Source organism: Afipia sp. 1NLS2, from assembly GCF_000178995.1.
Lineage (GTDB): Bacteria > Pseudomonadota > Alphaproteobacteria > Rhizobiales > Xanthobacteraceae > Afipia.
The window spans coordinates 282,824-336,658 of sequence record NZ_ADVZ01000003.1 but is presented as its reverse complement, the minus strand read 5'-3'; the positions used below and the strand labels follow the sequence as shown (position 1 = coordinate 336,658).

The following is a 53,835-nucleotide window of genomic DNA, read 5'->3' as shown; positions in this document are numbered from 1 at the left end:
TGCTGCCCTGCCCGAACGGCACGACGATCAGCGCCGCCGCCATCGGGCCAAGCGCCTGCCCGAAATTGCCGCCGACCTGAAACACCGATTGCGCGAGGCCGTAACGCCCGCCCGACGCTGCGCGGGCGATACGCGCCGATTCTGGATGGAAGACGGCCGAGCCGGTACCGACCAGCGCGGCCGCGATCAGGATCACATAGTAGTGATGAGCGACACTGAGCAGGATCATGCCGACAAAGGTGAAGCCCATCCCGAGCGCCAGCGATTGCGGCTTCGGGTGACGATCGGTGTAGATGCCGATCAACGGCTGCAGCAGCGACGACGTCACCATGAACGCCAGCGTGATAAGGCCGATCTGGCTGAAGTCGAGGGAGTAATTCTCCTTCAGGATCGGATAGATCGAAGGCAGCAACGATTGCAGCAGGTCATTCAGGAGATGCGACAGGCTCACCGCGCCCAGCACGGCGAACGCCGCCGTCGACGTCTGCGCGGGCGGCGGATCATCGGTCACGATGGGAGCCGCCGTGACATCTTCCGAAAGAATGACTGGCTTGTTCAAATGCGCACCGGAGCCGGGTTGAAAATAGCGTTCCAACCTATGGGCAGATTCTTCGGCCCGCTAGGCGGCTTTCGTCATATCCGAAATGCAACAGGCCCGGCCGAGGGTCCCGCCGGCGGCGGTATTCAGGCCGCCGCGCCGAAGCTCAAGGCCGATACGATCATATCGACCGCTTCCTCGACCCGATCGCGGTCATCGCCCTCGCCCATCACGCGGATGACCGGTTCGGTCCCCGATGAGCGCACCAGGAGGCGGCCATTGCCGTTCAGCTTCTTCTCGGCATCGGCGATCGCCGACTTCACCTGCGGATTCTCCAGCGGCTTGCCGGTGCGGTAACGCACGTTCTTCAGGATCTGCGGCAGCGCCTCGAAACGGTGGCACACTTCCGAAACCGGACGGCCGAGCTTCTGCACCACGGCGAGCACCTGCAACGCCGCGACGAAGCCATCGCCCGTGGTGGTGAAGTCCGACATGATGATATGGCCGGAGGGCTCGCCGCCGAGATTGTAACCCTGCGCCAGCATCTGCTCGAGCACGTAGCGGTCGCCGACCGGCGTACGCACCATCGACAAACCCTCGCCCGCCAGGAAGCGTTCAAGGCCGAGATTCGACATCACGGTGGCGACGATGCCCGGCTTCGCCAGCCGGCCGTCTTCCTTCCAGCTCTGCGCGATCACGGCGAGCAACTGGTCGCCATCGACCAGATGGCCGCGCTCGTCGATCACCAGCACGCGATCCGCGTCGCCGTCGAGCGCGATGCCGACATCGGCGCGCATCTCGCGAACCTTGCGGCTCAGCGCCTCGGGAGAGGTCGACCCGCATTCCTTGTTGATGTTGAAGCCATCGGGCTCGGCGCCGATGGTGATGACATCCGCGCCCAATTCCCACAGCGCTTCCGGCACCACCTTGTAGGCGGCGCCGTTGGCGCAATCGACCACCACGCGCAGGCCTTCAAGGCTGAGATCGCGCGGCAGCGTGCGCTTGGCGAATTCGATGTAACGGTCATGGACACCATCGATGCGCCGGGCACGGCCGAGATGCGCGCTCTGCGCCAGCCGCTTGTCGATGTTCTCGTCCATCAGTTCTTCGATCTGCAACTCAACCTCGTCGGACAATTTGAATCCGGAGGGGCCGAACAGCTTGATGCCGTTGTCGTCGAACAGATTGTGCGAAGCCGAGATCATGACGCCGAGATCGGCGCGCATCGATTTGGTCAGCATCGCCACCGCCGGCGTCGGAATGGGGCCAAGCAGCAGCACGTCCATGCCGACGGAGGTGAAGCCCGCGACCATCGCGGTCTCGATCATGTAGCCGGACAGCCGCGTATCCTTGCCGATCACGACGCGATGCCGGTATTCGCCGCGCTGGAACACGAGTCCCGCGGCCTGCCCCACCTTCAACGCCAACTCTGGCGTAATCAGGCCATTGGCGCGGCCACGAATACCGTCGGTGCCAAAATACTTGCGAACCATGCTGTCCCCTGATCCTGAACCCCGCCGCGAACGCTGCCAAAACGGCGCGCTTCGCCAGGAAAGCTCTCTTATAAAGAGCAGGCGGTTGAAGCCGCTTCAAAAAATATGATGAATCATTACGGCCGCCAAGCTGCCCAAATGCGGTAATCCCGATCCTGCTTAACGTCGGACTTCCACCTTAAGGCATTGAATTCATTGAATCCGTCAAGTGCCGCTGGGCCGCTTCCTGCCCCTGCGCGCGGGGTGCGGCTGGGTCACGCTGACCGGATCGGACGCGGGGAAGGAATCCTCCAGCCCCTCCTCGAGCTGTTCTTCCATATCCTTTTGATAGTCCGGCTCTTTCGGATTGTCCTTAGCCCTTTTGTCGGCTGCCGCAGTATGGTTCCGATCGGCCATGATCGCCTCCATAAGCAAATACCTCAGACTGAAACGGCCGTCGCCACGCGACATCATCAGCCGCCTCAATCTCGGATAACCCGACGATAGCCCCAAACGGGGGTGAGGCATATCACTGTCTTGCAGGCGCGACCCGCATCGACGCGGCAACATCACATCGGCGGCGTCAGGCCGTCGAGGCCGACGCTGACGCGTGACGTCTCCAGCACACCATCGGCGGTGCGCGCCGTTGCGGCGACGATCCTTGCGCCCTCCTGAAGGTCGGAGCGTTTACCGGGCACGAGTTTCACCACCGCTGTCTCGGGCGTGACGACGACCTGCTTTTCGCCGCCGCGGTATTTCACCGTCAGCATGCGGCCGTCATTGCCCTCCACCATCTTGTCGAGTCCGCCATTGGTCATGCTGCTGTTGGGCGCCGTGTCCCATGGCCGTGTTCCTTCGCCCGCGCCGCGCAGCGAGTCCGGAAACAAGTGAACCTCGGTGGCCGTCTGGTTGCCCTGCGCATCGGCGACCGACGTGACGCCGATATAGGCGCCGGGCGCGATGTCCGACATCGCTATTTTCTCGACGCCGGTGATGGCGGCGTTCGGCGTCATCTTCATCGTGACATTGTGGCCATCGGTTTTCTTCACGATCAGCAGATCGCCGTTGATGGATTCGATCATGCCGCGCACCCGCGATACTGGCGGTTGCCGCACATCGGCAAAACCGGATGTCAAAGTCAGCAACGAAGCGGCGAGGCAGATTGCGAGAAGGCGTAACGATGGCATTGCGATTCCCCTGTGATTCGGCCTTCACGTTACGCGGCAAATCTGTCGAACGTTTCGACGCTCACGCAGAGGTGAGGTCGGCCTCCACCAGCGCGCGCAATTCCGGCGTGACTTGCGGCCGCTTCCCAAACCACAACTCAAACCCACGCACCGCCTGATGCAGCAGCATGCCGAGACCATCGGCGGTCCGCAGACCGCGCGCCTTCGCCGCCTTCAGCAATGCGGTTTCGAGCGGCACGTAGACGAGATCGGCGACCGCCACATCCGCGCGCAAGGCAGATACGTCGAACGACAAAGGCGGCTGCCCCTTCATGCCGAGCGAGGTGGTGTTCACCACAAGTCCCGCCTTCGGCAGAATCGAAGCCACGTCGTCCCAGGCGACAACGCGAACCCGGTCGCCGTAAGGCTGCGCCAGCGCCTGCGCACGATCGCGGCTGCGATTGACGAGATGGATAAGCGGAACACCGCGCTCAAGAAGCCCGAATACGACCGCACGCGCCGAGCCGCCCGCGCCGAGCACCACGGCCTCGCCATCCGCATTCCAGTCCGGCGCGGACGCATCGAGATTGCCGATGAACCCCTCGACATCGGTATTGGTCGAATGCAGGCTGCCGTTTGCGAAATACAGCGTATTGGCCGCACCCACCGCGCGAGCGCGCGAGTCCGGTATCGAGAGCGCGAGCGCCTGCTCCTTGTGCGGAATCGTGACGTTCGCTCCGCGATAGCCGCGCGCGGCAAGCGAGCCGATGAAATCCGCGAAGGCCGCAGGCTCCACGGCCTCAATGCGATAGTCGCCCGCGATGCCGAACTGCTTCAGCCAGTATTTGTGAATGATCGGCGAACGCGAATGCGCAGCCGGCCACCCGATCAGGCACGCGGCAGGATCTGCGCTTAAATGATCTGCGCTAACAGGGCTCGAGCTCATCGACGATGCTCCGTTGGATTCGACCATCCCCGCCACGTCGCACGGATCAGCGGTCAAATCACGCGGCGGCGGAGGCTGTCAATGCAGCCTGGCGCTTGATCTCATCCACCGCACCCGCAATATCGCGACGGTAGCGCACCACGGGCGGCCGCGCGCCATGGATCAGCAATTCGCGCCGCACCTGATGCGATGTGCCGGTCAGAATCACGCGAATGCCCCGTTGGCGGGCCTTCGCGGCGACACGCGCAATGACATTGGCGGCGGACGAATCGAGCAGCGGCACGGCCGCGAAATCGATCACCAGCCCTTTGTGGCCGCTTGGAATCTCGTCGAGCACCGCGCCGATGGTGGAGGTCGTGCCGAAGAAGAAAGCGCCCGAAATCCGGTAAACGATGACATCCGGATCGGTCGCCAGCGCCGGATCGTACGGAATACGCTCGCTGCTGGCGCCGTCCGCCTTGTCGTCTTCCGCCAACGGCGCAAGGCTTTCGATCGCGGTTGTCGAGGCCATGCGATGAATGAACAGCATCGCACCAAGTGCAAAGCCGACCACGATGCCTTCGGTGAGATCGCGAAACACGGTGAGCAGGAAGGTCGAAAGCAATACTGCGGCGTCGCCCCACGATGAACGGACCAGCGTCGCGAATTCCTGCTTTTCCGCCATGGTCCAGGCGACCACGACCAGCACGGCCGCCAGCGTACACAGCGGAACGTAGCTCGCGAGCGGCGCGGCAATCAGGATGAACAGCAGCACGGAGACCGAGTGCATGATTCCGGACACCGGGCTGCGCGCACCGGCGCGGATGTTGGTGGCGGTGCGTGCGATCAGGCCGGTCACGCAGATGCCGCCGAACAACGCCGACGCCATATTAGCGACGCCCTGCCCCACCAGTTCGCAGTTCGAACGATGCCGTCGTCCCGTCATGCCGTCGGCGACCACGGCCGACAGCAGCGATTCAATCGAACCCAGCAGCGCGAAGGCAATGGCGTCGGGCAGCACCGCCTGCATCTTTTGCAGCGAGAATACCGGCAGGCTCGGCGCCGGAATCGATTCAGGAATACCGCCGAAGCGCGAGCCGATGGTGTCCACCGACAATCCCAGGAGCGATGCAGCCAGTGTAGCGATCACCACGCCGATCAGAATTCCCGGCCAGCTCGGGCGCAGGGTCCGCAACACGACCATCACGACGATGGTCCCACCCGCCAGCACCACCGCCGATGGATTGATAGTCCCGATCACGCCACTGAGCGCGGCGAGCTTGGGCAGAAACGCAGCCGGCTCATGACCTGACAATGTCAGGCCGAGCAGATCCTTGATCTGGCTGGCGAAGATGATGACCGCGATACCCGCCGTGAAACCCACCGTCACCGGATAGGGAATGAATTTGACGTAGGTCCCGAGCCGCAGGAATCCGGCCGCGATCAGGAACACACCGGCCATCATCGTCGCGAGGATCACGCCGTCGATACCGTGATTCTGCACCGTCTGGGCAACAAGGACGATAAAGGCGCCGGCCGGGCCGCCGACCTGGAAGCGGCTGCCGCCGAGCAGCGACACGAAAAGACCGCCGACGATGGCGGTGTAGAGGCCGCGATCCGGCGTCACGCCCGAGGCGATGGCGATCGCCATCGACAAAGGCAGAGCGACGATCGCAACCGTCAGGCCTGCCACGACGTCGGCACGGAAGCTCGCGAGGCCATAACCCTCGCGCAGCACCGTGACGATTTTTGGCGTGTAGAGTTCGACGAAGGTGGGCGCAGCCGCCTTGCCCGGCAATATGGGCAAGGCCTCGGTTGGCCGGTGTGCCGCCTGCTTGTTCATCGTCCCGGACGAAGCTGGAGACTTTGCACGCCCGCCGCGACGCTAAGCCCCGTTTGTCCCTGCACGCTTAATGGTTGCAGGGCGAAGGAATTGGCCGAGCCACCGACGAGCGCATTGGCGCCGAGACCGACACCAACCGCGGCGCTGGCATCGACACCGGCGTAGTTGCCGGACAGATCGCCGGGCCCAAGCTGGACAGTCGGCGCGAACACCACCCACGATACGGCGGTCTGGTCCGTGATGCCGAGGTCGAGGCCAACCTTGGTGACGGTCGCGATGTAAAGATCGTCTGGCCGGCCGTTGGCGCGAAAGACGCAGCCGAGATTATTCATCGATCCGACCACCAGACCGACATGGGGCCCGCCACGGCATTCGATCACTCCTGCCTGTACCCGGCCCTGCTGGGCATCGGCGGGAGCTGAGAGCGCAAAAAGAGCGGCGGCGGTAAAAGACGCAAAGGACAGGATTGCGAAGGCGCGGCGCATGGAATCCCCCAATCAAGGCCGGTGCGCGGAGGCGGCGGCCTCGCCCTTGTTGTAATCCCTGCCGCCGGGGGAGTTCAACCGGATCGCATCCGGGAGCAACCAAAAGCCCATAAAAAAACAGGCCCGCTTGCGCGGGCCTGTCCGATATATTCCATTCGCCAGAATTAGTGGCGGTGGTGACGGTGCCGCTTGGCATGACCGCGGTGCATGTAGCCAACCGGGCGCAGCTCGAGGCTGACGATGCCGCCCGAGACGTTGAGGCCGGTCTGGCCCTGCAGGCTGAGGGGCTGCAGCGCGAACGAATTGGCCGAACCGCCGACCAGGAAGTTGCTGCCGCCGCCGACGCCGATCGCGGCATTGCCGCCGACGCCCGCGTAGCTGCCGGAAAGATCGCCCGGGCCAACCTGGACGGTCGGAGCATGAACGCGCCAGCCGAAATCGGTCTGGCTGGTCGCGCCGAGGTCAACGCCGAAACGGCGGACGGTGGCGACATAACCTTCGGGACGACGGCCACGGCCCTCGAACACACAGTCGAGATTGGTCGTGGAGGTCAGGATCTGGCCGACATTCGGACCACCGTGGCAGCGAAGAACGCCAACCTGGACGCCCTGCTGCGCATTCGCAGTCGCGAACGACGCAAGAAGAAGGGCAGATGCTGCGCCGACAAGGTAAGAAAGTCGCATGGGAAGTCTCCGGCTACACGAATCGATATCGATGCGTTGGGAAAGGAAGGAAGATAGAGAGAGGAAAGCGCATAACACGCTGCCCCCCCGCTGCAAGTCACAATGCCGAGAATAGTTACAAATATCTACCGCAAATTAGCACAGAACCGCTGGATGCGATTGCATGCTTCTTCGAGGTCGCTGTTCTTGGTGGCGTAGGAAATACGGAATGCCGGGCCGAGGCCAAAAGCCGATCCTTGCACGACCGCAACGCCCTCGCTCTCCAGAAGCTCGGTGACGAAATCCTCGTCGTTTTCCAGCTTCTTGCCGGAAGGGGTCGTCTTGCCCATCGTCCCGGCACAGGACGGATAGACATAAAACGCACCTTCCGGGCGCGGACATTGAATGCCCTTGGCCTGGTTGAGCATCGACACCACCAGGTCGCGCCGTCCCTTGAACAGCTCCGCATTGGTCGCGATGAAATCCTGCGGGCCGTTCAGGGCTTCCAGCGCTGCCCACTGCGAGATCGACGATGGATTCGAGGTCGATTGCGACTGGATCGTCGCCATCGCCTTGATGAGCTGGGTCGGGCCACCCGCGTAACCGATGCGCCAGCCGGTCATGGAGTAGGCCTTCGAGACGCCGTTCACCGTCAGCGTGCGGTCGAACAGCTTCGGCTCGACCTGCGCGGGCGTGACGAACTTGAAGTTGTCATAAACGAGGTGCTCGTACATGTCGTCCGTCATCACCCAGACATGCGGATGCTTCACCAGTACGTCGGTGAGCGCCTTCATCTCGGCATGGGTGTAGGCCGCACCGGTCGGGTTCGACGGCGAGTTCAGGATGATCCACTTGGTCTTCGGCGTGATCGCCTTTTCCAGATCGGCGGCCTGCAGCTTGAAGCCGTGTTCGGCGGTGCAGATCACCGGCACGGACTCGCCGCCAGCCAGCGCCACCATTTCCGGGTAGCTGACCCAATACGGCGCCGGGATGATGACCTCGTCGCCCGGATTGATGGTCGCCATCAGCGCGTTGTAGAGCACCTGCTTGCCGCCGGTGCCAACCGTGATCTGATTGGGCACGTAGGTCAGGCCGTTCTCACGCTTGAACTTGGCGACGATCGCGTCCTTCAACTCGGGAATCCCGTCCACCGCGGTATACTTGGTCTTGCCGGCCTCGATGGCCTTGATCGCCGCCAGTTTGATGTTGGCCGGGGTATCGAAATCCGGCTCGCCCGCACCGAGGCCGATGACGTTGCGGCCAGCCGCTTTCAACTGCCGCGCTTTATCCGTGACCGCGATGGTCGCGGACGGCTTCACGCGGTCGAGGGCAGCGGACAGGAACGGCATCATTGTCTCCATTTGGGCAAGCGAAGGCCGGGACGCACCGGGATTCGCGGATTTTGGCTAAAAGTGCGCCGCACACTAGGACCGGCGGCGGTGCATCGCAAGACGCTTCGCTGCAAAGCTGCGAAATTTCGAGATTTTGAACGAAAAAGCTCCCTGAATCGGGCTTGAACACAGCATCCGCCGCCCTGCCTCGGAGACAGGCATTCCCTCGATTTTAACGGGACGCGAACCCGGCCCTGATAAGCCCGGACATCGGTTACCCCTCGCGTTTCAGGCCCCGGAATGGATGTTTCCCAACCCTCTTTGCAGCGGCTCAATCGCACGATCTGGATCGTGGTCGCAGCAATGGGCGCGAGCGTCATCATCGCATCGCTGATCGGGCCGTTTCACATCGAATGGGCATCGTTCTCGAAAGCGACGGGCGCCTGTATTCTCTTATGCGCCGCAAGCTGGTTTTACACTTCGGTCCGCCGGGACCCGAGCATCGGCAGTGCGCTGATGAGCACCGCGCAGATCGTTGCGTTCACCGCTGTCGGCGCGCCGATATCCTATGTCGCCGCAAGCGCCGGGTTTCCCTTGCAGGACGCCCTTCTCGCCAGTTGGGATCGCCACCTCGGCATCGACTGGCTTGGATACGTTTCGTTGATCACCAGCCATTCATGGCTCTACCAGATTTTTGCGTTCGCCTATGCGAGCTTCACGCTGCAAGTCATCGCGACAGTGCTGATACTTGGATTCGCGGGACACACCCTGCGCCTGAGCGCCTTCGTTCAGGCGTTCATGCTGACGACTCTCGTCACGATCGGCATATCGGCCGTCATCCCTGCCACGGGGCCATGGCTTTTCTACCATGCCCAACCCGCTCTCGCGCACGGGGCCATCCCCGTGTCGTCGACAAGCTGGCCGGTCTTCCTTGGTCTTCGGAACGGCACATTCCATGCGATGTCGGGATTGAATTCTGAGGGCATCATCACTTTCCCGAGTCTGCACGCCGCTCTCAGCGTGCTTTTCGTGCTTGCCCTTTGGCGTGTGCGCGGATTGGGATGGATAGCGCTCGCCATCAACATCATGATGATCCTGGCAACACCTTTTGCGGGTAGCCATTATGTCGTCGATGTCATCGCCGGAATTGCAATCGCATGTCCCTGCTGGCTGATAGCGCACCGGACCGTTCGCAGCGATCGGGCAAATGACATGATGCCACTTCCCTCCGTGGCGGATTCTCCCTCGATCGTGCCTCCTATCGAGAGCACTGGAACGGACACAATCGTGACGGCCGGCCTCGCCCCGGCGCAAGTCTCGCCCGAGACCGCAAGCGTCAGGCGTCCGGATATCGCGAAGACGTGATCCTGTCGCGGCGCGGCAAAATCCTGCTGCAATGGCCGCTCGAAAGAGAGCTTTCAACTATTCCAGCCTACCGGCCTTGCGGGGACGCTGCCCGCACCTCATTGTCTGGGCCAACGATGTTGCGGTCCGCCGCCCAGTGAGACGAACGACGGATGTACAAGCTCTATTCGATGCAGCGCTCCGGCAACAGCTACAAGGTCCGGCTGGCGCTCGCCCTCCTCGACGTTCCCTTTGAAGTGGTCGAGATCGACATTCTTCGTGGCGAAAGCCGCACGCCGGATTTCCTCGCGATGAATCCGCGCGGACAGGTGCCGCTGCTCGAAGTCGCCGAAAAGCATTACCTCGCCGAATCGAACGCAATCCTGTGGTATCTCGCCATCAACACGCCGCTCGCACCGGAAAGCGCCATCGAGCGCGCCGAGGCTTTGCAGTGGATGTTCTTTGAACAGCACGCGCTGGAGCCGAGCGTCGGCGCGGCCTATTTCTGGCTGGCGCTGGTGCGCGGCGGCCGCGATCTGCAAATGCACGCGCTGGAGGACTGGATGGAGCGCGGCTACGGCGCGTTGGGCATGATCGAAGCCCATCTCAGGGTGCACGAATATTTTGTATCGGGTCACCTGACTGTCGCGGACATCGCGATGTACGGCTACACCCATGTCGCCGAGCAATGCGATTTCAGCCTGCGCGAATTTCCCGCAATTCGCGCCTGGCTCAAGCGCGTCGAAAGTCATCCGCGCTTCGTGCGCATGGACTGGATTCGCGAGCCTTCCCTCAACACGGAAAAGGCCTGACGATACGATAGAAACGAGCGGGTCCAATTAGGGAACCCGCCGCGTTTCCGCCATATTTCGGGCCATTAGCGCCAAATTTCAAACGGTAAAATTTGCCACATCTGGATGCGTGGTGATTCGCACCACGCTCAGGATGCCGTGCCATGATGCGTTCGAAGATCGTTGACCGGGGTTTCGGATATTCCTTCACCCAGCAGGGTGCCCGCGACCTGACCGCTGCAGCCGTCGCTGCGGCGTGCCTGTCCGTGTGCCTCGTCGTCTCGCTTGCGATACTTTCGATCCGGTTCGTGGGCACCATCGCTTGAATTCCCGCCCGCCCTTTCTTTCGGGGTTATCGATGAAGATACCTGTCATCTTCGTCGCGGTGTCGCTGGCGGCCGCCATTCTCGTTTTGGCTTCGCTTCTGATCCTGACGCGGGCGGACAGCAGCGACACGAAAGTTCTCGGCAGCACGGCACTCGTCGCGCCCAAACTTCGTCCCTCTCAACCCTTGTGGAAGATGAAGAACGCGCCGACCGCGATAAAGGCAAAGCCGACCGCCTGATTCCAGCCGAGCGGCTCCTTGAGATAGAACGCCGAAAATCCCGCGAACACGATCAGCGTGATCACTTCCTGAATGGTCTTGAGCTGCGCCGGCGTATAGACCGCGCTGCCCCAGCGATTGGCCGGTACCGCCAGCCAGTACTCGAACAACGCGATGCCCCAACTGACCATGATGACCAGGACCAGCGGGCTCTCCTTGAACCGCAGATGTCCATACCAGGCGAAGGTCATGAAACAGTTCGAGGCAAACAGCATCAGGATCGGCAAGATCGCGGGCGAAATGGTCGGCATCGGTTTTCCTGGGTAAAAAATGAAGGAAGGATCGTTTCAACGTCTCCGGCCCCGAATAGATCGCTGTGCCGGAGAAAAATCTGTCGCGCGGATGTAACAAATTCCGGCTAGCTTTTGAAAGCGGGCACCTTTGCCCATCGTTCGCCTTTGCGGCCTTCGGTCAGCCCCCTGCAGCTCCCCCTGCATCATGACTGGCGGTCGCATTTTTTTGCGATCTGCCCCGCGGTAGCAGGATATAAGCGGCTCGCCCAATGTCTTATTTCGGCCTCTGATGATCCGTGCCGCCTTTGCCATTCTCGCGCTGAGCCTGACCTTTCTGGTGCTGGCGCCCTTTCATCTTCTCGGCCTCGCCTTGCAGAATGATTTGCAGCGCAAGGTGCCGGTGCTGTTTCACCGCATCGTCTGCCACATCCTCGGCGTGCGCATCCACGAGATCGGCCAGCGCGCCTCCGCCGAACATATCCTGATCCTGTCGAACCACGCCTCCTGGCTCGACATCTCTATCCTCAGTTCGCTGGCCCCCGTCGTGTTCGTGGCGAAATCCGAAGTCGCGGGCTGGCCCATCTTCGGCATGCTGGCGAAGCTGCAACGCACCGTCTTCATCGAGCGTGAGCGGCGCCACAAGACCGGCGAGGCGACCGCCGAAATGGCAAACCGTCTGCACAATGGCGACAGCGTCGTGCTGTTTCCGGAAGGCACCTCGAGCGACGGCATTCGTATCCTGCCGTTCCGTTCGGCGCTGGTCGGCGCGGTGCATCACGCCATGGGTGACGGCAGGAAGAACATCGTGGTGCAGCCGGTGTCGCTCGCTTACATGAAGTTCGGCGGCGTGCCGGTCGGACGCGCGCTGCGCGACAAGGTCGCGTGGTATGGCGAAACCGACCTCGTGCCGCATCTGTTGGGCGTGCTCGCGGCAGGCGCGGTCGATGTCACGGTGACATGGGGCGAGGCCATCGTCTGCGATCTCGACGCCAGCCGCAAGCAGATCACGCGCGACGCGGAAACCGCCGTGCGCCGCATGACAGCGACTGCCCTGCGCGGCATTTCATAACGTCTAGACAACAAGGCCCTGCATTGGCCTGACCCCGACACTATCCGGGAAGACGCTTTCGGCCAGCACACGCTCGCCGAGACCGAGATGGTCATGCAGAAGGCCTTTCAACACACCGCGCAAATCCGTCGTCGGTTTAAGATCGCGTGCCTGGTAAAGGTCGGCAGTCTTCAAGCCCGGCCAGTCCGAGATCACGCGGCCGCCCTTGATGGCGCCGCCTGCAAGCAACGCAATGGTGCCGGTGCCGTGATCCGTTCCCGACGTTCCATTGATGCGCGCGGTACGGCCAAACTCCGTCACGACCACGATCGCGGTATCCCGCCATTTGTCGCCAAGCCCGGTTTCAAAATCGGCGAGCGCGCCGTCGAGACCCGCCAGCAATTGCGCGAGCCGCCCAACAGGACCGCCCTCATTGGCGTGGGTATCCCAGCCATCGAACGCAAGCGCGGCAATCCGGGGACCGTCATCTTTCGCCATGATCCTGGCTGCCCCCTGCGCAGCAAGCCGCATCGCATTTGGGCCGCCGAACATCGGCTTCATGCCGCCATCGTTCGCCGCGAGCTTGTCGATCTGCAACCCCTGTGACAGAGCGGTGGCAAGTATCGGATCGCGATGGTTATAGAGTTCGATCAAGCGCATGGCGGTGTCGTCGGCCGCCTGAGGAAGCCGCGCCGGCACCCAGCCGACCGTGGGCGCCGCGCCGCGCAGCACCAGCGGCGTCGTTGCACCGACGCCCAGACCGCGCGAGACATGTTCGCCACGCGGCAGATTTTCCAGAGCGCGATTGAGCCATCCGCTTTGCACCCGGCCGGGACCGGCAAAACCGCTTTCCAGCACGTCCTGCCCGTCAAAATGCGAACGGTCACGATAGGCCGTCGCGGTCGCATGAATCACGGCGGCGTTGCCGTTTTTATACATCCGCGCGAATTCCGGCATTGATGGATGCAGCGCGAAAAAAGAATCGAGCGCGATCGCCGGATGCGGCCCCTCAAGCGCGAGCGCAATGGAGCCGTGCAGCCCGGCGTAATCGGGGTCGGCGACGGGCGCGACGGTCGCGATGCCATCCAGCGCGCCGCGCAGGATGATCGTTATCAAATGTGGATCGCGCCCATCGGCGGCATGGGCAAATTTCGGAAGATAGGCCCATGCTGCGAAGGCCGCGCCACCGGCCAGCAGCGTGCGCCGGGACAAACCGCGCAGCGTCCCGTCTTCGCAGCATTCAAGAAAACGATCATGCATGGTTCATCTCCTCTGGAATTCCGGCGACATCAAAAGCAGGGCCAGCGCCTGTTCACGCGTCTCCGCGCGCGCGACGACCTTGCGCGTGTCGTCCGAGGCGGCCTCTCCCGCACACGCCTCCAGCACATCGTTCGGATTCAACATGCCGGCGATGCGTGAGGAAATCTGCGAGGCGACGTCGAGCCGGAGTTTCATGTTCTCCGGCGACGCCCACATTGCGTTGGTGTCGGCGAAACCATTCGGCCCCGGCGGAGTCCAGAGCGGCTCACCAAGCAGGTTGAGCGCACCGAGGTAGCGGCCCGACTCCTCGGGAATCCGGCCCATGATCCGCCCCGTCGCGACGAGAAATTCGTTCGGCGTGCGGATCTTCGTCATCGGCGCCGTCCAGGCTTCATCTGAATCCACGAGCGTCGTGGCGAGCACTTTCAGGTCGCCATCCGTCCGTGCAAAAGCTGTTTCCAGCTTTGCGACCAGCGCAGGCGGCGGATCGTCCGCGATGAAATGCGCCGCAAATTTGTGGGCGATGAACTTCGCCGTTGCGGAACGGCGCGCAATATCCGCCAGCACCATTTCGCCCTGCGTCACACCCGTATCGTCGTAGACCTTGCCCAGCAATTTTTGCGGGCCGGGTTCATGCGCGTTGGCATTGAAGATGAATGTGCCGGGCTCGCCGAGCCGTCCCGCCCGTCCGCCGAAGGTCCATCCGGTCAGGATGGCCGCGAGCGTGGTGACATCCTGCTGGGTATAACCATTGCCGACACCCAGCGTGTGCAACTCCATCATTTCGCGCGCGAGGTTTTCGTTCAGCCCACGCTTGCGGTTGCGCCCTGCCCGCGAATTCGGTCCGACCGACTGCTGATTGTCGAGATAGAACAGCATCGCCGGGTGTTGTTCGACAGCCAACAGCATGTCGCTGAACCGGCCGAGCACATGCGGCCGGATTGCTTCCCGCTCAAAAGAGCCCGCCCATATCCGCGCAAGTTGTCCCTTGTTCGCGGAAATGCAGAAATGGTTCGACCAGAACGCGACGAGCCGCTCCACGATACCGCTTTCGGCCATCGTCGCACGCTGCACGCGCGCGAGGGCTTCGGCACGAAACGTCTGCTGGATCACATTGGGCGACTGCCGTGGCGACGGCTTGCCATCGGATGCCATGGCAAGCGCCTGGGCGGCCGCCTTGCGCTGCTGTTTAACCTCGGCCTGATAATCGAAAGCCACCTGCGCCAGCGCCGGTGTTGCCTGCAAACCGGGAACATCGAGCAGAGCGATATTCCGGCGGCCGAGTTCCGCCTTCACGAAATCCCGCGGGTCGGACGCCGCGCTGGCAAAGTCGCCCGCGCCGCCGCCCCGCGCACCCAGTCCAAAGCGATTCAGAGCTACCAGCGCCGCCTGTGGATCGCGTGCCATCTTGCAGATCGCCCGTTTGTCGGTTCGTGTAGAACAGGCGCGGATGACGCGCCGGGTCGCATGAACAGCACCTGAAAGATTTGGCTGAATTTCGTTGGCGGAATGAAAGATACGTCACAAAAGCTCGATCAAGCGCGCCGGATCATCTGCGCGCGCTGCGGCGCGGCCTTCACGTGCGATCTGTCGGGACATTGCTGGTGCGCGGAGGAAACCGTGAAGCTGCCGATGCCGCGCGCGGGCGAGGACTGCCTGTGCCCCGCCTGCCTGCGCGCCAGCGCCCACGGCCTCGATCAACCGAAGCCGTGAGCCACGCAGAAGTCTAGGCGGCTTCCACCACGGGCGCTTTCCTCGCCATGCCATCGAACAGATCGAGCATACGCTCGCGCCAGGCATGGATCAGATCGTCGGGCTTCAACAGCTCGAACGGGCTCGTCACCCGCGCCCACTGGAACGGACCGAACACGATGTAGTCGGCATAGTTCGGCTTCGCTCCACCGATGAAGCGTTGCGTGCGCAATGTCATCCGCAGCGGATGCAGCCATTTGTGCAGGCTCTCCAGCCGTTGCTCCCGTCCGGCGACAACTTCCTCCAGCGGCCTGCCCATGTTCTTCTCGCGGGTCCGGCGAAAATAATCTTTGTCGCCCGCATCGAGCTGGTCGTGGATGTCGGCGATGATAAACGGCGCAATCTGGCCGACCGACACGTCGCTCCAGTTATTGAGGAGACGCGCCATCCCCCGTCCACCCTCGCCGCCGAACAGCGAGGGTTTGTCGGGATACGTGTCTTCCAGATATTCCGCGATCGTCCATGAATCGTTGACGCGGGCCTCGCCATCGACCAACACCGGTACCTTCTCCGAGCCGTGCGCCTTGATCGCGTCCTTCTGCGCAAATCGCCACGGCACCGTTTCGAAAGCCAGTCCCTTGTGCGCCAGCGCCATGCGCGTGCGCCAGCAATACGGGCTGAAAAGGCGCGCGGGATCGCTGCCGGCGAGTTCGTAAAGCTGCCTTGCCATCAATTCTTGCCCGCAACCTGACCGAACAGAATCTTTTTCGATTCCTCATTCACCGTCGGCGTCTTGTCCGGGTTCACCTGCTTGGCAAGCTTGTAAGCGCGCGCGGTGGCGGGGCGCGCATAGATCGCCTCGAACCAGCGCTTCAGATGCGGAAAGTCATCAAGATTCTGCTGCTGATTCTTGTAGGGCACGATCCACGGATAGCAGGCCATGTCCGCGATCGAATATTCACCGGCGATAAACTCACGGTCGGCGAGGCGCTTGTTGAGCACGCCGTAAAGCCGGTTGGTTTCCTTGACGTAACGCTCCATCGCGTAGGGAATTCGCTCCGGCGCATACTGCACGAAATGATGGTTCTGCCCGGCCATCGGGCCGAGGCCGCCCATCTGCCACATCAGCCATTGCAGCACGTCGAAGCGCTTGCGCATGTCGGTCGGCAGGAATTTTCCGGCTTTCTCCGCGAGGTAGATCAGGATCGCACCCGATTCGAAAATCTTGACCGGTTCGCCACCGTCCTTCGGCGCCTGATCGATGATCGCGGGCATGCGGTTGTTCGGCGAAAACGCGAGGAATTCCGGCTTGAACTGATCGCCCTTGGAGATGTTCACCGGCACGATCTTGTAGGGAAGGCCGCTCTCTTCCAGAAACATCGTGATCTTGTGGCCGTTCGGCGTGGTCCAGTAATAAAGGTCGATCATTTCGTGCGTCCTGACGGATAAAGACAGATTCATGCGAATGCATGAACCTTGCGCGATTGCTCCGCCAAGTCAACCAGAACGCCCTACCCTCACCGATTGTTCATCGCCGGACCGCGAACATAGTCCCGCATTGAACCGATGCATTCCCGATGAGACAAATAATGAGTCGCCCCGATAAAGAATCTGCCGAGGACGCCATGACGTATTCCAAAACCGACCTGCAAGCCGCCACCGACGCCGGCATCATCTCGGCCGGACAACTGGAGACATTGCTGGCGTTCCTGCAATCGCGCGGAACGGCTTCGCCCTCATCGCCGAAGTTCGATGTCGTGCATGTGTTGTGGTACGCGGGCGCACTGATCGTGATGGCCGCCATGGGCCTGTTCAGCACGCTGGCGTTTTCGCAGATGGGCGGACAGGCGCTCACCGCAACGGCACTCGTCTATGCCGCGCTGTTTACATGGGCTGGTTATTATCTGTGGACCGTGAAGAACCTGCAGACGCCGGGCGGACTCCTCATCGCGATTGCGGTGTCGATGGCCCCGCTGGCGGTTTACGGCATTCAGGATTCGCTCGGCCTATGGAGCAAGTTCGGCAAGCCCGGCACCACGCGCGACTTCTATATCTGGGTTCGCGGAAGCTGGATCTTCATGGAGCTTGCAGCCATCGCCGCCGCCGCGCTGGCGCTGCGGTTCTACCGCTTTCCCTTCATCGTCTTCTTGGCTGCGTTCGCTTTGTGGTTCCTGTCGATGGACATCGTGCCGTGGATCACCGGCTCCAAACTGCGTGATTTTGAAACCGCGCGGATCGTCTCGATCTGGTTCGGCCTCGCCATTCTCTGCATCGCAGTTGCGGTGAATTCGTATCAGCGCAGCGGCGATTTCGCCTTCTGGCTTTATCTGTTCGGCGTGCTGACATTCTGGGGCGGCATTTCCGCGACTTCCGGCGGCACCGCGCTGCAGAAGGCTCTGTATTGCGCGATGAATGTCGGCTTCCTGTTTCTCGCCGTGTTCCTAGGCCGCCGCGTGTTCGCGGTGTTCGGCACCATCGGCATCGCCATGTATCTCGGCGATCTGGCCGAGAAGGTTTTCAAGGACTCGCTGCTGTTCCCGTTCGCGCTATCCCTGATCGGTGTCGTGATCATCGCTTTCGGCCTCTATTACCACCGCCACCAGACGGCCATCGCGGGCTGGATCGACGCGCGGATGCCGGAAACATTGAAACGGCTGCGGCCCGCCAACGGCGTCACCTGAACCCTTTTCCTGCGCACCTTGCGGCCCCATATTTCGCGCATGGCGAAAAATCCCGATTCCCCGAAAAAGCCGGCGAAAACTCCAAAATCCAAAGCCCACCGCGCCGATGTGAGACCCATCGGGCCCGCGCTGGCGGAGCTTTTGAACCCCGCGATCAATCGCGGGGAAAGCGGCCTCGGCTCGGGCACCGGCCTGCAACCGCCGCCGGACAATTCATGGGATCGCCGCAACGGCGGCGAAGCCGCCGCGCATCGCGCGCGCAAATCGACGCCGAAGACGTTCGATCAGGATAGCAAACCGCGGCCGCAAGGCTTCGACGAGGCACCGCAGGCGAATTACGGCACCAGCGCGACCATTCCGACGCTCGATCCTGAACTTGCCAAGCAGCTCGGCTACGATGTCGAGGACGATGACTCATTTCGTCCCGCGCGCAACAAAATGGAGTCGCTCGGCGTCAAGGCGACCGCCGATGCGCTGGAATCGCTTATCAAAGAGGGACGGCCTGAATTTCGCGGCGACAAAATCTGGACGCCGCACCGCCCGCCCCGCCCCGAGAAATCCGAAGGCGGCGTGCGCTTCGAGTTGAAGTCTGAATACCAGCCGAAGGGCGACCAGCCGCAGGCGATCGCCGAACTTGTCGAAGGCATCAACCGCAAGGACCGCACGCAGGTGCTGCTCGGCGTCACCGGTTCGGGCAAGACCTACACCATGGCACAGGTGATCGCGGCGACGCAGCGCCCCGCGCTGATCCTCGCGCCGAACAAGACGCTGGCCGCGCAGCTTTACGGCGAATTCAAGAGTTTCTTTCCGGACAACGCGGTCGAATACTTTGTCTCGTATTACGACTACTACCAGCCGGAAGCCTACGTCCCACGTACCGACACCTATATCGAGAAGGATTCCTCGATCAACGAGCAGATCGACCGGATGCGCCATTCCGCGACGCGCGCGCTCTTGGAGCGCGACGACGTCATCATCGTCGCGTCCGTATCCTGCATCTACGGTATCGGCTCGGTCGAGACGTACACCGCGATGACGTTTTCGCTGAAAAAGGGCGAGCGCATCGACCAGCGGCAGATCATCGCCGATCTCGTGGCGCTGCAGTACAAGCGCACGCAGGCCGACTTCGCGCGCGGCACATTTCGCGTGCGCGGCGACACCATCGACATCTTCCCGGCGCACTATGAAGACCGCGCATGGCGCGTGAACCTGTTCGGCGACGAGGTCGAAAGCATCGAGGAATTCGATCCGCTCACCGGCCACAAGAGCGACGAGCTTGAATTCGTCAAGATTTACGCGAACTCGCACTACGTCACGCCGCGCCCGACGCTCATTCAGGCCATCAAGGGCATTAAGAGCGAGTTGAAATGGCGGCTCGATCAGTTGCACGCGCAGGGCCGCCTGCTGGAAGCGCAGCGGCTCGAGCAGCGCACCACCTTCGATCTCGAAATGATGGAGGCGACCGGAAGCTGCGCTGGCATCGAAAACTATTCGCGCTACCTCACCGGCCGCAAACCCGGCGAGCCGCCGCCGACGCTGTTCGAATACGTGCCGGACAACGCGCTGGTGTTCGCGGATGAAAGTCACGTCACCATTCCGCAGATCGGCGGCATGTTCAAAGGCGACTTCCGCCGCAAGGCGACGCTCGCCGAATACGGCTTCCGCCTGCCCTCCTGCATGGACAACCGGCCGCTGCGCTTCGAAGAATGGGACATGATGCGCCCGCAATCGGTCGCGGTATCGGCAACGCCCGCGGCTTGGGAAATGAACGAGAGCGGCGGCGTGTTTGTCGAACAGGTGATTCGCCCGACCGGGCTGATCGATCCGCCGGTCAACATTCGACCGGCGCGCACGCAGGTGGACGATCTGCTCGGCGAAGTGCGGGCCACAGCCGCAAAAGGCTATCGCTCGCTCATCACCGTGCTGACCAAGCGCATGGCGGAAGACCTCACCGAATATCTGCATGAGCAGGGTATTCGCGTGCGCTACATGCATTCGGACATCGACACCATCGAGCGCATCGAGATCATCCGCGACCTGCGGCTCGGCGCGTTCGATGCACTTGTCGGCATCAACCTGTTGCGCGAAGGCCTCGACATTCCCGAATGCGCGCTGGTCGCGATCCTCGACGCCGACAAGGAAGGTTTCCTGCGCTCTGAGACGTCACTCATTCAGACCATCGGCCGCGCCGCGCGCAACGTCGACGGCAAGGTGATCCTCTATGCCGACCAGATGACCGGCTCGATGGAGCGCGCGATCGCCGAGACCGACCGCCGCCGCGAGAAGCAGGTTGCCTACAACGAGGCTAACGGCATCACGCCGGAGAGCGTGAAGAAATCCATCGGCGATATTCTCAATTCGGTTTACGAGCGCGACCATGTGCTGGTCGAAGTCGGCGATGGCGGCATGGCGGACGACGTCATCAGCATCGGCCACAATTTCGAGGCGGTGCTGGCCGATCTCGAAACCCGCATGCGCGAGGCGGCAGCCGATCTCAATTTCGAGGAAGCGGCGCGGTTGCGCGACGAGGTCAAGCGCCTGCGCGCGACCGAGATGGCCGTGGTGGACGATCCCACCGCCAAACAGAAAGCCGTCACCGGCAAGGCCGGCGCTTACGCGGGCGCGAAGAAATACGGCGACAGCGCCAACCTGCCGCCGAAACAAAAGTCGCGCATCCACAAGCCTTCACTGGATGAAATGGGCATCGCCACCTGGCACGAGGTGTTGCCGGACCGCAAAGGCGCGAAGCGCCCGCGCAAGCCGACGCTCGATGAAATGGGACCGGGCACCGAGAGCCGAATCTACAAGCCGAAATCGATGCGCGAGGGCGGACAGGAATTCGGCGGAGTCATCAAAGGCCCGTCGCCGCGCTCAACCGGCGGCGCACCGGGACATCGCGGCGGGTGGAAGAAGAGGTAGGTTACTCCGCTGCTACCAACCCTGCACGCGAATGATGCGCGTAAGTCTTCCACGTTGGCTTGTAATCGTCATCAGCCTGATTGCCCCACGTCGCCCAGTTCTTGCGGGTACCCCGCGCAAACAGTTCAAGAAATGGCCCCGGCGAGCAGGACTCGATAATCTCGTATTGCTCATCTGGCTTGCGTGAATGCTCACGCTTGCGCGTGGCCAATAAATTCACTTGGCGCCGCCCCGGCGCAAGCGTGCGCGCGTTTTTCCCGCGCACACCAAACAAGATTACTTCAGTTACATTACGAAAATAGAATCCTACGCCGCGACCATCAGAGCCGCCGTCCTTGCGGACTTTGTGCCACACAATATTGGATTTATAGTTGAAGCCCCACGCTTTCATCACCGCCAAACCTTCAGGCAGCAGCGCATTGGGGCACCAAAGGTAAAGGTGTGACGTGGGTGCAGCTATATCCGCCACAGGTAGCATCATGATTTCATCGAGCTTCATGGTGCCATAGCGCGAAAGTCGCTTATGCTCCGGCGCAACCTTGCCGGTCTTGTTCGTGAACTGCCAAGGAGGGTCGGCAAGAATTGTCGAAAATCGGCGCTGACCAGCGAAGCTCAGCAGATCTTTCGCGGGCAAAGTCATCGACGAATCAACCTTATTAGCCATAAAGATCGATACCCGTACTGTATGTTTTGCACCATATCATGTTCATGATATGTTCTCAAGATACTTGGTGATAAGATTCTGTACCGCCCTCTCATCATTGTTCGGTTTTATGTCGACAATCCATCTCATCCCGCCCGATTTATTGGATCGTTACCACGTTAAAGAGTGGCGAAATGCTACTGGTGTTTTGGCAACAGCGTGCCCAAACGAATGGAGCGAACTCCAAGAGGTTCTGCGTGATTTCACGTTACTGAAATCAGAAGTTCGAATTGGCGGCGGCAATCGTTCGCTCATTAGTCGTCGCATTGATGAACCACTGTATGCAAAAGGATGGGTCGAAAAAAACTTCGATACATCGATCATTGTCGATGACATAGAGATTAAAAGCCCAACTCACGCGGTTGATTGTTTTAAGGCAGGTGTGGCCGTTGAGATGGAGTGGAACAACAAAGACCCATTTTTCGACCGTGATTTAAATAACTTTCGACTTCTCTTCGATTTGCGAGCAATTCAAGTAGGCGTTGTCATTACTAGGTCATGGGAATTACAGGAAATTTTTAAAAGTATCGGAAAAGGCTCATCTTACGGGAAGGCGACGACACATCACGAAAAACTCTGGCCAAAGGTCGAGGGTGGAGGTGGCGGGGGATGCCCCGTACTAACATTCGCGATCAAACCGGAAAATTTTGTGGATGATGGAGAGGCCGCCTATTTAGCTTTAAAGGCCAAAGTTGAAGCAGACAAAGCAGCCAAAAAGGCGGCGAAGAAGGCTGGGTTGATCGACGACGAAGACGAAGAAGAAGAAGACGAATAGGTTCGTTCTCTCTATCCCACCCCCGGCGCTTCGTGGCCGGTGCGCGCGACATATTCCGTGTAGCCGCCGCCATATTGATGGATGCCGTCGGGCGTCAATTCCAGCACGCGGTTGGAGAGCGCGCCGAGGAAGTGGCGGTCATGCGAGACGAACAGCATCGCGCCCTCATATTGAGCAAGCGCCGCGATCAGCATTTCCTTGGTGGCGATGTCGAGGTGGTTGGTCGGCTCGTCTAGCACCAGAAAATTCGGCGGATCGTAGAGCATCTTCGCCATCACGAGGCGCGCCTTCTCGCCGCCTGACAGCACGCGGCATTTCTTCTCGACATCATCGCCGGAAAAGCCGAAACAACCAGCCAGCGCGCGCAGCGAGCCCTGCCCGGCCTGCGGGAATGAATCCTCCAGCGACTGAAACACCGTGCGCTCGCCGTCGAGCAGGTCCATCGCGTGCTGGGCGAAATAACCCATCTTCACGCTGGCGCCGACCGCGACATCGCCCTCGTCCGGCTCCGACGCGCCCGCGACGAGTTTCAACAGCGTGGACTTGCCCGCGCCGTTGATGCCCATCACGCACCAGCGCTCACGGCGGCGGACCTGAAAATCAAGGCCATCATAGATTCGCCGTTCGCCGTAACCCTTCTGAACGCTTTTCAGCGTAACGACATCCTCGCCCGAGCGCGGCGCAGGCGGAAAATCGAACGACACAGTCTCGCGCCGTTTCGGCGGATCGACGCGCTCGATCTTGTCGAGCTTCTTCACCCGGCTCTGCACCTGCGCGGCATGCGAGGCACGCGCCTTGAAGCGCTCGATAAACTTGATCTCCTTCGCCAGCATCGCCTGCTGACGCTCGAACTGCGCCTGCTGCTGCTTGTCGGCCAGCGCGCGCTGCTGTTCGTAGAATTCGTAATTGCCGGAATAGGAGGTCAGCGTGCCACCGTCGATCTCGATGATCTTGTTGACGATACGGTTCATGAACTCGCGGTCGTGCGAGGTCATCAAGAGCGCGCCATCGTAATTCTTGAGAAAACCCTCCAGCCAGATCAGGCTTTCGATGTCGAGATGGTTCGACGGTTCGTCGAGCAGCATCACGTCCGGACGCATCAGGAGAATCCGCGCCAGCGCCACGCGCATCTTCCAGCCGCCGGAGAGATTGCCGACATCGCCATCCATCATCTCCTGCGTGAAGCTGAGCCCCGCGAGCACTTCGCGGGCGCGGCTTTCCAGCGCGTAGCCGTCAAGCTCCTCGAAACGCGCCTGCACCTCGCCGTAGCGCGTGATGATCTCATCCATCTCGTCCATGCGGTCCGGGTCGGCCATCGCGGCTTCAAGCTCTTTCAGATCGGCCGCGACTTCGCTCACCGGGCCGACGCCGTTCATCACCTCGGCCACAGCGCTGTGCCCTGCCATCTCACCGACGTCCTGGCTGAAATAGCCGATGGACACACCGCGTTCGACCGCGACCTGGCCTTCGTCGGGAAGTTCCTGCGCGGTGGCGAGGCGGAACAGCGTGGTCTTGCCGGAACCGTTGGGGCCGACCAGGCCGATCTTCTCGCCCTTGAGCAGGGTCGCCTGCGCCTCGATGAAAATGATCTGATGGCCGTTCTGCTTGCCGATATTGTCGAAACGAATCATGACGCCGTTGAATGATGAGAGATGAAGGATTTGCGCAGGCTCTTACGGCATGCGCGGCCGTTGCGAAAGGGCATAGTTCCCTTATGAGCCACGACCGGCGAATTTCAGAAATGCGACATCATTGCGGCAACACGCATGAGAAATATTTGTGCATGACGTGATGTGCCGAGGGCTGAACCGCACCCTCGAAACATGTTATTAACCGGCATCGTTTGAGGTCGGCGGCCTGTTGCCCCGTCTTGCGAGAAACCGATGATCTCTTTGCTTGCCAGAGTTCCGCGCCAGATCCGGGCGGGGTGCGCTTTGCCTGCCGCGCTGCTGATGCTGTCAGCGGCGGCGGCGCACGCACGCGCGCAGGACGATGAGTCCAACCAGCCGACGCAGACCAAGGACGAGGCAGCAGCGGATGTACCGGAGCCGACCGCGTTTGAATGGAGTCTGCTGGACCCCTCCATTCCGGTGACGATCGACAAGACGTATAAATATCGTGCGCCCGCGACGCTGTCCGGACCGAGTGCGAACTGGGACCGCACCGAGAAAGACGACGGCGGCTCCGCCGTCACCGTAAAACGGTCGGTGCTGCCGTTCTGGGACACCAAGGTCGGCGCCGACATGAACGTCGCGCCCGATGGCCCCGTTACTTCAGGCGAACTGCTCGCGCGTCAGGCGCAGGGCGATACGACATCGCTGCAATCCGGCGGCAGCGTCTGGGCGACCATGAGCGCGCCCGGCGTCGCCGGCATCTGGGACAAGACATCGCTCAATGCGCGGATCGATCCGTCCGCCGACCAGAACAAGATCGGCACCGCGATCAGCAAGACGATTCCGATTGACAACAACCAGTATGCCCTCACCGTACAGAATGGTTATGCCGTGGCGCAGCCGCTGGATACGCCGATTGCAGGCCTTGGGCCGCGCACGGGCCGCAGCATCGAAGTCGATCGCTCGGCGAAGCTCGAATTCCGCGAAACCGGCACGAGCCTGATCGCAGGCGAGACCCAATCTTCTCTGGATAACAAATGGCTCGGCCGCGTCGGCGCGGAGCAGAAGCTGTTCGGCGGCGTCAGCATATCCGGCACTTATGCCCAGACCGCCGATGGCTTCGACAACAAGAGCCTCACCGCCGGATACAAATATCACTGGTAGCTGCATTCCCGAACGCCGGCGGGAACCCGTTCATTTCGCAATACGATGTAAATGCCATCTTAATGCCAGCGCAGCTGCACCGCCATATCGTCTTGTCCACAAAAGGCGCGGACGATTACCCTACTCCTGCCTCGTTATGGTCACGATCCGTTGAAGTAATGCCGCCTCACCTTCGTCGTGCGGGGGACAACCGCTCGCAGGCCTTGCGAAAAGGAGAAAGCCGATGAACGCCATGCCGTCAGAAAAAATCGAAACCAACGAAATCGACGACAATCTCGCCGCCGTGACCGATGTCGAGGCCGGCATCCGCGATTTCGTCCGCAACGATATCGCCTACTTGCGCAAGACGCCTTCGATCCTGCACTCCGGCGATAGCCCGGATGCGGCCGCCGAGGCCACCGTCAACAACGTCAACACGCTGATCCAGCGTGTCGCCGGCGCATCCGCGAGCGAAATCGATACCCTGATCACCGAGCTCGAGAACCTTCGCGGCTTCATGCATGAAGAGGGTCAGCGCGTGCAGCGTGAGCTGGCGAGCTTCGCCCAGTTGAGCCAGACCGCGATGAAGTCGACCCGCATGATTGCCGACAGCATCGCACAGTGGAAGCGGCCGTCCGAGCAGTAGGACCCCGGTCTCACCCCATGATCGGCAGGGCCGCCCATCCATCCGGTGCGGCCCCGTCGCCGGTTTGAACCTGCCGCGTGTCTCGCGCGACTTAATGAATGCGCCATCCCGGCGCGTCATGCAGGGGTCAAACCGTGAAGATTATTAAACCCGACACCGCGGAGCCGATTCCGCTTCCCTCCTCAAAACAGAACATCGCGATCATCCTGATCCGCTTTGTGCTGTTTCTCGCCATCGCCGTCGTGGTGCTGTCGCTTGCCTACATCAAGTAACCAACGAAAAAGAACGCTGTTGCGGCTTTCTCCGGCGCATGCGCCGTGCGAGAATTAAATCAAACGCAACAGGGGATTTGCGCATGTTTCAGATCAACGATCTTTTCCAGTGGGACCGTTTCATCACGCCAACGATCATCAAGACCTTTTACTGGCTGGTGATTGCGCTCGTCATTCTCGGCGGCATCTCGGGAATCTTCGGCGGGTTGCTGCAGATGGCGATCAGCCCGTTCGCCGGATTCATCATGGTGCTGATGGCGATCGCTGGCGTCGTCGCAGGCGTGGTGTTTTCGCGCATCGCTGCCGAATTCGTGCTGATCGTATTCCGGATCAACGAACACCTCGGCGCGATCCGCGAGCAGGGACGCACCGACACGCAGCCGCGGTTCTGAACCGCAGCACGCCATTTCAATTACGTGTTGAACCGGAAGTGCATCACGTCGCCATCGGCGACCACGTATTCCTTGCCTTCCAGCCTGAGCCTGCCCGCATCGCGCGCCCCCGCTTCACCGCCCAGGGTGACGTAATCGTCGTAAGCGATGGTCTCGGCGCGAATGAAACCCTTCTCGAAGTCGGTATGGATCACGCCCGCGGCACCCGGGGCCTTGGTGCCCTTGGTGATAGTCCAGGCGCGGGCTTCCTTCGGACCGACGGTGAAGTAAGTGATGAGGTGCAGAAGGTCGTAGCCGGCGCGGATCAGGCGATCGAGGCCCGCCTCCTCCAGTTCGAGAGTCGCGAGAAAGTCCGCGCGCTCCTCGCGTGACAGCGTCGCGATCTCGGATTCGATCTTGGCGGAAATCACCACCGCGACCGCGCCTTCCTTCTTCGCATGCTCGAACACGGACTGCGAGAATGCGTTGCCGGTGGCGGCCGCGCCTTCCTCGACATTGCAGACGTAAAGAACCGGCTTCGAGGTCAGGAGACCGAGCATGCGGAACGTCCGCTCCTCCTCCGGCTTGCGCTCGAGAAAGCGCGCGGGCTTGCCGTCACGCAACAGCTTCAGTGCACGCTCGACGAGATCGAGCTGCTCCTTGGAGTCCTTGTCGCCGCCCTTCGCCTTCTTGCTCAAATTATCGACGCGCTTCTCGAGGCTTTCGAGATCCGCGAGCATCAGCTCGGTCTCGATGGTCTCGATGTCCGCGAGCGGCGCGATCTTACCCTCGACATGGGTGATGTCGGAATCTTCAAAGCAGCGGACCACATGAGCCACCGCATCCACCTCGCGGATGGTCGCGAGAAACTGGTTGCCGAGTCCTTCGCCCTTGGACGCGCCCTTCACAAGGCCTGCGATATCCACGAACGTCAGTTGCGTCGGGATGATCTGCGCCGACTTGGCGATCTCGGACAGTTTGTCGAGCCGCGGGTCCGGCACCGCGACCGCGCCGACATTCGGCTCGATGGTGCAGAACGGATAGTTCGCCGCTTGCGCCGCCGCCGTTTCCGTCAGCGCATTGAACAGCGTGGACTTGCCGACGTTCGGCAATCCGACAATGCCGCATTTGAATCCCATGATATCCCCTTGATCGTCAGCGCCAGTTTACTTGTCGCTGGTGTCGTCCTTCGGACCGAAGCCCTTGGCGTCCATCGCAAGATGGACCTTGTTCTGAAACGCAGAGTCTTTGCCCTGCGCAAGCAGCGCGGCGTTATCGGACACGATATCGCACAATGCCTCGACCCAGGGCCGCTCCGCTTTCGCGAAATCGTTCAGCACATGGATGTGCACCAGTTCCTTGACGCCAGGGTGGCCCACCCCCATCCGCACGCGCTTGTATTCGTTGCCGACATGCGACGAGATCGAGCGCAAGCCGTTGTGCCCGGCGATGCCGCCACCGACCTTGACGCGAACCTTCGCGGGCGGCAATTCGATCTCGTCGTGGAACACCACGACATCGCTCTCGCCGAGCTTGAAGAAATTCGCGGCCTCCTGCACCGCGCGACCGGATTCGTTCATGTAGGTCGCGGGCTTCAGGAGAATGACACGCTCGCCGTCCAGCACACCCTCGGAGGTCTCGCCCTGAAAGCGACGGCGCCACGGTGAGAAACCGTGACGCCGCGCCATTTCGTCGAGAACCATGAACCCGATATTGTGCCGGTTGCCTTCGTACTTCGATCCGGGATTTCCCAGTCCGACGAACAGGCGCATGGCGCGGGCAGTCTTCTCTTACTTCTTTTTGTCGCCGCCGGCCGCAGGGGCCTTGGCAGCACCGGCTGCGGGAGCCTTCGCTGCACCAGCCGCGGGAGCCGCAGCACCGGCGGCGGGAGCCGCGGCACCAGCCGCAGGCGCCGCAGCAGCGGCTTCCGCAGCAGGCTTGGCTTCTTCGCCCATGCCCGACGGCGGCACGACGGTGACGAGCGTCACGTCGTCGCGCGAGACCGGTTTCACGCCCTTCGGCAACTGAACGTCGCTGAGGTGCAGCGAGTTGTTGATTTCGAGCTTGGACACGTCGACTTCGATGAACTGCGGAATCTGCTCGACATCCGCCTCGAGTTCGACCGTGTGGTTCACCATGTTGACCGTGCCGCCACGCTTCACGCCCGGAGAAACTTCGGCGCCCTTCACGTGCAGCGGAACGCTAACGCGGATGGTCGCGCCTTTGCCGAGGCGGAGGAAATCGACATGCAGCGGGAAGTCCTTAACCGGATCGAGCGAATAGTCGCGCGGAATCACGCGATGCTTCTGGCCATCGAGATCGATGTTGAACAGCGTGGTGAGGAAGTGGCCTGCGAAGATGTTCTGACGCAGAGCCTTGTCGTCCAGCGAAATCGTGACCGGCGGCTTGTTGTCGCCGTAGATCACCGCCGGCACGCGGCCAGCACGACGTTCAGCCCGAGCGGCCCCCTTGCCGGCCTTCGGACGAGCGGTCGCCTTCAATTCCTTGACGGTCGCCATAGTTGTAAGTCCTTGTTTTTACAAAATTTAAGGGCCGCAAACGCGGCCCGTTCGATCGTCGCGGCAAGCCTCCAGGGGTGCGGGGGCCGCGAACGAGCCGGTTCTTAGCCCCAACGGCCTGAAAAGACAAGGAATGGCGCGCGAAAACCGGGCCGAAACCATTCCAAGGCTCGGGAAACTCCCATCGGCAAAAATCGGCTGAAAGGTAAAATTCTAAGGGTTCCGAAACGGTTTTATCGGAACTTTGCCCTAGGGTTCCGGTGCCGGAAGAACGCCTGGCCCGGCAAAGTGGGGTTCCAGAAGAGGCCAAGATGACGCTTGCATATAGGTCCGCCGCCAGAAGGCGCGTGCTCCTTGCATCCGACCGTAACGACCGCAGCGACGACCTGATCGCCATCCTGACCAAGGCAGGCGAGGTCGAACGCATGACCACCGCCGAGATGCCCGACGATCCGGATAACTATGCGGGCATCGTCATCGACATCGATCTGTCCTCGGTTCCAAGCGTCCAGACGGTTCGCCGCAAACTGACCGGCAAGGCCTATCAGGGCATGCCGCGACTGTTCGTGCTGTCGGATTCATTGCACCGGGAGGCCACCCAGGCATGGTCGCTGGGCGCAACCGACACCATCCGCTGGCCATTCGATCCCAAGACCATCCTGCAGCGCGTTGCCCTCTCTTTCCCGCAAACGGAGGAAGAGACCAGCGCGAGCATCGTGCTCAGCGAAGGAATCTCCGCCGCTCAGGATGTGATGGTCCGCATTTTCGAAAAGCTGCCGGCCGGCATGCCGCTGTCCTACAGCGACATCGTCCATGCCGAGGACAAGATCCTGCGGGCATTGCGCCGCTCAAGCCTGCGCGAATGGCTTGTCGCCATCAACAAGCATCATGTTCGCAGCTACCGTCACACGCTGTTCGTCACCGGCTATGCCGTCGCCTTCGCCCAGCATCTCGGGATGCGCAATGAAGACCAGCGCCGCCTCGCCCGCGCAGCCCTGATCCACGATGTCGGCAAGGCCTACATTCCGGCCGCGATCCTCGACAAACCCGAGGCGCTGACACCGGACGAAGAAGCAGAACTCGCCAAGCATTCGCAGATCGGTCACGACGTGCTCAAGGCGCATGGCGATTTTCCGCCGGAGATGCTCGACGTGGTGCTGCACCACCACGAACTGCTCGACGGCACCGGCTATCCGCAGCAACTGAGCGGTGATCAGATTTCGGATATCGTGCGTATGATCACCATCATCGACATCTTCGCGATGCTGGTCGAGGATCGCGCCGACAGCCCCCCGATGTCGCATCAGGATGCTATCGCGGTGATGGAACGGATGCAGACGCAGATCGACCAGCCCCTGCTCCAGGCGTTCCGCCCGGTGGTGCTGGCGGCGTAACGGCTTTCCTGCTTTCCGCTAGCCGCCGCCGAGCTTGGCTTCGAGCGCGGCGATCCGCGCCTTCAGCGCCTCGTTCTCCTCGCGCGCGAGCCGCGCCATGTCCTTGACCACGTCGAATTCCTCGCGCTTGACGAGATCGAGATCGTTAAGGATCCGCTCGGCCTGATGCCGCACCACTGTGTCGATCTCGCGCTTGACGCCCTGGGCGGCGCCGGCGGCGTCGTTCATCAGGCGCGCGACTTCATCGAAAAAGCGGTTGTTGGTCTGGGTCATCTTCATCTCCGATGGCGGCCACGGCCGGTTCTGAAGCACACAATGGGGATCGAAAGGCGCGGGCGCAAGCCGTCTCGCGGGGCTTTGATGCGATCGCGCCATTAACTTTCCATGCTTGATGGGCATGCTTGACTTCCCCCCATCACAGCGGCCATGACCGCATGACGTGATGATCGTCCACGGGGATCGAACCGCCGATGCTGTCCACCATCCTCCTTACCGCGACGTTCATCCCGCTCCTGCTCCAGTTTCCGGCCTTCGATCCGATCGCGATCAGGCTCGGGCCGCTCGCGATCCGCTGGTATGCGCTGGCCTATATCGGCGGCATCGTCATCGGCTGGCTCTATGCCCGCAGCATCATCCGCACCGAGAAGCTGTGGGGCGGCCGCGCGCCGATGACCACGCTCGATTTCGACGATTTCATTCTGTGGGTGACGCTCGGCATCATTCTCGGCGGACGCACCGGCTACGTGCTGTTCTACAATCTCGATTTCTTCATCGCTCACCCGGCGCAGATTTTTGAATTGTGGAACGGCGGCATGTCGTTCCATGGCGGTTTCCTCGGCTGCGTCATCGCCGTGCTGGCGTTCGGGTATCACCGCAAGATTCCGGTGCTGTCGCTTGGTGATGTCACCTGCGCGGTCGGCCCCATCGGGCTGCTGCTCGGACGGCTGGCAAATTTCGTCAATGGCGAATTGTGGGGCCGGCCGGCCGATCCGACCCTGCCATGGGCGATGGTGTTTCCGACCGGCGGCCCCGTGCCGCGCCATCCGAGCCAACTCTACGAGGCCGGACTCGAAGGCGTGCTGCTGTTCATCATCCTTGCAGTGGCCATTCGCTGCGGCGCGCTGAAGCGTCCCGGACTCATCATCGGTATTTTCGCAACCTGTTATGGGCTTGCGCGCATCGCCGGCGAATTTTTCCGTGAACCGGACCCGCAACTCGGATTTCTGTGGGGCGGTTTGACGATGGGAATGATATTGTCGGCCCCCATGATTGTGGCGGGGCTGACATTCATCGGCGTGGCGTTACGGCGCGGCGCGCGCAACAACGAGGCATCGTGACCGAGATCGAATACACGCCGTTCGAGCTTTATCTGCGCCAGTTGATCGCGACTGCGGGACCGATGCCGGTTTCGCGCTACATGCAGCTCTGCATGACGCATCCGGAATACGGCTATTACGTCAACCGCGATCCGCTCGGCCGTGGCGGCGACTTCACCACCGCGCCCGAGATTTCCCAGATGTTCGGCGAACTGATCGGCCTGTGGGCGGCCTCGGTCTGGAATGCAATGGGCATGCCCGAGCACGTCCAGTTGATCGAACTCGGCCCCGGCCGCGGCACTATGATGGCGGACGCGTTGCGCGCGATCCGGATTCTCCCTGCCTTCTTCGACGCGATCGACGTGCATCTGGTCGAGGTCAGCCCGTCGCTGCGCGCGATCCAACGCGACACGCTCGCGGACGTGAAGCCGTTTCAGTGGCACCATCTGCTCAGCGACGTGCCGGACGGCCCGGCGATCATTCTCGCCAATGAGTATTTCGACGTGCTGCCGATCCATCAGATGGTCAAGAAAGACACCGGCTGGCACGAGCGCATGGTGGACGTCGACGACGATATTTTCGTTTTCACCACCGCGCCCGAGCCGACGCCGCGCTTCGAGGTCTCGGTGCCGCCTCACGTCCGCAACGCACCGAACGGCACGATCTTCGAATGGCGCGAGACCAACGAGATCATGGCGCTCGCGCGCCGCATCCGCGAGTTCGGCGGCGCCGCGCTCCTGATCGACTACGGCCATATCCGCTCTGACGCGGGCGATACCTTCCAGGCCGTCGCCAAACACAAATACACCGATCCGCTGCGTGCGCCCGGCACCGCCGACCTCACCGCCCATGTCGATTTCCAGGCCCTCGCCGATGCCGCGCAATCGATGGGCGTGCTTGCGCATGGCCCCGTCGAACAGGGCACGTTCCTCGGTCATCTCGGCATCGAGACGCGTGCGCAAACGCTCATCAAGCATTCCGCATCGCAAAGCGCGGGCGATGTCGCCAGCGCGCTGAAACGGCTGGTCGAGAGCGGCCCTAAGGCGATGGGCTCGCTGTTCAAGGTGCTCGGCCTGTCGCATCCCTCGATTCCAGCGCTCGCAGCGCTGTCCAATACGCCTTCATGATCGTCACATCGTCATTGCTGTCGGACCTGCCGGGGCTGCGCCACGCCTTCTTCACCCGCGAGGGCGGCGTCTCGCAAGGAATTTACGAGAGCCTGAACGGCGGACTCGGCTCGAAGGATGATCCGGCGCGCGTCAACGAAAACCGCCGCCGCATGGCGAGTGCGCTCCATGTGCAGCCATCGCATTTCCTCACCGTCTATCAGGTGCATTCGCCGGATGTCGCAATCGTCACCGAGCCATGGCCGACGGATGAGCGGCCGCATGCCGACGCGCTGGTAACGCGTACGCCGGGATTGGCCATCGGCATCACCACCGCGGATTGTGGGCCGGTGCTGTTCGCCGATCCGAAGGCGCGGGTGATCGGCGCGGCGCATGCTGGATGGAAGGGCGCGTTCGGCGGCGTGATCGAGGCGACGCTCAACGCCATGGAAACACTCGGCGCGCACAGAACCGACATTCACGCGGCGATCGGCCCGCTCATCCGCCAGCCAAGCTACGAAGTCGGCGCGGAGTTCGTCGAACGCTTCACCGCGACCGATGCCGATAACGCGCGTTACTTCATCCCCTCGTCCCGGCCCGATCACGCGATGTTCGATCTTGCCGGTTTTATCCGCACACGGCTCGAACGCGCCGGGATCGAAGCCATCGGCGACGTCGGCCTCGACACCTATGCCGACCCGCGCTTTTTCAGCTACCGCCGGACGACACACCGCGCCGAGCCCGACTACGGGCGCAACATCCACGCGCTGGTGCTGGATTAACCACGCTCCCACGACCGCCGGTCTGCCCTAGACGTTAATGCATTTTAACGATATCGGTTTGGCCCACGGCGCGACAGACGCCGGTTAGGGAAGCGATTTTTGACGCCTTCAATCCTGACGATGGCAGCGGACAAGCTTGGTTGGGCGAAAAGGCCTTGCCAGAGAAAAACTTTTGCCTGGCTGGCGCTTGGCGCCTTGGCGATGCTGACCGCAGGTTGCACGGCCGAAGGACCCAGCCCGACGGCCTCGCAGGGATTCGGCCCGACCGTCGCCTTTGAATCCGTCGATGGACCGCCACCGCAGGTGTTCCAGCGCCTCGTGAAGGTGCTCGAGACCGAAGGGGCTACCCGCCATATTTCCGTGGTGTCGCGGGAGGCCAACCCGACCTACCGGGTGCGCAGCTATTATGCGGCCCAGGTCAAGCGCGGCACCCATAACGCCTCCATCGCATGGGTCTGGGATGTCTATGCTGGCGACCAGAGCCGCGCCGCCCGCCTCAGCGGCACCGAACCCGCGGGCGCCGCCGGAGCCGATGCCTGGGATGCCGCCAGCGATCAGGTTCTGCGCAGGATTTCTCAGGCCGGCCTCAGCGGGCTGACCAATCTGGTTAATGGCGGCACTGCGCCGGCCCAATCGGCTCCGCCGGTTCCCGAAACGGCGGGTCCCGCGGTGGCGGGCCTGCCGGCCGCCGAGACGCCGGAAACGGGCGCGCCCTCCCAGGCACTGGCCTTCAGCGGCCAATAGATTCCGGGATTCAGCGGGAAAAATAACGCACGTCTTATTGCCAGCGGCGGTATGCGCTTGTTATCACCCCGGCAACTGAAAGAGCCGGGTAAACAGGGGCCTGCCGACATGCTGACGAGCGTAGGAACGAAGACGCGGGACAAAGCCTCTGCGTCGGCGAAGAACGGTTCGATCAAGCTCGTCACCGGCAATTCCAACCCGGCGCTGGCCCAGGCCATCTCCAGCTATCTCGACCTGCCGATGACAAAGGCCGTCGTCCGGCGCTTCGCCGACATGGAAATCTTCGTCGAGATTCAGGAAAACGTACGCGGCTCCGACGTGTTCGTGGTGCAGTCTACGTCCTACCCGGCCAACGACCACCTGATGGAACTGCTCATCATCATCGACGCGCTGCGCCGCGCCTCCGCGCGACGCATCACCGCGGTGATCCCGTATTTCGGCTACGCCCGGCAGGACCGGAAAGTCGGCTCGCGTTCGCCGATCTCCGCAAAGCTTGTCGCCAACCTGATTACGCATGCCGGGGCCGACCGCGTGATGACGCTCGACCTGCATGCCGGACAGATCCAGGGCTTCTTCGATATCCCGACCGACAACCTCTATGCCTCTCCGGTGATGGTGAAGGACATCCGTGACCGGTTCCAGCTTGAGAACGTCATGGTGGTGTCGCCCGACGTCGGCGGCGTGGTCCGCGCACGCGGCCTCGCCAAACGCATCAACGCGCCGCTCTCCATTATCGACAAGCGCCGCGAGCGCGCCGGTGAATCCGAGGTCATGAACGTGATCGGCGACGTCTCCGGCTACACCTGCGTGCTGGTGGACGACATCGTGGACTCCGGCGGCACGCTGGTGAACGCGGCCGACGCGCTGCTCGCCAACGGCGCCAAGGATGTTTACGCCTACATCACCCATGGTGTGCTGTCCGGCGGCGCGGTTGCCCGCATCACCGCATCGAAGCTGAAGGAGCTGGTCATCACCGACTCCATCGAGCCCACCGAAGCGGTGCGCAACGCCCCGAATATCCGTTCGCTCCCGATCGCGACCCTGATCGGCGAGGCGATCGATCGCACCGCTTCTGAAGAGTCGGTGTCGAGCCTGTTCGACTGAACGGCGCCCCTCGCAGCCCTTCCCTTTCTGCCAATCCGGTTTGCATGGCCTCCGCCGCGCGCCGCATCGAGTCATCCGGACGGCACCGGCGGGACTCGCATGACGCGAAATTTTCGCGCCGGAGTCGCAATCGCCGATTTGATTCCGGTTTGTTCTCTTTTCGCCTGTTGATGACTTCATTTTTTTCCCGAATGCCTGTGGAACGAGTCGCCGTTCGATTGCGCCCGAGTCGCAAATCACAGATCAATTCTCGTGCACCTTCGAACGGCCTGAACGACAAAGCCGGTTCGGATTTGTGGCGACGATGATCGTCAAACCGTTTTTGCATCTCGTTCCGCGTGCACCAATCGACAGGATGAAGCCAGCATGTCCCTCTTGGACATCACTCTCGATTCAACACCCAGCCCTCTCACGGTCGTCGAGGAAATCGCGGCCAGTAACGATCTTGCCTTCGAGCGCTCCGGCGAAGACGAAGTCACGATCGTCTACAAGGGCCGCTTCACCGACTATCAGATCTCCTTCACCTGGATGCCGGAGATCGAGGCCCTGCACGTCGCCTGCGCTTTCGACATGAAAATTCCCGTCGCCCGCCGCGCCGAGGTGCAGCGCCTGATCGCATCCGCCAACGAGCAGATGTGGGTCGGCCATTTCGATCTCTGGTCGCAGTCGGGCGTGGTGATGCACCGGCAGTCGCTGCTCCTGCCGGGCAACATGAGCGCCTCGAACGCGCAATGCGAGACGATGTTCGAGACCGCCGTGATGGCCTGCGAGCGTTACTTCCCCGCCTTCCAGTTCGTGGTCTGGAGCGGCAAGACCGCCACCGAGGCAATGTCGGCGGCGATGTTCGACACGATGGGCGAGGCCTGAGCGGCCCTGCCCTCATGCCCGGGCTTGACCCGGGCATCCCTCACAAGACAATTTGCGAAGCGATGATTACTGCGGCCATGCCGCAGCAAGTCCCGAGAGGCTGCTTCGATGACCACATCCACCAATGCACTCGCAAACCTGAACGGCTCCATCGTGCTTGCGGGTGCAGGCAAGATGGGCGGCGCGATGTTGTCGGGCTGGCTTGCGCAGGGCGTGGCCGCCGACAGGCTCGCGGTGATCGATCCTGCACCTTCGGATGACATCACGTCGCTGACCGCGAAGGGCCTGCGCATCAACCCCACGCAGCCGGGTGACGTCGCCGTGCTGGTGATGGCCGTAAAGCCGCAGATGTTCGCGGACGCGGCACCTCAACTGCGTACGCTTGTAAAGCCTGCCACGCTGGTGATCTCGATCATGGCAGGCGTGCCGATCGCGAAGCTATCGCAGGCCTGCGGTGGCAAGGTGGTGCGGGCGATGCCGAACACCCCGGCGGCCATCGGACGTGGGATCACCGTCGCGGTTGCCGCGGCAGGCGTCGGCCAACAGCAGCGCGATATCGCCGATGCACTGCTGAGCGCGACCGGCAGCGTCGAATGGATAGATGACGAAGCGCTGATGGACGCCGTCACCGCCGTGTCGGGCTCGGGCCCGGCTTACGTCTTCCTGCTTGCCGAAGAGCTTGCCCGCGCTGGTATCGCGGCGGGTCTTTCGCCGGAATTGGCCACGCGGCTTGCGCGCGAGACGGTGGCAGGCTCGGGCGAGTTGCTGCATCGCTCGGACCTGACGAGCGAGACGCTGCGCAAGAACGTCACTTCGCCCGGCGGCACCACCGCAGCCGCGCTCGAGGTGCTGATGGGTCCGGGAGGCTTTCAGCCGCTGCTGACGCGCGCCGTGGCCGCCGCGGCAAAGCGGTCCAGAGAACTCGCGAAGTAACTTTTACACCGGCACGCGCACCGCGGCGCGCAGGCCGCCGAGCGGGCTGTCGCCCAGCGTGATGTCGCCGCCATGCGCGCGGGCGATATCACGGGCGATGGCAAGGCCGAGGCCGGTGCCGCCCTCGTCCTGGTTGCGCGCATCGTCGAGCCGCAGGAATGGCTTGAACACTTCCTCGCGCAGATGCAACGGAATCCCGGGGCCGTCGTCATCCACCGTCACCGTGAGCCAGCGGTCGTCACGATAGCCGGTGATGGAAATCGTATCGGCGTGGCGCGCCGCATTCGACACCAGATTGGCCAGACAACGCTTGAACGAGGCCGGGCGCACCGTGACCATCGGATCGCCCTCGAAAGTCACGGTCGCCGGATGGCCGTGGCGTTCCGCGTCGCCACGCAACTCCTCCAGCGCCTGCGCCATGTCGGTCGGCGTCGCCTGTTCGCCGCTGTCGCCGCGCGCGAAGGCGAGATAATCCTCCAGCATGCCGCTCATCTCGTCGACATCCTTGCGCATGCCATCGGCTTCCGCGCCGTCGCCGATCAAGGCCAGTTCGAGTTTGAAGCGGGTCAGGATGGTGCGCAGATCGTGACTGACGCCCGCGAGCATGGTGGTGCGCTGTTCGATGCTGCGTTCGACGCGCTCCTTCATCTCCATGAAAGCCTGCGCCGCACGCCGCACCTCACGCGCACCGCGCGGCCGGAAGTTCGGCGCATCGCGGCCCTTGCCGAAATTCTCGGCGGCATCGGCCAGATGCAGGATTGGCCTGATCTGGTTGCGCAGGAACAGCACCGCGACAATCAGAAGAATCGACGACGTGCCGAGCATCCAGAAGATAAATATCTGCGAGTTCGAGGCATAGGCCGCGCTGCGCTGGGCGTAGACGCGCATCACCGCATCGTCGAGCTTGATGCGTATCTCGACGAGATTGGAGCGGCCCACCGTATCGATCCAGAACGGGCGGCCGATCTGCCGGCTCAGTTGCAGCGACAGCGCCTGATCGAGCAACGAGAAGAACGGCTTCGGGCCCGGCGGCGGCATGTCGTTCGGCGGCAGGAAATCCACCACGAGGCCGAGGCGGGTCTGCGCGATGCGGCGGAGCTGCACGCGATCCTTGTCCTGCGGATAGGTCTTGTAGACATCGATCAGCCCGGAGATGTCCTGCACCACCGCCGCCGACAGACGCCGCGTCACCGTGTTCCAGTGCCGCTCCATGAACACGAACGCGACCACCGATTGCAGGATCACCATCGGCACGATGATGATGAGCAGTGCGCGCGCATAAAGCCCCTTCGGCATCAGTTCCTTGAGGCCGCGGGCGAACCACTCGTTCAGCACCGACATGCCCCGGAGCAAGGGATGCAGCACGGATTTTGCGGACTCGAGCATGCTCATGGCGAGGCGACGAGCCGGTAACCGATGCCGCGCACCGCTTGCAGGAACAGGGGATTGGCGGGATCGCGTTCGATCTTGCGGCGCAGGCGGTTGATCTGGACATCGACCGCGCGCTCGTTGCCGTTGGCGCCATTCCCGGTCAGCGCGCCGCGCGGCACGGTATCACCCGGCGACGCCGCGAGGATACGCAGCATCTCGCGCTCGCGGTCAGTGAGATGAACAACCTCCTCGCCGTTGCGCAATTCGCCACGCTCCAGATGATAGACGTAAGGCCCGAACGCGACCGACTCCACCGTTTCCACCGCGACCGGCGCAACGCGTTTGAGGATGTTGGCGATACGTAGCAGCAATTCACGCGGTTCGAATGGCTTGGCGACATAATCGTCGGCGCCGATCTGCAGGCCTTCGATCCGGCTTTCCGCTTCATGCCGCGCGGTCAGCATGATGATCGGCACCTGCGAGGTTTCGCGCAAGCTCCGCGCGAATTCGAAGCCGGTTTCGCCCGGCATCATCACATCGAGGATCAGGAGATCGAAATGCAGGCCGGTCAGCTTGGCGCGCGCGGCCGCGGCGCTTTTCGCCGTGGTGACGCGATAGCCCTCGTTGCCGAGAAAGCGCGACAGCAGATCGCGGATGCGACGGTCGTCATCCACCAGCAGCAGATGCGGCGCCTCATCGTTGATCGGCTTCAGCCTTTTTGCACCGGCTGCCGTTTCGTTCACGATCTCGTCCTCATGTCCGGGCCGCCGCCTTTGAGTATGACCTCAAGCACCTTGTCGGGATCATCATGATCGATGAGACCGAGCAGGAACTTGCGGACGCTCGAAGCACCCTCCGGGTCAAGCGTCGCAAGCGCGCGGTCGATGCGCCTGGTCTGGAGGCTCGCCAATTTCACCACCAGCGCTTCGCCCTTGGCGGTGGCGAAAAGAAGACGCTGGCGGCGATCGCTGTCGCCGGCCCGCTGGATGATATAGCCCTCGTCGAGGAGTTGCTTCAGGACCCGCCCGAGCGATTGCTTGGTGATGCGCAGAACCTCCAGCAGGTCCGCCACCTTCAGCCCAGGATAGCGCTGGACGAAATGCATCACGCGATGATGCGCGCGACCGAAGCCGAATTCCTCCAGCACATGGTCGGCATCGCCGACGAAATCGCGGTAGGCGAAGAACAGCAGCTCGACGATGTCCCAGCGCACCTCGGGCGGCAGGGATTGGCTGCCCGAAAGCTCGGTTCTGAGAGTTTTCAAATTTATGTCAGCCATGTTGACATATTTTGGTTTTACGTTACAAAGCAGGTGCCTTTCGCGAAACTTTCGGAAAGACTCCGGCGTTCCGTGAAGGTCTCGATAAATTACAGGGCGACGGCCCAATCTAGCGATTGATTGTCCGTCGGCCCGGCGCGAAACATACTGGACTTCACGGATTTCGCGAAATCGTAACGGCATGCGCGCTGGCCGTCCGGAACGACGCCAAACCACAGACTGTATTGGGAGACAAAATCATGGGCGTGTCCTTCGACAAAATCGATGGCGCGGTCTTGCTGGAATTCGAAAAGCAACTCGCAGCGAATCCCACGCCCGCAAACGACCGCACGGCAAAACTCGCTGACCCCGGGTTTGGCCGCGTTTTCACCGATCACATGGCTGTCGTCCGCTACAACCACACGAAGGGCTGGCATGGCGCGCGCATCGAATCCCGCGCGAGCTTCGCCCTGGACCCGGCGACGGCCGTCCTGCACTACGCCCAGGAGATTTTCGAAGGCCTCAAGGCCTACCGGCGCGCCGATGGCGGCGTGAACCTGTTCCGCCCCGACGCCAACGCGCGGCGCTTCTGGAATTCGGCGGAACGCATGGCCATGGCGCCGCTCCCCGAACACGTTTTCATCGACGCCGTCGAACATCTGGTGCGCACCGACCGCGACTGGATTCCGGGCGGCGAGGGCAGCCTCTATCTGCGGCCCTTCATGATCGCCAACGAGATCTTCCTCGGCGTCAAGCCATCCGCCGAATACATCTTCGCCGTCATCGCATCGCCGGTCGGCTCCTATTTCAAGGGCGGCCCTGCCCCCGTTTCGATCTGGGTCTCGGAGAACTACACCCGCGCGGCCATTGGCGGCACCGGTGCCGTGAAATGCGGCGGCAATTATGCCGCAAGCCTGCGCGCGCAGGCCGAAGCCATCGAGCATGGCTGCGATCAGGTGGTGTTCCTCGACGCGGTCCAGCGCCGCTACATCGAAGAACTCGGCGGCATGAACATCTTCTTCGTGTTCGACGACGGCTCACTGCTGACGCCGCCGCTCGGCACCATCCTGCCCGGCATCACGCGGGACTCGATCATCACCCTCGCGCGAGAGGCAGGCAAGCTCGTGCGCGAAGAGCCCTACACGATCGATCAGTGGCGCGCGGATGCCGCCAGCGGCAAACTGAAGGAAGCCTTCGCCTGCGGCACCGCAGCGGTGATCTCGCCGATCGGCAAGGTGCATTCGGTGAGCGGCGATTTCGCGATCAACGGAGGTGCCGCCGGCCCGGTCGCGATGGGGCTGCGCAAGCAACTCGTGGACATCCAGTACGGCCGCGCGGCGGATGCGCACAACTGGATCAAGAAGGTTTTCTGATCCATTCGCCTTAACAAGTTTCGAATGACGCCGCAGCCTACGCTGCGGCGTTTTCGTTTACCGGCACCAGTCCCAGTCGGGCGCGGCGCATCCAGCGTCCGATCATCGCGCAGGCGACGACCGCAAGGCCCGAGGCCAGCCCGATCCAGATGCCGGTACCGCCGAAGCCGAGCCTGAACGCGAACAGCAGGCTCAGCGACATGCCGATGCCCCAATAGCCGATGGCGGCGTAGACCATCGGCACCCTTGTATCCTGCAAACCGCGCAGCATGCCCGCGCCGACCACCTGCGCGCCATCGAAGATCTGGAAGACCGCCGCCCACATCAGGAACGACACCGCGAGGCCGACGACGGCGGCATTGGCCGGATCGTTGAGATCGACAAAGGCCGCGATCAGCAATCGCGGCGCAGTCAGCATCAGCGCGCTCATCGCCGCCATGAAGGCGATGGCCAGCGCAAAGGCGGTCCAGCCCGCGCGCGTGATTCCGTCCGCATCGCGCGCGCCATAGGCAAGACCGACGCGCACCGTCGCCGCCTGCCCCACGCCCATCGGCACCATAAAGGTGGTCGATGCGATCTGGATCGCGATGGCATGAGCGGCGATGGCATCGGTGCCGAACTGCCCCATCAGGAACACGGCTGCGTTGAACACCGTGATCTCGAACATCACGGTCGCGCCGATCGGCAAACCGATCCGCCACAGCGTCCGCAACCGCGGCCAGTCCGGCCGCCACCAATGGCCGAACAGGCGATAGCGGCGGAAACGCGCCGCACACATCACCACTACAACCATGCCCGTAAACAGAAACAGGTTGGAGAGCGCCGTTGCCGTGCCCGCGCCGCGCAGCCCCATCGCCGGAAAGCCGAAATGGCCAAACACCAGCGCGTAGTTCGCGGCGATATTGAAAAAGAACGACATGCCGGTGATGACCAGCGCCCACACCGGCCGCTCCAATGCGGCAACGAACGAGCGCAGCACGATGTAACCCAGCGAGGGCAGCAATCCCCATTGCAGATGGTGCATGAAGGCGGCAGCCTCCGCCGCCAACGTGGGATTGAGCCGGAACGCGATCAGGATCGCTTCCGCCTGCCACAGCAGAATCCAGCTCGGTACCGCGATGATCAGCGCGCTCCACAATCCCTGCCGGAATGTGCGGCGCACGTCGCGCACCATATGCAGCTTGCGCCCGATCGCGCTCGCCATCATCGGCGAGGTCGCCGTGAGCAGTCCGATGCCGAACAGCAGCACCGCGAGATAGAGATTGACCCCGAGGGTTGCTGCGGCGAGCGCCGTCGGCCCAAGACGCCCCACCACGATCACATCGGTCGTGGTCAGCGCGATCTGCACGAGATTGGTCAGCACCAGCGGCCAGCCAAGCGCGAGCATCGCGCGAAATTCATCGCGCCAGACTTCTCGCGTCGAGACGCTCTGGGGAGTTACGAAAAGCATGATCGTTGACAGATAGGCAGCGGGGGCGAAACTGCAGCCATCAAGCCGCAGAATATCGCAACATCATGGCGGCCGGACTGCCGGAGGCTTGCCTTTCCCTATACCGCCGAGCGCGCTTTCCACATCTCGTAAGGGTCTTCACCTTCGATGCGAACCGGAATGTGAGTGGCCTTCACGGATTGTGCGGCCAGCGGCTTGGCCATCTCGGCATAGACTTTCGCCGTGGACAGGCTGTAAGGCTCGCCTTCCTCATTGGAATAAGCGTAGGCGAATTCCCGAATCCCGGTGAGATGCATGGCCGAGAGGCACATCGGGCAAGGATGGCCGCTCGCATAGATCGTGCAACCGTCGAGACGCGGACTGCCGAGCACGTGGCTGGCCACGCGAATGGCCTGCAACTCGGCATGGGTGGTCGGGTCGCCAGTCTCGAGAATCTCGTTGACGCCGGTTGCAATCACCTTGCCATCCTTGACCAGCACCGCGCCGAACGGGCGACCGCCCTTGCGGACATTCTCGCGCGCAAGTTCGATGGCTTCGCACAGAAAGCCTTTTGCATCCGACATGTCGGCCTCCTTGAAATCAGATCAGGCTAAATCCTGCGCGCCGACCCAGAACACCTCGCCTTCCGACTCCTCGGTGTCGAGCCAAAGCAGCGGCAGGGTCGGGAAAGCATCCTCCACCGCCTCGCGGCAGCGGCCGACCTCGCAGAGCAGGCCGCCATTCGGTGTGAGGTGCGCAGCCGCTTCATTGATAATCCGCCGGACGATGTCGATGCCGTCCGCACCGCCGTCGAAGGCGAGTTTCGGCTCGTGCCGGCATTCCGGCGGCAGCGAAGCCATCCCCTCCGCGTCGACATAGGGCGGATTGGAGATGATGAGGTCGTAGCGTTCGTTGCCGAGCGGCGCGAACAGGTTGCCCTTGTGCAGCGAGATGCGATCTTCGAGGCCGTAGTCGGCGACGTTCTTCGCCGCCACCGCGAGCGCATCCTTCGAGAGATCGACCGCATCCAGCGTCGCGTTGAAGAACGTCTGCGCCGCCAGAATGGCAAGGCAGCCCGAACCGGTGCACAGATCGAGTACACGCCCGACGCTGCCCGGATCGTCGATCAGTGGCATTTCGCTGTCGCCGCCGAAATGTGAATCCAGCAATTCGCCGATGAAGGAGCGCGGCACGATCACGCGCTCGTCGACATAGAACGGCAGCCCGCGCATGTAGATCTTGTTGACGAGATAGGCCACGGGCTTGCGCGTGCGCACGCGCTGACCGATCAGGCTAAGCAGTTTTGCGGCTTCCGCCTTGGTCACCCGCGCCTGCGCGAACGTCTCGAACTGCTCGGGCGCAAGATGCAGCGCCTCGGTGACGAGGAACGCCGCCTCCGCCACCGGATCAGTGGTGCCATGCGCGAACACCAGTTCAGCCTCGTTGAAGCGGCTGACTGCATAACGCAGGACATCCAGCAGCGTCAGCAATTCACCGGGCTTCGCAACAGGAGCGGCCTTAACACGCGGCGCAGCCTTGCGGCGCGACACAGCGCGCGTCGCCTTCGTCGTCTTGCGTGCCATTATTTGCGCTCCCAGCGCGAGGTCGCTGCGTCGTCAGCGCTGTGTGCCTCGACCCAAACGCCTTTGGTCCCGGACAGGCGCTTTTCCGATTTCCAGAACGGCGCGTTGGTCTTGAGATAATCCATCAGAAATTCCGCCGCCTGAAATGCCGCCTCGCGGTGCGGCGATGCCGTCAGCACCAGCACGATATTGTCACCCGGCGTAACAGTGCCGAAGCGATGGATCACGGTGACGCCGGACAACTGCCAGCGCTTGCGCGCTTCCTCGGCATGACGGCGGATCTCGGTCTCCGCCATGCCGGGATAATGCTCCAGCGTCATCTCCGAAATCGCCAGATCGTCATCGCCGCTGCGGCAGATGCCGATAAAGCTCACCACCGCGCCAATGTCCGGGCGGTTCGCAGTCAGCATTCTGGTTTCGAGCGCGACATCGAAATCGTCATGCTGCACGCGAACTGTGATCGGGATGGTCATCGTGATGGCTCAGCCGCCGGTCATCGGCGGGAAAAATGCGATCTCGCGCGCGCCCGCAATCGCCGCGTCCGGTTTGACATGGGTGTGGTCGATGGCGGCGCGAATGATCGCGGGCTTCTCGAAGGCGCGGGCGTATTCCTCGCCGCGCTGCGTCAGCCAGCCGATCAGGTCACCGACCGTACGGATGGCGGCGGGCGGATCGATCGTCTCTTCCGCCTTGCCGATACGCTCGCGCACCCATGCGAAATAAAGAACCTTCATCACTCATCCTCCACCAGATGATGGATGCCGGAACGGAAATAGTCCCAGCCGGTATAGAGCGTGACGAGAGCCGATATCCACAACAGCGTGATTCCGATCGGGATGGTCGGCGGCAGGATCGCCTCGCCCGCCTCACCCGCGATCAGAAACCCGATAGACACCAGTTGAACAGCGGTCTTCCACTTCGCAAGCTGCGTCACCGGGACGCGGACATGGAGCGCCGCGAGATATTCGCGCAACCCCGAGACCAGAATTTCGCGGCACAGGATCACGATCGCGGCCCATAGCGACCAGCCCTTGATGGTCTCGTCCGCCGCCAGCATCAGAAGGCACGACGCCACCAGCAATTTATCGGCAATCGGATCGAGCATCCGCCCGAACGCGGATTGCTGATTCCACATCCGCGCGTAATAGCCGTCGAAGAAATCGGTGACCGCGGCAATGATGAAGACCGCGAGCGCGACCCAGCGCAGCCACAAGGGCCCGTTGCCGATCGACTGGGCATACATGCAGGCGACCACGATCGGCACGGCCGCGATCCGCGAATAGGTCAGGATATTCGGCAGCGCAAACGAGTGTTTGAGCGGCTTGCGGGTGGTCACACTGGACATGGGCACGATACCAATACTGTGCGGCTCCCAAGGTCAACACCGAAGGCGATCATGGCGGTTATGTCCCCTGTCAGGCTCACCGGTCAGGACCGAGCGGGATGGAAGAAATCGTGGATTCGCCGCGCGCTTTCGGCGCTCACGCCTGGAACCTTGCCAAGGTCTGCCAGCGAGGCGCGCTCGATTTCCTTCAACGTTCCGAAATGATGCAGCAGCGCCCGCTTGCGGGCCGGGCCGATGCCCGGAATTTCCTGCAAGCCCGCCTCGCGGATGTCCTTCTTGCGCAGCTTGCGGTGCGATCCGATCACGAAACGGTGTGCCTCGTCGCGCAGCCTCTGGATGAAATACAGCACCGGATCGCGCGGCTCGAGCTTGATGGCCGGGCGGTCCGGCAGGAACAGCGTCTCGCGCCCGGCGTCACGGTCCGGCCCCTTGGCGACCGACATCAACGAGACGCCAGTGACGCCGAGTTCATCGAAAATCTGGCGCACCGCGTTCAACTGCCCAAGGCCGCCGTCGATGATGACGAGGTCCGGCCATTGCGGGACGTCATCGTCCTTGGCCTGCGCGCCCGCCTCCGCCGACAATAGCCGCTTGAAACGGCGCTGCAACACCTCGCGCATCATGCCGTAATCGTCGCCCGGCGTGAGATTTTCAGAGCGGATGTTGAATTTGCGATACTGGTTCTTCATGAAGCCTTCCGGCCCCGCGACCACCATGGCGCCGACCGCATTGGTGCCCTGAATGTGGCTGTTGTCGTAGATCTCGATCCGGCGCGGCGGCTGCGGCAATTGCAGCGCGCTCACGAGGCTGTCGAGAAGCCGCGTCTGCGTGGCGGTGTCGGCGAGCTTGCGGCCCAGCGCCTCGCGCGCGTTGGTCAGCGCGTGATTGACCAGTTCCTTTTTCTCGCCGCGCTGCGGCGTCGAAACCTCGACCTTGAATCCGGCCTTGACGCTGAGCGCGCTGGCCAGCAGTTCGCCTTCCTCGATCTTGTGGGAGAGGAGGACGAGCTTCGGCGGCGGCTTGCCGTCGTAGAATTGCGACAGGAACGAGCCCAGCACCTCCTCCGCCGTCAGCGACTTGTCTGCGCGTGGGAAATAGGCGCGGTTGCCCCAGTTCTGCCCGGTGCGGAAGAAAAACACCTCGACGCAGCTATAGCCGCCCTCCTGATGGATGGCGAACACGTCCGCCTCCTCCACCGTGCGCGGATTGATGCCCTGCTGCGCCTGCACCGCCGACAGCGCGGCCAGACGGTCGCGATACAGTGCCGCGCGCTCGAATTCGAGCTCGGCGGAGGCCTTCTCCATCTCCGCGGCGAGTTGCTCTTTCACCGCGCGGCTGCGGCCGGAGAGGAAGTCGGTCGCCTCCCGCACAAGCTGGGTATAGGCGGGGAAATCGATCTCGCCGGTGCACGGCCCCGCGCAGCGCTTGATCTGGAACAACAGGCAAGGCCGGGTGCGGCCCTCGAAAAACGAATCCGTGCAGGAGCGGATCAGAAACGCGCGCTGCAGCGCCGTCAGCGTGCGGTTGACTGCGCCGACGGAGGCGAACGGCCCGAAATAGCGGCCGGGCCGCGTCTGCGCGCCGCGATGCTTGACGAGCTGCGGCGCCCAGTGATCGCCGGTGATGAGAATATAGGGAAACGACTTGTCGTCGCGCAGCAGCACGTTGAAGCGTGGCCGCAACTGCTTGATGAGGTTCGCTTCCAGCAGCAGCGCCTCGGTCTCGGTTTCAGTCGAGACGATCTCGACATTCACCGTCATCGCGATCATGCGCGCGATCCGCACCACATGGCCGGTCGGGCGGGCGTAGGACGAAAGCCGCTTTTTGACGTTCTTGGCCTTGCCGACATAGAGCACGTCGCCGCTCTCGTTGAGCATGCGGTAGACGCCAGGAGAGGTTGGCGCGAGCTTCACCGCCTGCTCGATCACGGCGCGGCCGACTCCGAGGCGGCTCTCGCTGCCCCATTCGGCCTCATCCTCCACCGGCTCGGGAAGCGCGGAGTCGTCCTCCTCCGGGTTGGTCACGGCAAGGTCGCTGTCCTGCGGCGGGACATCGGAGGAACCCGGCGCCTGCGCGCCGCCGGGTGCCGGCGGATTCGTCACCGGATCATCAACGCTCCGCCCCGGTGCGGCCATCGATCTTTCATGATCGTCGCTATTCATGGCCCCAAATTAGTGATCGCGGAGGCTGAGGGCCAGCGGTCGGTAAGATTCTCTTAACAACGATCCACCCCGAAAACCCCGCGTTAAGAAGTGTTTAACGTAAAACTCTCGATAAATTTTACGCAGAAAAGACGGGCTTTCGTAACCACGATGGCCCGTGACCCCCGCCTTGGAGGCGCGGGTCGAAAAGTCAGTAGCGTATGCGTCGGGAGTATTTGAGATGTTGAAGAAAGCCCTCGGAGTAGCGATCCTGGCCCTGAGCAGCGCTGCGAGCGCCCAGGCCGCCGATCTCAGCTATCGCCGTCAGGCGCAGCCCTACACCGTCAACCAGCCGCTGAACGGCTATAGCTGGGCGGGCCCCTATCTCGGCGCCAACCTCGGCTACAATTTCGGCGACGTCTCCAACAGCGGGACCAGCCCTTCCGGGTTCAGCGGCGGTATCCAGGGTGGCTACAACTGGCAGTTCGGCACCCCCTGGGTGCTTGGCCTCGAAGCCGACCTGCAGGCCACCGGCGCCGACGACACCTTCGCGGCATGGAAGTTCTCCAACCCCTGGTACGGCACCATTCGCGGCCGCGTCGGCTACGCCATCAACCCGAATTTCATGATCTACGGCACCGGCGGTCTGGCCTTCGGCCAGTTGAAGGGCACCATGCCGGGCCTGAGCGAAACTCACACCACCGCGGGCTGGACCGTGGGCGGCGGCGCCGAATTCGCGCTCACCAACAACTGGTCGCTCAAGGCCGAGTACATGTACGTCGATCTCGACAGCAGCAACTTCCTAATCACCGGTCTGCCGAACGGCTATCAGTTCTCGACCGTGCGCGTCGGCGTGAACTATCACTTCTGATCGCAGCGAAAGCACCGCTTCGCGCTTTTCAATCCCGGGCCTTGCGCCCGGGATTTTTCATGGAGCGAAAGACTTCAGGACGAGACCACGAGGTCGACCGCTTTCGGGCCCTTGCCCTTCTTGTCGGGCTCGACCTCGAACGTGATGTGCTGCCCTTCGGTCAGGTTTTTCAATCCCGCTTTCTCGACCGCGGTGATGTGAACGAAGACATCCCGCCCACCGTCATCGGGCTTGATGAACCCGTAGCCCCGCTCCGCATTGAAAAACTTCACGACCCCCGTCATTGCCATGGGATCCCCTCCCCGCACGTATCTTCGACCGGCGTCCCCACGCCAGCCCCCCGGCAATCAGCTAATCACTGCCGCGCAGACTTGACTATTGCCTATGTGGCAAGTTCGAAAAAATACCAGACTGCGGAGGGAAGGCCTCAGGGGCGGACGACTTCGATGCGATAACGCCCAGCGCCACCGAGGCCGAGCGGCTTCTCCAGCTCGGGCAGGACCGTTTTGAGCTCGGAGGCGAGCGTCCAGGGCGGGTTGACGATCAAAAGCCCGGCCGAGACGAGCCCGCTGTCAGCCGTCTGCGGCGCGACGCTGAATTCGACGCGCAGGCAATTCTCACCGCCACCCTCGCGCGCAGCCGCAACCGAGGCGATCTCCCGTGCAAGCCGGTCCGGGCCGCGCCGGTCCTTGGCCGGGTACCAGAGCATGTAGATCCCGGTCGGCCATTTCGCATAGGCCGCAGCGAATTTCTCCGCGAGGCGGGAGAATTCATCCTTGTCCTCGAACGGCGGATCAATCAGCACCAGCCCGCGCCGTTCATTCGGCGGCACGTAGGCGGTCAGCGCGGTCCAGCCGTCGAGATCGACCACGCGGGCCTGCGGATCGCGGGAGAGATTGCGGATCAACTCCTTGCGGGCGGCGTCCTGAATCTCGCACGCCACCATCCGGTCCTGCGGCCGCAGCAGCGCCCGCGCAATCAGGGGCGAACCGGGATAGGCGATCAGTTCGCGCGGCGGATTGAAGGCGCGGACGATGTCGAGATAGGGCGCGACCAGCGCCTGCACTTCGTCTGAAAACCGCGCCTGCAAAATCCGCGCGACGCCGAACCGCCACTCGCCGCTGCGCTCCGCCTCGTCGCCGGTCAGGTCGTAACGGCCCGCGCCCGCATGAGTGTCGATGACGCGAAACGCCGACTGCTTCTGGTGCAGATAGGTCAGGATCCGCGTCAGCACGATATGCTTGATGACGTCCGCGAAATTGCCGGCGTGGAAGGCGTGGCGATAATTCATCGGCGCGGCTTACGACATGGCGGCGGTTTACGCAAAGCCTTAGCCTTTGCGCAAAAGCGCACCACGCCTAGCCGCCGCGCATCGGCGGCATCACGATCTGGTTGCGGCGGCAGGCGCTGCGATCGACCTGCTCACAGGCACGGAACTGCAGATCCTTGTTCATACAGATCCGCACCTCACCAAGCCTGCGGCTGTCGCAGCGCACGGCGATGGCGGAGGCGCTGAGGCCCGGATTGGCCTTGATGAAGGCTTCCTCCACCTCGTTCGGCGACACCGTCTTGGGCGCGGCGAGGTCGAGATATTCCTCCGGAATCTTCACCGTGGCGCGGGCCTTGCGGATGGTCTCGAAATAGGCGCGCGCGCCAAGCCCCGCGCAGGTGCCGTGCTTGTCCCACTCGCTGTAGATCAGCCCCGGTGCCGGCATCAGATCGAGCATCGAGCGCATGACGTTGCGGTCGAGCCGCGGCGCGGGCCGCCGGCAATATTCGGGATAGCCGCGCTCATATTGCGGCCACAGCCCATGCACCACGAACGAATAGGGACGCCCGCCGCACTGTGCCTGCGTGCTGCGCCCGTTGCTGCCGCGCTCGCGCGCGGCCTCGCAGAAGGACGGCGACCACGACAGCGACAGCACATAGAAATCGAAAGCGCCCGGCGCGTTCTGGCGATGATCCTGCGCGGATGCGTTCGCGCCTGCCAGCAGCAGCGCGCCCGAGACGAGAGCGAGCGAAGCCAGCCCCCGGCGCAAACCTCTCCAACATCCGATCATGAAAACGCCCCCACCCCTTACGCATCGAAAAGCGTAACGAGACCTCCGGAACATTACAAGAACAAATTGCAGCAGGCCGAATCGACCTGCGTTACGGCATCGCCGCGCGGCAATTGCGGCCGTAGGCCCAGTTGCGGTCAAGCCCGACCACGCACCATTCAACGCCGGAGCTGAGACCCGTCCCCGCAAAGCCGCCATCCTCGATGATGGAATAGCGCACGAGGCGCGGATGGCCGTCGCTGATCATCGCGCTCGCCGTGCAGAAGCGGCGGGGAATCGCGTTGTAGGCGCCGTTCGGGCTTTCCCACGGGCGGAAAGCCACCTCGCGCACATCGGCAAAGCCGGTAATGCGCAGGTTCGAATTCCAGTAGGTCGATTCCTTCTGCGCAAACTGGGCAGAGACCGCGTGCAACGCCTGCCAGCATTCGCCCATTTGCCCGTCATAGCGCGGGCCGGAGAGCCAGAAGTTCAATTCCAGCGGGTTGGCGGCGCGGGCGCTGTCCACAGTGGAGATCGCGCCGAAGGCCGCGACCAGCATGGCGAGGACCGCGATTCGCGGCGACGAAAAAGCAATGCGCATGTGACGAAAGCCCATGATGAGTTGCCGGACGGTGCCGCGAAGCCCGATCCTGGTCAAGTGCAGCGCGGCAACACCTTCGGACAACGCCCCATCGCCAGCCCGCCAGCGCTTTCAAAGCCATCGCGCCAAGGCTAGACTCAGCCGCAAATCGAAGGAGCTACCGATGCGCATGAACGGACGTTGGATGATGGCGGCAGCGGCGATCGCCTGCGGTATCGCGGTGAGCGCGCCGGCCAAGGCCGACTGGGTTCCGCCGTTCAAGGGCAACGACACCGGCGGCATCATCGCTTATTCGCTCTACCAGCAAGGCTCCGACATCAAGGCCATGGCGACCGACCATTGCGCCCGCTACGGCAAGGTCGTGAAGCTCACTGGCGTCGATGCGCAATATGGTGGCTACATTTCCTTCGCCTGCGTCTGGGTGCCGCCCGGCAGCACCCAGCGGCCGCTGCGCACGGCCTACTGATTTTTCGGATCAGGGAGGATCGGCCATGACACCGCGTCTGACCCTCCGAACCGCCGCTCTGGCCGCCACATGCGGCTGCGCCACGCTGGCCAGCGCGGCCTCGCTTGAAGATATCCCGAACCGCAAACCGGGCCTGTGGGAAATCAAGATGATGTCCGCCGACGCGCGGATGCCGCAACAGACGATGCAGCAGTGCACGGATGCCAGCACCGACGCCGACATGCGCACGACCTTCAGCCCGATGGCGAAGGAGATGTGCTTGCAGCAGAACATGCAGAAGACGGCGACCGGCTACAGCATCGATGCCACCTGCAACTTCCATGGCATCGCCTCGACCTCACACACCGAGATCAGCGGCGATTTCAATTCCGCCTACACCGTGAAGGTCTCCACCACCCGGAGCGATGGCCCGCCCGGCGTCGCGCAGGCGGGCGACATGACCATGAACGCCACATGGGTCGGCCCCTGCAAGGACGGGCAGAAGGCCGGCGACATCATCATGCCCGGCGGCATCAAGATGAATGTCAACGACATGAAGGCCCTGCGCGCGCTGATCCCGCAGCGCGCGCCTTCTCATCCGCACTGATAATCAGCTACGCCTTCTTCTGGCGTTCCAGATAGGTCTTGCCGCCCTTCATCTTGTGCTGGAGCGGCGCCTCGTTGATCTGGATCACCACAGCATCGGGCTCGACGCCGAGATTCTTCACCAGCGCGGCAGTGATATCGACCATCATGCCCTTCTTCTGCTCGTCGGTGCGGCCGGCCGCCATGTTGATGGTGATCTCGGGCATCGTGCGGCTCCCTATTTCCAACTCACATTGTGGCGCGCGAGGACCTTGCGGACTCCTTCGACAAGTTCGCTTTCGTTCACGGCGAACTGCGCTTCGTGCTGCTGCTTCTGCAGAAACGCCTCGCGATCCGCGCTTTCGCCGCCGACCTGCGCGCCGAGGATGAGATCCTTGATCTGCACGATGCCCTTCGCCTTCTCATCGCCGCCCTGAATGATGGCGCAGGGCGAGTTGCGGCGGTCCGCATATTTGAACTGCACGCCGAGATTGTTCTTCGGATTGCCGAGATACATCTCGGCGCGGATACGAGGCCCATCCGGCCTTGAAGGATCGACAGGAGAGTTGCGCAACGTGGTGACAAACTTCTGGTATTGCGCGATCTCGTTGCGGTCCATCACCAGCACGACGACGGGACCGGCTTCCGGCCTGGTGTCGATCTTGCCGAGCAGCGTCAGCGCGGCCTGTAGGCGCGACACACCGATGGAGAAACCCGTCGCGGGCACCGGCTCGCCGCGAAAGCGCGACACGAGACCATCGTAACGCCCGCCGCCGCCGACCGAACCGAACCGAACCGGGCGGCCCTTGTCGTCCCTGGTCTCAAGCAACAGCTCAACTTCGTAGACGGGGCCGGTGTAATATTCGAGGCCGCGCACGACGGAGGGATCGATGCGGATGCGATCGTCCCTATAACCGGCACTTGTCGAAAGCTTTGCAATATCCTCAAGCTCTGCAATGCCTGCTTGGTAGATGGAATTCTCCTGCGCAGAGCCGCGAATGCTATTCAGCGTTTCCTCGTTATTGCTTCCATTGCGACGAAGACGGCTCAGAATCATCTCCGCATGTTCACCTGAAAGACCGGCTCCCTTGGTGAAATCGCCCGAAGGATCTTTGCGTCCAACGGTCATGAGGAGGTGAACATCCTCTTCCGAAAATTTGTCGAGCTTGTCGATGGCGCGCATCACCGTCAGCCATTGGCCATCATCGGTGACACCAATTTTTTCGCGGATGCCATCGAGCACCTTGCGGTTGTTGACCTTCACCACGTAGGAGCCGCGCGGAATGCCGAGCGCCTCCATTGTGTCGGCGGCCATCATGCACATCTCAGCATCGGCGGCGGGCGAAGCCGAGCCCACGGTGTCGGCATCGAACTGCATGAACTGGCGGAAGCGGCCCGGACCCGGCTTCTCGTTGCGATAGACGTAGCCGTGGCGATAGCTGCGATAGGGCTTCGGCAGCGTGTCGAAATTCTCCGCGACATAGCGCGCGAGCGGCGCGGTGAGATCGTAGC

At 62.4% G+C, this 53,835-nt stretch carries 60 protein-coding genes (2 of these 60 only partly in view); 24 read left to right on the top strand and 36 right to left on the bottom strand.

From position 1 onward, the window contains the following. The 9 genes from AFIDRAFT_RS13075 to AFIDRAFT_RS13035 form a co-directional block, all read right to left on the bottom strand. A protein-coding gene (locus tag AFIDRAFT_RS13075) for an MFS transporter (RefSeq protein ID WP_040298457.1) crosses the window boundary here: on the bottom strand, positions 1–559 show its beginning. Its footprint begins 686 nt before the window's first position; only the first 559 of its 1,245 coding nucleotides appear in the window; its start codon is at positions 557–559; its stop codon lies off the left edge, out of view. Positions 560–684: 125 nt separating this feature from the next. Continuing rightward, on the bottom strand, positions 685–2,031 hold the full coding sequence (gene glmM, locus AFIDRAFT_RS13070) for a phosphoglucosamine mutase (RefSeq protein ID WP_009339969.1): 1,347 nt from the start codon (positions 2,029–2,031) through the stop codon (positions 685–687). Between the two features lie 204 nt (positions 2,032–2,235). Further along, positions 2,236–2,427: a hypothetical protein gene (locus AFIDRAFT_RS13065; protein ID WP_040298456.1), complete on the bottom strand. Its 192-nt coding sequence runs from the start codon at positions 2,425–2,427 to the stop codon at positions 2,236–2,238. Positions 2,428–2,579: 152 nt separating this feature from the next. Next, positions 2,580–3,197, bottom strand: a complete 618-nt coding sequence (locus tag AFIDRAFT_RS13060; protein ID WP_009339967.1) for a hypothetical protein — start codon at positions 3,195–3,197, stop codon at positions 2,580–2,582. 61 nt (positions 3,198–3,258) lie between these two features. Beyond that, positions 3,259–4,122 (bottom strand): shikimate dehydrogenase, encoded by an 864-nt coding sequence (locus AFIDRAFT_RS13055; RefSeq protein WP_009339966.1) that lies wholly within the window; start codon positions 4,120–4,122, stop codon positions 3,259–3,261. Positions 4,123–4,180: 58 nt separating this feature from the next. Then, positions 4,181–5,944, bottom strand: coding sequence for a SulP family inorganic anion transporter (locus AFIDRAFT_RS13050; protein WP_009339965.1), 1,764 nt, complete (start codon positions 5,942–5,944; stop codon positions 4,181–4,183). Further along, complete coding sequence (locus AFIDRAFT_RS13045) at positions 5,941–6,429, bottom strand: DUF992 domain-containing protein (protein WP_009339964.1); 489 nt, start codon at positions 6,427–6,429, stop codon at positions 5,941–5,943. Before AFIDRAFT_RS13045 ends, AFIDRAFT_RS13050 begins: the two co-directional genes overlap by 4 nt. 164 nt (positions 6,430–6,593) lie before the next feature. After that, complete coding sequence (locus AFIDRAFT_RS13040; RefSeq protein WP_009339961.1) at positions 6,594–7,112, bottom strand: DUF992 domain-containing protein; 519 nt, start codon at positions 7,110–7,112, stop codon at positions 6,594–6,596. Between the two features lie 125 nt (positions 7,113–7,237). Beyond that, positions 7,238–8,440 (bottom strand): pyridoxal phosphate-dependent aminotransferase, encoded by a 1,203-nt coding sequence (locus AFIDRAFT_RS13035; RefSeq protein WP_009339959.1) that lies wholly within the window; start codon positions 8,438–8,440, stop codon positions 7,238–7,240. A gap of 282 nt (positions 8,441–8,722) precedes the next feature. Here AFIDRAFT_RS13035 and AFIDRAFT_RS13030 point away from each other — a divergent pair, with 282 nt between their 5' ends. The 3 genes from AFIDRAFT_RS13030 to AFIDRAFT_RS20050 all read left to right on the top strand — a co-directional run bounded on the left by AFIDRAFT_RS13030 (position 8,723) and on the right by AFIDRAFT_RS20050 (position 10,883). Beyond that, the gene (locus AFIDRAFT_RS13030; protein WP_009339957.1) at positions 8,723–9,787 is read left to right on the top strand and encodes a phosphatase PAP2 family protein; all 1,065 of its coding nucleotides are present in this window, start codon (positions 8,723–8,725) and stop codon (positions 9,785–9,787) included. A gap of 152 nt (positions 9,788–9,939) precedes the next feature. Further along, positions 9,940–10,578, top strand: a complete 639-nt coding sequence (locus tag AFIDRAFT_RS13025; RefSeq protein WP_009339955.1) for a glutathione S-transferase family protein — start codon at positions 9,940–9,942, stop codon at positions 10,576–10,578. Positions 10,579–10,721: 143 nt separating this feature from the next. Continuing rightward, entirely contained in the window at positions 10,722–10,883 is a 162-nt protein-coding gene (locus tag AFIDRAFT_RS20050) for a hypothetical protein (RefSeq protein ID WP_009339953.1), read from the top strand. 178 nt (positions 10,884–11,061) lie between these two features. Here the strand turns inward: AFIDRAFT_RS20050 and AFIDRAFT_RS13020 are convergent, their stop codons facing one another. Next, a complete protein-coding gene (locus tag AFIDRAFT_RS13020; RefSeq protein ID WP_009339950.1) occupies positions 11,062–11,412 on the bottom strand; it encodes a DMT family protein in 351 nt (116 codons plus the stop codon). A gap of 271 nt (positions 11,413–11,683) precedes the next feature. Between AFIDRAFT_RS13020 and olsA the strand changes: the two genes are divergently transcribed. Then, complete coding sequence (gene olsA, locus AFIDRAFT_RS13015) at positions 11,684–12,463, top strand: lyso-ornithine lipid O-acyltransferase (RefSeq protein ID WP_009339948.1); 780 nt, start codon at positions 11,684–11,686, stop codon at positions 12,461–12,463. A 3-nt stretch (positions 12,464–12,466) separates the two neighbouring features. On the opposite strand, the gene AFIDRAFT_RS13010 is transcribed toward olsA, so the two are convergent. Both AFIDRAFT_RS13010 and AFIDRAFT_RS13005 read right to left on the bottom strand, forming a co-directional pair. Next, positions 12,467–13,702, bottom strand: coding sequence for a DUF1501 domain-containing protein (locus AFIDRAFT_RS13010; RefSeq protein ID WP_009339946.1), 1,236 nt, complete (start codon positions 13,700–13,702; stop codon positions 12,467–12,469). 3 nt (positions 13,703–13,705) lie between these two features. Further along, entirely contained in the window at positions 13,706–15,109 is a 1,404-nt protein-coding gene (locus tag AFIDRAFT_RS13005) for a DUF1800 domain-containing protein (protein WP_009339944.1), read from the bottom strand. A 102-nt stretch (positions 15,110–15,211) separates the two neighbouring features. Here AFIDRAFT_RS13005 and AFIDRAFT_RS13000 point away from each other — a divergent pair, with 102 nt between their 5' ends. Then, the gene (locus AFIDRAFT_RS13000) at positions 15,212–15,415 is read left to right on the top strand and encodes a cysteine-rich CWC family protein (RefSeq protein WP_040298406.1); all 204 of its coding nucleotides are present in this window, start codon (positions 15,212–15,214) and stop codon (positions 15,413–15,415) included. Positions 15,416–15,428: 13 nt separating this feature from the next. Here AFIDRAFT_RS13000 and AFIDRAFT_RS12995 read toward each other — a convergent pair whose 3' ends face one another. Together AFIDRAFT_RS12995 and AFIDRAFT_RS12990 are read right to left on the bottom strand one after the other, a co-directional pair. Next, positions 15,429–16,124, bottom strand: coding sequence for a glutathione S-transferase family protein (locus AFIDRAFT_RS12995; RefSeq protein ID WP_009339942.1), 696 nt, complete (start codon positions 16,122–16,124; stop codon positions 15,429–15,431). Beyond that, the gene (locus tag AFIDRAFT_RS12990; protein ID WP_009339940.1) at positions 16,124–16,822 is read right to left on the bottom strand and encodes a glutathione S-transferase N-terminal domain-containing protein; all 699 of its coding nucleotides are present in this window, start codon (positions 16,820–16,822) and stop codon (positions 16,124–16,126) included. Before AFIDRAFT_RS12990 ends, AFIDRAFT_RS12995 begins: the two co-directional genes overlap by 1 nt. Positions 16,823–17,019: 197 nt before the next feature. Here AFIDRAFT_RS12990 and AFIDRAFT_RS12985 point away from each other — a divergent pair, with 197 nt between their 5' ends. After that, entirely contained in the window at positions 17,020–18,075 is a 1,056-nt protein-coding gene (locus tag AFIDRAFT_RS12985; RefSeq protein WP_009339937.1) for a hypothetical protein, read from the top strand. A 39-nt stretch (positions 18,076–18,114) separates the two neighbouring features. After that, entirely contained in the window at positions 18,115–20,994 is a 2,880-nt protein-coding gene (gene uvrB, locus AFIDRAFT_RS12980) for an excinuclease ABC subunit UvrB (protein WP_009339936.1), read from the top strand. 1 nt (position 20,995) lies between these two features. Here the strand turns inward: uvrB and AFIDRAFT_RS12975 are convergent, their stop codons facing one another. Next, complete coding sequence (locus tag AFIDRAFT_RS12975) at positions 20,996–21,634, bottom strand: MT-A70 family methyltransferase (RefSeq protein ID WP_009339935.1); 639 nt, start codon at positions 21,632–21,634, stop codon at positions 20,996–20,998. 133 nt (positions 21,635–21,767) lie between these two features. Here AFIDRAFT_RS12975 and AFIDRAFT_RS12970 point away from each other — a divergent pair, with 133 nt between their 5' ends. Further along, the gene (locus AFIDRAFT_RS12970) at positions 21,768–22,472 is read left to right on the top strand and encodes a BglII/BstYI family type II restriction endonuclease (RefSeq protein ID WP_156186904.1); all 705 of its coding nucleotides are present in this window, start codon (positions 21,768–21,770) and stop codon (positions 22,470–22,472) included. A gap of 11 nt (positions 22,473–22,483) precedes the next feature. On the opposite strand, the gene AFIDRAFT_RS12965 is transcribed toward AFIDRAFT_RS12970, so the two are convergent. Beyond that, a complete protein-coding gene (locus AFIDRAFT_RS12965) occupies positions 22,484–24,103 on the bottom strand; it encodes an ABC-F family ATP-binding cassette domain-containing protein (RefSeq protein ID WP_009339933.1) in 1,620 nt (539 codons plus the stop codon). A gap of 252 nt (positions 24,104–24,355) precedes the next feature. Between AFIDRAFT_RS12965 and AFIDRAFT_RS12960 the strand changes: the two genes are divergently transcribed. The 4 genes from AFIDRAFT_RS12960 (at position 24,356) to AFIDRAFT_RS12950 (ending at position 26,538) form a co-directional block, all read left to right on the top strand. After that, the gene (locus AFIDRAFT_RS12960) at positions 24,356–25,249 is read left to right on the top strand and encodes a hypothetical protein (RefSeq protein ID WP_009339932.1); all 894 of its coding nucleotides are present in this window, start codon (positions 24,356–24,358) and stop codon (positions 25,247–25,249) included. A 223-nt stretch (positions 25,250–25,472) separates the two neighbouring features. Further along, a complete protein-coding gene (locus AFIDRAFT_RS12955; protein ID WP_009339931.1) occupies positions 25,473–25,874 on the top strand; it encodes a hypothetical protein in 402 nt (133 codons plus the stop codon). A 134-nt stretch (positions 25,875–26,008) separates the two neighbouring features. Further along, positions 26,009–26,146 carry a hypothetical protein gene (locus AFIDRAFT_RS20045; RefSeq protein ID WP_009339930.1) on the top strand — a complete coding sequence of 46 codons (138 nt, stop codon included), beginning with the start codon at positions 26,009–26,011 and terminating at the stop codon, positions 26,144–26,146. An 83-nt stretch (positions 26,147–26,229) separates the two neighbouring features. Continuing rightward, on the top strand, positions 26,230–26,538 hold the full coding sequence (locus AFIDRAFT_RS12950) for a DUF4282 domain-containing protein (RefSeq protein WP_009339929.1): 309 nt from the start codon (positions 26,230–26,232) through the stop codon (positions 26,536–26,538). Positions 26,539–26,558: 20 nt separating this feature from the next. On the opposite strand, the gene ychF is transcribed toward AFIDRAFT_RS12950, so the two are convergent. The 3 genes from ychF to AFIDRAFT_RS12935 are packed head-to-tail and all read right to left on the bottom strand — an operon-like array spanning position 26,559 to position 29,036. Further along, a complete protein-coding gene (gene ychF / locus AFIDRAFT_RS12945; RefSeq protein WP_009339928.1) occupies positions 26,559–27,656 on the bottom strand; it encodes a redox-regulated ATPase YchF in 1,098 nt (365 codons plus the stop codon). Positions 27,657–27,683: 27 nt separating this feature from the next. After that, complete coding sequence (gene pth / locus AFIDRAFT_RS12940; protein ID WP_009339927.1) at positions 27,684–28,289, bottom strand: aminoacyl-tRNA hydrolase; 606 nt, start codon at positions 28,287–28,289, stop codon at positions 27,684–27,686. Between the two features lie 18 nt (positions 28,290–28,307). Further along, positions 28,308–29,036, bottom strand: a complete 729-nt coding sequence (locus AFIDRAFT_RS12935) for a 50S ribosomal protein L25/general stress protein Ctc (RefSeq protein ID WP_009339926.1) — start codon at positions 29,034–29,036, stop codon at positions 28,308–28,310. A gap of 311 nt (positions 29,037–29,347) precedes the next feature. On the opposite strand from AFIDRAFT_RS12935, the gene AFIDRAFT_RS12930 reads away from it, so the two are divergent. Then, positions 29,348–30,430: an HD-GYP domain-containing protein gene (locus AFIDRAFT_RS12930; protein WP_009339925.1), complete on the top strand. Its 1,083-nt coding sequence runs from the start codon at positions 29,348–29,350 to the stop codon at positions 30,428–30,430. A gap of 18 nt (positions 30,431–30,448) precedes the next feature. On the opposite strand, the gene AFIDRAFT_RS12925 is transcribed toward AFIDRAFT_RS12930, so the two are convergent. Next, positions 30,449–30,703, bottom strand: coding sequence for an accessory factor UbiK family protein (locus AFIDRAFT_RS12925; protein ID WP_009339924.1), 255 nt, complete (start codon positions 30,701–30,703; stop codon positions 30,449–30,451). Between the two features lie 230 nt (positions 30,704–30,933). On the opposite strand from AFIDRAFT_RS12925, the gene lgt reads away from it, so the two are divergent. From lgt to proC, 7 genes are all read left to right on the top strand, one after another. Next, entirely contained in the window at positions 30,934–31,767 is an 834-nt protein-coding gene (gene lgt / locus AFIDRAFT_RS12920; protein ID WP_433994119.1) for a prolipoprotein diacylglyceryl transferase, read from the top strand. Continuing rightward, positions 31,764–32,873: a class I SAM-dependent methyltransferase gene (locus AFIDRAFT_RS12915; RefSeq protein ID WP_009339922.1), complete on the top strand. Its 1,110-nt coding sequence runs from the start codon at positions 31,764–31,766 to the stop codon at positions 32,871–32,873. Before lgt ends, AFIDRAFT_RS12915 begins: the two co-directional genes overlap by 4 nt. Continuing rightward, positions 32,870–33,634, top strand: a complete 765-nt coding sequence (gene pgeF, locus AFIDRAFT_RS12910; protein WP_009339921.1) for a peptidoglycan editing factor PgeF — start codon at positions 32,870–32,872, stop codon at positions 33,632–33,634. Before AFIDRAFT_RS12915 ends, pgeF begins: the two co-directional genes overlap by 4 nt. Positions 33,635–33,754: 120 nt before the next feature. Beyond that, the gene (locus AFIDRAFT_RS12905) at positions 33,755–34,378 is read left to right on the top strand and encodes a hypothetical protein (RefSeq protein WP_009339920.1); all 624 of its coding nucleotides are present in this window, start codon (positions 33,755–33,757) and stop codon (positions 34,376–34,378) included. A gap of 108 nt (positions 34,379–34,486) precedes the next feature. After that, a complete protein-coding gene (locus AFIDRAFT_RS12900; protein WP_009339919.1) occupies positions 34,487–35,482 on the top strand; it encodes a ribose-phosphate pyrophosphokinase in 996 nt (331 codons plus the stop codon). A gap of 366 nt (positions 35,483–35,848) precedes the next feature. Further along, positions 35,849–36,349: a type III secretion system chaperone family protein gene (locus AFIDRAFT_RS12895; RefSeq protein ID WP_009339918.1), complete on the top strand. Its 501-nt coding sequence runs from the start codon at positions 35,849–35,851 to the stop codon at positions 36,347–36,349. Positions 36,350–36,457: 108 nt separating this feature from the next. Continuing rightward, on the top strand, positions 36,458–37,282 hold the full coding sequence (gene proC, locus AFIDRAFT_RS12890) for a pyrroline-5-carboxylate reductase (protein WP_009339917.1): 825 nt from the start codon (positions 36,458–36,460) through the stop codon (positions 37,280–37,282). A gap of 3 nt (positions 37,283–37,285) precedes the next feature. Here proC and AFIDRAFT_RS12885 read toward each other — a convergent pair whose 3' ends face one another. From AFIDRAFT_RS12885 to AFIDRAFT_RS12875, 3 genes are read right to left on the bottom strand one after another with little or no spacing between them, the layout of a single operon-like run. Further along, the gene (locus AFIDRAFT_RS12885) at positions 37,286–38,623 is read right to left on the bottom strand and encodes an ATP-binding protein (RefSeq protein WP_244469224.1); all 1,338 of its coding nucleotides are present in this window, start codon (positions 38,621–38,623) and stop codon (positions 37,286–37,288) included. Positions 38,624–38,670: 47 nt separating this feature from the next. Further along, positions 38,671–39,396 carry a response regulator gene (locus AFIDRAFT_RS12880; RefSeq protein WP_009339915.1) on the bottom strand — a complete coding sequence of 242 codons (726 nt, stop codon included), beginning with the start codon at positions 39,394–39,396 and terminating at the stop codon, positions 38,671–38,673. Then, positions 39,393–39,932 (bottom strand): MarR family winged helix-turn-helix transcriptional regulator, encoded by a 540-nt coding sequence (locus AFIDRAFT_RS12875; RefSeq protein ID WP_009339914.1) that lies wholly within the window; start codon positions 39,930–39,932, stop codon positions 39,393–39,395. Before AFIDRAFT_RS12875 ends, AFIDRAFT_RS12880 begins: the two co-directional genes overlap by 4 nt. Positions 39,933–40,171: 239 nt before the next feature. Between AFIDRAFT_RS12875 and AFIDRAFT_RS12870 the strand changes: the two genes are divergently transcribed. Continuing rightward, positions 40,172–41,284 carry a branched-chain amino acid aminotransferase gene (locus AFIDRAFT_RS12870; RefSeq protein WP_009339913.1) on the top strand — a complete coding sequence of 371 codons (1,113 nt, stop codon included), beginning with the start codon at positions 40,172–40,174 and terminating at the stop codon, positions 41,282–41,284. A 37-nt stretch (positions 41,285–41,321) separates the two neighbouring features. Here AFIDRAFT_RS12870 and AFIDRAFT_RS12865 read toward each other — a convergent pair whose 3' ends face one another. The 7 genes from AFIDRAFT_RS12865 to uvrC form a co-directional block, all read right to left on the bottom strand. Then, entirely contained in the window at positions 41,322–42,734 is a 1,413-nt protein-coding gene (locus AFIDRAFT_RS12865) for an MATE family efflux transporter (protein ID WP_009339912.1), read from the bottom strand. Positions 42,735–42,832: 98 nt separating this feature from the next. Further along, on the bottom strand, positions 42,833–43,297 hold the full coding sequence (locus AFIDRAFT_RS12860) for a nucleoside deaminase (RefSeq protein ID WP_009339911.1): 465 nt from the start codon (positions 43,295–43,297) through the stop codon (positions 42,833–42,835). Positions 43,298–43,318: 21 nt separating this feature from the next. Then, a complete protein-coding gene (prmB, locus tag AFIDRAFT_RS12855; RefSeq protein ID WP_009339910.1) occupies positions 43,319–44,296 on the bottom strand; it encodes a 50S ribosomal protein L3 N(5)-glutamine methyltransferase in 978 nt (325 codons plus the stop codon). Then, a complete protein-coding gene (locus tag AFIDRAFT_RS12850) occupies positions 44,296–44,769 on the bottom strand; it encodes a molybdenum cofactor biosynthesis protein MoaE (RefSeq protein WP_009339909.1) in 474 nt (157 codons plus the stop codon). The genes prmB and AFIDRAFT_RS12850 overlap by 1 nt, the downstream gene beginning before the upstream one ends. A gap of 9 nt (positions 44,770–44,778) precedes the next feature. Continuing rightward, entirely contained in the window at positions 44,779–45,030 is a 252-nt protein-coding gene (gene moaD, locus AFIDRAFT_RS12845) for a molybdopterin converting factor subunit 1 (RefSeq protein WP_009339908.1), read from the bottom strand. Further along, positions 45,030–45,641: a CDP-diacylglycerol--glycerol-3-phosphate 3-phosphatidyltransferase gene (gene pgsA / locus AFIDRAFT_RS12840; protein WP_009339907.1), complete on the bottom strand. Its 612-nt coding sequence runs from the start codon at positions 45,639–45,641 to the stop codon at positions 45,030–45,032. Before pgsA ends, moaD begins: the two co-directional genes overlap by 1 nt. 83 nt (positions 45,642–45,724) lie before the next feature. Further along, entirely contained in the window at positions 45,725–47,803 is a 2,079-nt protein-coding gene (gene uvrC, locus AFIDRAFT_RS12835; protein ID WP_156786897.1) for an excinuclease ABC subunit UvrC, read from the bottom strand. Between the two features lie 220 nt (positions 47,804–48,023). Here uvrC and AFIDRAFT_RS12830 point away from each other — a divergent pair, with 220 nt between their 5' ends. After that, entirely contained in the window at positions 48,024–48,653 is a 630-nt protein-coding gene (locus tag AFIDRAFT_RS12830; RefSeq protein WP_009339905.1) for an outer membrane protein, read from the top strand. A 74-nt stretch (positions 48,654–48,727) separates the two neighbouring features. Here AFIDRAFT_RS12830 and AFIDRAFT_RS12825 read toward each other — a convergent pair whose 3' ends face one another. The 4 genes from AFIDRAFT_RS12825 to AFIDRAFT_RS12810 all read right to left on the bottom strand — a co-directional run bounded on the left by AFIDRAFT_RS12825 (position 48,728) and on the right by AFIDRAFT_RS12810 (position 51,293). Next, positions 48,728–48,943, bottom strand: coding sequence for a cold-shock protein (locus AFIDRAFT_RS12825; RefSeq protein WP_009339904.1), 216 nt, complete (start codon positions 48,941–48,943; stop codon positions 48,728–48,730). Positions 48,944–49,080: 137 nt separating this feature from the next. After that, positions 49,081–49,944 carry a 23S rRNA (adenine(2030)-N(6))-methyltransferase RlmJ gene (locus tag AFIDRAFT_RS12820; RefSeq protein ID WP_009339903.1) on the bottom strand — a complete coding sequence of 288 codons (864 nt, stop codon included), beginning with the start codon at positions 49,942–49,944 and terminating at the stop codon, positions 49,081–49,083. Positions 49,945–50,011: 67 nt separating this feature from the next. Then, complete coding sequence (locus AFIDRAFT_RS12815) at positions 50,012–50,713, bottom strand: ribonuclease T2 family protein (protein ID WP_009339902.1); 702 nt, start codon at positions 50,711–50,713, stop codon at positions 50,012–50,014. Between the two features lie 91 nt (positions 50,714–50,804). Continuing rightward, the gene (locus AFIDRAFT_RS12810; RefSeq protein WP_040298450.1) at positions 50,805–51,293 is read right to left on the bottom strand and encodes a hypothetical protein; all 489 of its coding nucleotides are present in this window, start codon (positions 51,291–51,293) and stop codon (positions 50,805–50,807) included. Positions 51,294–51,456: 163 nt separating this feature from the next. Between AFIDRAFT_RS12810 and AFIDRAFT_RS12805 the strand changes: the two genes are divergently transcribed. Both AFIDRAFT_RS12805 and AFIDRAFT_RS12800 read left to right on the top strand, forming a co-directional pair. Next, a complete protein-coding gene (locus AFIDRAFT_RS12805) occupies positions 51,457–51,759 on the top strand; it encodes a hypothetical protein (protein WP_009339900.1) in 303 nt (100 codons plus the stop codon). A gap of 25 nt (positions 51,760–51,784) precedes the next feature. Further along, positions 51,785–52,345, top strand: coding sequence for a DUF3617 domain-containing protein (locus AFIDRAFT_RS12800; protein WP_009339899.1), 561 nt, complete (start codon positions 51,785–51,787; stop codon positions 52,343–52,345). A gap of 7 nt (positions 52,346–52,352) precedes the next feature. Here AFIDRAFT_RS12800 and AFIDRAFT_RS12795 read toward each other — a convergent pair whose 3' ends face one another. Together AFIDRAFT_RS12795 and hisS are read right to left on the bottom strand one after the other, a co-directional pair. Continuing rightward, on the bottom strand, positions 52,353–52,550 hold the full coding sequence (locus tag AFIDRAFT_RS12795; protein WP_002717063.1) for a tautomerase family protein: 198 nt from the start codon (positions 52,548–52,550) through the stop codon (positions 52,353–52,355). Positions 52,551–52,561: 11 nt separating this feature from the next. After that, positions 52,562–53,835, bottom strand: partial view of a histidine--tRNA ligase gene (gene hisS / locus AFIDRAFT_RS12790; protein ID WP_009339898.1) — the 3' portion only. 265 nt of this gene lie beyond the right edge of the window; 1,274 of the gene's 1,539 nt are visible here — the last part of the coding sequence; the start codon falls outside the window, past its right edge; the stop codon is at positions 52,562–52,564.

Excerpts from the sequence above, each read along its gene's own strand:
- glmM (WP_009339969.1), bottom strand. The coding sequence starts at position 2,031 with ATGGTTCGCAAGTATTTTGGCACCGACGGTATTCGTGGCCGCGCCAAT.
- AFIDRAFT_RS13065 (WP_040298456.1), bottom strand. The coding sequence starts at position 2,427 with ATGGCCGATCGGAACCATACTGCGGCAGCCGACAAAAGGGCTAAGGAC.
- AFIDRAFT_RS13060 (WP_009339967.1), bottom strand. The coding sequence starts at position 3,197 with ATGCCATCGTTACGCCTTCTCGCAATCTGCCTCGCCGCTTCGTTGCTG.
- AFIDRAFT_RS13055 (WP_009339966.1), bottom strand. The coding sequence starts at position 4,122 with ATGAGCTCGAGCCCTGTTAGCGCAGATCATTTAAGCGCAGATCCTGCC.
- AFIDRAFT_RS13050 (WP_009339965.1), bottom strand. The coding sequence starts at position 5,944 with ATGAACAAGCAGGCGGCACACCGGCCAACCGAGGCCTTGCCCATATTG.
- AFIDRAFT_RS13045 (WP_009339964.1), bottom strand. The coding sequence starts at position 6,429 with ATGCGCCGCGCCTTCGCAATCCTGTCCTTTGCGTCTTTTACCGCCGCC.
- AFIDRAFT_RS13040 (WP_009339961.1), bottom strand. The coding sequence starts at position 7,112 with ATGCGACTTTCTTACCTTGTCGGCGCAGCATCTGCCCTTCTTCTTGCG.
- AFIDRAFT_RS13035 (WP_009339959.1), bottom strand. The coding sequence starts at position 8,440 with ATGCCGTTCCTGTCCGCTGCCCTCGACCGCGTGAAGCCGTCCGCGACC.
- AFIDRAFT_RS13030 (WP_009339957.1), top strand. The coding sequence starts at position 8,723 with ATGGATGTTTCCCAACCCTCTTTGCAGCGGCTCAATCGCACGATCTGG.
- AFIDRAFT_RS13025 (WP_009339955.1), top strand. The coding sequence starts at position 9,940 with ATGTACAAGCTCTATTCGATGCAGCGCTCCGGCAACAGCTACAAGGTC.
- AFIDRAFT_RS20050 (WP_009339953.1), top strand. The coding sequence starts at position 10,722 with ATGATGCGTTCGAAGATCGTTGACCGGGGTTTCGGATATTCCTTCACC.
- AFIDRAFT_RS13020 (WP_009339950.1), bottom strand. The coding sequence starts at position 11,412 with ATGCCGACCATTTCGCCCGCGATCTTGCCGATCCTGATGCTGTTTGCC.
- olsA (WP_009339948.1), top strand. The coding sequence starts at position 11,684 with ATGATCCGTGCCGCCTTTGCCATTCTCGCGCTGAGCCTGACCTTTCTG.
- AFIDRAFT_RS13010 (WP_009339946.1), bottom strand. The coding sequence starts at position 13,702 with ATGCATGATCGTTTTCTTGAATGCTGCGAAGACGGGACGCTGCGCGGT.
- AFIDRAFT_RS13005 (WP_009339944.1), bottom strand. The coding sequence starts at position 15,109 with ATGGCACGCGATCCACAGGCGGCGCTGGTAGCTCTGAATCGCTTTGGA.
- AFIDRAFT_RS13000 (WP_040298406.1), top strand. The coding sequence starts at position 15,212 with ATGAAAGATACGTCACAAAAGCTCGATCAAGCGCGCCGGATCATCTGC.
- AFIDRAFT_RS12995 (WP_009339942.1), bottom strand. The coding sequence starts at position 16,124 with ATGGCAAGGCAGCTTTACGAACTCGCCGGCAGCGATCCCGCGCGCCTT.
- AFIDRAFT_RS12990 (WP_009339940.1), bottom strand. The coding sequence starts at position 16,822 with ATGATCGACCTTTATTACTGGACCACGCCGAACGGCCACAAGATCACG.
- AFIDRAFT_RS12985 (WP_009339937.1), top strand. The coding sequence starts at position 17,020 with ATGACGTATTCCAAAACCGACCTGCAAGCCGCCACCGACGCCGGCATC.
- uvrB (WP_009339936.1), top strand. The coding sequence starts at position 18,115 with ATGGCGAAAAATCCCGATTCCCCGAAAAAGCCGGCGAAAACTCCAAAA.
- AFIDRAFT_RS12975 (WP_009339935.1), bottom strand. The coding sequence starts at position 21,634 with ATGACTTTGCCCGCGAAAGATCTGCTGAGCTTCGCTGGTCAGCGCCGA.
- AFIDRAFT_RS12970 (WP_156186904.1), top strand. The coding sequence starts at position 21,768 with ATGTCGACAATCCATCTCATCCCGCCCGATTTATTGGATCGTTACCAC.
- AFIDRAFT_RS12965 (WP_009339933.1), bottom strand. The coding sequence starts at position 24,103 with ATGATTCGTTTCGACAATATCGGCAAGCAGAACGGCCATCAGATCATT.
- AFIDRAFT_RS12960 (WP_009339932.1), top strand. The coding sequence starts at position 24,356 with ATGATCTCTTTGCTTGCCAGAGTTCCGCGCCAGATCCGGGCGGGGTGC.
- AFIDRAFT_RS12955 (WP_009339931.1), top strand. The coding sequence starts at position 25,473 with ATGAACGCCATGCCGTCAGAAAAAATCGAAACCAACGAAATCGACGAC.
- AFIDRAFT_RS12950 (WP_009339929.1), top strand. The coding sequence starts at position 26,230 with ATGTTTCAGATCAACGATCTTTTCCAGTGGGACCGTTTCATCACGCCA.
- ychF (WP_009339928.1), bottom strand. The coding sequence starts at position 27,656 with ATGGGATTCAAATGCGGCATTGTCGGATTGCCGAACGTCGGCAAGTCC.
- pth (WP_009339927.1), bottom strand. The coding sequence starts at position 28,289 with ATGCGCCTGTTCGTCGGACTGGGAAATCCCGGATCGAAGTACGAAGGC.
- AFIDRAFT_RS12935 (WP_009339926.1), bottom strand. The coding sequence starts at position 29,036 with ATGGCGACCGTCAAGGAATTGAAGGCGACCGCTCGTCCGAAGGCCGGC.
- AFIDRAFT_RS12930 (WP_009339925.1), top strand. The coding sequence starts at position 29,348 with ATGACGCTTGCATATAGGTCCGCCGCCAGAAGGCGCGTGCTCCTTGCA.
- AFIDRAFT_RS12925 (WP_009339924.1), bottom strand. The coding sequence starts at position 30,703 with ATGACCCAGACCAACAACCGCTTTTTCGATGAAGTCGCGCGCCTGATG.
- pgeF (WP_009339921.1), top strand. The coding sequence starts at position 32,870 with ATGATCGTCACATCGTCATTGCTGTCGGACCTGCCGGGGCTGCGCCAC.
- AFIDRAFT_RS12905 (WP_009339920.1), top strand. The coding sequence starts at position 33,755 with ATGGCAGCGGACAAGCTTGGTTGGGCGAAAAGGCCTTGCCAGAGAAAA.
- AFIDRAFT_RS12900 (WP_009339919.1), top strand. The coding sequence starts at position 34,487 with ATGCTGACGAGCGTAGGAACGAAGACGCGGGACAAAGCCTCTGCGTCG.
- AFIDRAFT_RS12895 (WP_009339918.1), top strand. The coding sequence starts at position 35,849 with ATGTCCCTCTTGGACATCACTCTCGATTCAACACCCAGCCCTCTCACG.
- proC (WP_009339917.1), top strand. The coding sequence starts at position 36,458 with ATGACCACATCCACCAATGCACTCGCAAACCTGAACGGCTCCATCGTG.
- AFIDRAFT_RS12885 (WP_244469224.1), bottom strand. The coding sequence starts at position 38,623 with ATGTCGGTGCTGAACGAGTGGTTCGCCCGCGGCCTCAAGGAACTGATG.
- AFIDRAFT_RS12875 (WP_009339914.1), bottom strand. The coding sequence starts at position 39,932 with ATGGCTGACATAAATTTGAAAACTCTCAGAACCGAGCTTTCGGGCAGC.
- AFIDRAFT_RS12870 (WP_009339913.1), top strand. The coding sequence starts at position 40,172 with ATGGGCGTGTCCTTCGACAAAATCGATGGCGCGGTCTTGCTGGAATTC.
- AFIDRAFT_RS12865 (WP_009339912.1), bottom strand. The coding sequence starts at position 42,734 with ATGCTTTTCGTAACTCCCCAGAGCGTCTCGACGCGAGAAGTCTGGCGC.
- AFIDRAFT_RS12860 (WP_009339911.1), bottom strand. The coding sequence starts at position 43,297 with ATGTCGGATGCAAAAGGCTTTCTGTGCGAAGCCATCGAACTTGCGCGC.
- prmB (WP_009339910.1), bottom strand. The coding sequence starts at position 44,296 with ATGGCACGCAAGACGACGAAGGCGACGCGCGCTGTGTCGCGCCGCAAG.
- AFIDRAFT_RS12850 (WP_009339909.1), bottom strand. The coding sequence starts at position 44,769 with ATGACCATCCCGATCACAGTTCGCGTGCAGCATGACGATTTCGATGTC.
- moaD (WP_009339908.1), bottom strand. The coding sequence starts at position 45,030 with ATGAAGGTTCTTTATTTCGCATGGGTGCGCGAGCGTATCGGCAAGGCG.
- pgsA (WP_009339907.1), bottom strand. The coding sequence starts at position 45,641 with ATGTCCAGTGTGACCACCCGCAAGCCGCTCAAACACTCGTTTGCGCTG.
- uvrC (WP_156786897.1), bottom strand. The coding sequence starts at position 47,803 with ATGAATAGCGACGATCATGAAAGATCGATGGCCGCACCGGGGCGGAGC.
- AFIDRAFT_RS12830 (WP_009339905.1), top strand. The coding sequence starts at position 48,024 with ATGTTGAAGAAAGCCCTCGGAGTAGCGATCCTGGCCCTGAGCAGCGCT.
- AFIDRAFT_RS12825 (WP_009339904.1), bottom strand. The coding sequence starts at position 48,943 with ATGGCAATGACGGGGGTCGTGAAGTTTTTCAATGCGGAGCGGGGCTAC.
- AFIDRAFT_RS12820 (WP_009339903.1), bottom strand. The coding sequence starts at position 49,944 with ATGAATTATCGCCACGCCTTCCACGCCGGCAATTTCGCGGACGTCATC.
- AFIDRAFT_RS12815 (WP_009339902.1), bottom strand. The coding sequence starts at position 50,713 with ATGATCGGATGTTGGAGAGGTTTGCGCCGGGGGCTGGCTTCGCTCGCT.
- AFIDRAFT_RS12810 (WP_040298450.1), bottom strand. The coding sequence starts at position 51,293 with ATGCGCATTGCTTTTTCGTCGCCGCGAATCGCGGTCCTCGCCATGCTG.
- AFIDRAFT_RS12805 (WP_009339900.1), top strand. The coding sequence starts at position 51,457 with ATGCGCATGAACGGACGTTGGATGATGGCGGCAGCGGCGATCGCCTGC.
- AFIDRAFT_RS12800 (WP_009339899.1), top strand. The coding sequence starts at position 51,785 with ATGACACCGCGTCTGACCCTCCGAACCGCCGCTCTGGCCGCCACATGC.
- AFIDRAFT_RS12795 (WP_002717063.1), bottom strand. The coding sequence starts at position 52,550 with ATGCCCGAGATCACCATCAACATGGCGGCCGGCCGCACCGACGAGCAG.